This window comes from Streptomyces sp. CA-250714 (assembly GCF_050936705.1).
In the GTDB taxonomy this organism is placed as follows: domain Bacteria; phylum Actinomycetota; class Actinomycetes; order Streptomycetales; family Streptomycetaceae; genus Streptomyces.
This window is the reverse complement of sequence record NZ_JBNJMI010000001.1, coordinates 2,450,208-2,506,033: the sequence shown is the minus strand read 5'-3', so window position 1 is coordinate 2,506,033 and position 55,826 is coordinate 2,450,208. Positions and strand designations below refer to the sequence as shown.

At 71.0% G+C, this 55,826-nt stretch carries 51 protein-coding genes, 1 pseudogene and 1 riboswitch (2 of these 53 cut by a window edge); of the genes and pseudogenes, 30 read left to right on the top strand and 22 right to left on the bottom strand.

Going from position 1 to position 55,826, the window contains the following annotated elements; all coding sequences use genetic code 11:
• Positions 1 to 1,694 carry the 3' portion of a SpoIIE family protein phosphatase gene (locus ACQEU8_RS10900; RefSeq protein WP_433099311.1) on the top strand. It extends 388 nt beyond the left edge of the window, so only the last 1,694 of its 2,082 coding nucleotides appear in the window; the start codon falls outside the window, past its left edge; it ends in the stop codon at positions 1,692 to 1,694.
• Positions 1,695 to 1,825: 131 nt separating this feature from the next.
• Positions 1,826 to 3,619, top strand: coding sequence for a glycosyltransferase family 2 protein (locus ACQEU8_RS10895; protein ID WP_433099309.1), 1,794 nt, complete (start codon positions 1,826 to 1,828; stop codon positions 3,617 to 3,619).
• 195 nt (positions 3,620 to 3,814) lie between these two features.
• Here ACQEU8_RS10895 and ACQEU8_RS10890 read toward each other — a convergent pair whose 3' ends face one another.
• The 3 genes from ACQEU8_RS10890 to ACQEU8_RS10880 form a co-directional block, all read right to left on the bottom strand.
• The gene (locus ACQEU8_RS10890) at positions 3,815 to 4,429 is read right to left on the bottom strand and encodes a DUF305 domain-containing protein (RefSeq protein ID WP_433099307.1); all 615 of its coding nucleotides are present in this window, start codon (positions 4,427 to 4,429) and stop codon (positions 3,815 to 3,817) included.
• 79 nt (positions 4,430 to 4,508) lie between these two features.
• A complete protein-coding gene (locus ACQEU8_RS10885; protein ID WP_433099305.1) occupies positions 4,509 to 4,949 on the bottom strand; it encodes a DUF6153 family protein in 441 nt (146 codons plus the stop codon).
• Positions 4,950 to 4,959: 10 nt separating this feature from the next.
• Positions 4,960 to 5,934 carry a helix-turn-helix domain-containing protein gene (locus ACQEU8_RS10880; RefSeq protein ID WP_433099303.1) on the bottom strand — a complete coding sequence of 325 codons (975 nt, stop codon included), beginning with the start codon at positions 5,932 to 5,934 and terminating at the stop codon, positions 4,960 to 4,962.
• A gap of 77 nt (positions 5,935 to 6,011) precedes the next feature.
• Between ACQEU8_RS10880 and ACQEU8_RS10875 the strand changes: the two genes are divergently transcribed.
• On the top strand, positions 6,012 to 7,766 hold the full coding sequence (locus ACQEU8_RS10875) for an ABC transporter ATP-binding protein (RefSeq protein WP_433099301.1): 1,755 nt from the start codon (positions 6,012 to 6,014) through the stop codon (positions 7,764 to 7,766).
• Positions 7,763 to 9,490 carry an ABC transporter ATP-binding protein gene (locus tag ACQEU8_RS10870; RefSeq protein WP_433099299.1) on the top strand — a complete coding sequence of 576 codons (1,728 nt, stop codon included), beginning with the start codon at positions 7,763 to 7,765 and terminating at the stop codon, positions 9,488 to 9,490. Before ACQEU8_RS10875 ends, ACQEU8_RS10870 begins: the two co-directional genes overlap by 4 nt.
• 51 nt (positions 9,491 to 9,541) lie before the next feature.
• Here ACQEU8_RS10870 and ACQEU8_RS10865 read toward each other — a convergent pair whose 3' ends face one another.
• The 4 genes from ACQEU8_RS10865 to gcvT all read right to left on the bottom strand — a co-directional run bounded on the left by ACQEU8_RS10865 (position 9,542) and on the right by gcvT (position 14,065).
• Positions 9,542 to 10,924, bottom strand: a complete 1,383-nt coding sequence (locus ACQEU8_RS10865) for an L-serine ammonia-lyase (RefSeq protein ID WP_433099297.1) — start codon at positions 10,922 to 10,924, stop codon at positions 9,542 to 9,544.
• Positions 10,925 to 11,041: 117 nt separating this feature from the next.
• Positions 11,042 to 12,316, bottom strand: coding sequence for a serine hydroxymethyltransferase (gene glyA / locus ACQEU8_RS10860; RefSeq protein WP_433099295.1), 1,275 nt, complete (start codon positions 12,314 to 12,316; stop codon positions 11,042 to 11,044).
• Positions 12,317 to 12,404: 88 nt separating this feature from the next.
• Entirely contained in the window at positions 12,405 to 12,785 is a 381-nt protein-coding gene (gene gcvH, locus ACQEU8_RS10855) for a glycine cleavage system protein GcvH (protein ID WP_433099293.1), read from the bottom strand.
• A 110-nt stretch (positions 12,786 to 12,895) separates the two neighbouring features.
• Positions 12,896 to 14,065 (bottom strand): glycine cleavage system aminomethyltransferase GcvT, encoded by a 1,170-nt coding sequence (gene gcvT, locus ACQEU8_RS10850; protein ID WP_433099291.1) that lies wholly within the window; start codon positions 14,063 to 14,065, stop codon positions 12,896 to 12,898.
• Positions 14,066 to 14,247: 182 nt separating this feature from the next.
• A riboswitch (glycine riboswitch) is annotated at positions 14,248 to 14,378 on the bottom strand.
• Positions 14,379 to 14,563: 185 nt separating this feature from the next.
• Here gcvT and ACQEU8_RS10845 point away from each other — a divergent pair.
• Positions 14,564 to 15,178: pseudogene (locus tag ACQEU8_RS10845) on the top strand (AAA family ATPase); the annotation flags it as partial.
• 273 nt (positions 15,179 to 15,451) lie between these two features.
• On the opposite strand, the gene ACQEU8_RS10840 reads toward ACQEU8_RS10845, so the two are convergent.
• On the bottom strand, positions 15,452 to 15,997 hold the full coding sequence (locus ACQEU8_RS10840) for a hypothetical protein (protein ID WP_433099289.1): 546 nt from the start codon (positions 15,995 to 15,997) through the stop codon (positions 15,452 to 15,454).
• 202 nt (positions 15,998 to 16,199) lie between these two features.
• Here ACQEU8_RS10840 and ACQEU8_RS10835 point away from each other — a divergent pair, with 202 nt between their 5' ends.
• The 11 genes from ACQEU8_RS10835 (at position 16,200) to ACQEU8_RS10785 (ending at position 28,146) form a co-directional block, all read left to right on the top strand.
• The gene (locus ACQEU8_RS10835; protein WP_433099287.1) at positions 16,200 to 17,003 is read left to right on the top strand and encodes an enhanced serine sensitivity protein SseB C-terminal domain-containing protein; all 804 of its coding nucleotides are present in this window, start codon (positions 16,200 to 16,202) and stop codon (positions 17,001 to 17,003) included.
• Between the two features lie 123 nt (positions 17,004 to 17,126).
• Positions 17,127 to 17,918, top strand: a complete 792-nt coding sequence (locus ACQEU8_RS10830) for an enhanced serine sensitivity protein SseB C-terminal domain-containing protein (RefSeq protein WP_433099285.1) — start codon at positions 17,127 to 17,129, stop codon at positions 17,916 to 17,918.
• 317 nt (positions 17,919 to 18,235) lie between these two features.
• Positions 18,236 to 19,234 carry an ABC transporter permease gene (locus ACQEU8_RS10825; protein ID WP_433099283.1) on the top strand — a complete coding sequence of 333 codons (999 nt, stop codon included), beginning with the start codon at positions 18,236 to 18,238 and terminating at the stop codon, positions 19,232 to 19,234.
• Positions 19,235 to 19,302: 68 nt separating this feature from the next.
• The gene (locus ACQEU8_RS10820) at positions 19,303 to 21,054 is read left to right on the top strand and encodes an ABC transporter substrate-binding protein (RefSeq protein WP_433099281.1); all 1,752 of its coding nucleotides are present in this window, start codon (positions 19,303 to 19,305) and stop codon (positions 21,052 to 21,054) included.
• A gap of 152 nt (positions 21,055 to 21,206) precedes the next feature.
• The gene (locus tag ACQEU8_RS10815; RefSeq protein ID WP_433099279.1) at positions 21,207 to 22,205 is read left to right on the top strand and encodes an ABC transporter permease; all 999 of its coding nucleotides are present in this window, start codon (positions 21,207 to 21,209) and stop codon (positions 22,203 to 22,205) included.
• On the top strand, positions 22,202 to 23,407 hold the full coding sequence (locus ACQEU8_RS10810; RefSeq protein WP_433099277.1) for an ABC transporter ATP-binding protein: 1,206 nt from the start codon (positions 22,202 to 22,204) through the stop codon (positions 23,405 to 23,407). Before ACQEU8_RS10815 ends, ACQEU8_RS10810 begins: the two co-directional genes overlap by 4 nt.
• A 26-nt stretch (positions 23,408 to 23,433) precedes the next feature.
• Complete coding sequence (locus ACQEU8_RS10805; protein ID WP_433102303.1) at positions 23,434 to 24,570, top strand: ABC transporter ATP-binding protein; 1,137 nt, start codon at positions 23,434 to 23,436, stop codon at positions 24,568 to 24,570.
• A 174-nt stretch (positions 24,571 to 24,744) separates the two neighbouring features.
• Positions 24,745 to 25,437 (top strand): trimeric intracellular cation channel family protein, encoded by a 693-nt coding sequence (locus tag ACQEU8_RS10800; protein ID WP_433099275.1) that lies wholly within the window; start codon positions 24,745 to 24,747, stop codon positions 25,435 to 25,437.
• Between the two features lie 23 nt (positions 25,438 to 25,460).
• On the top strand, positions 25,461 to 26,312 hold the full coding sequence (locus ACQEU8_RS10795) for a thioesterase family protein (RefSeq protein ID WP_433099273.1): 852 nt from the start codon (positions 25,461 to 25,463) through the stop codon (positions 26,310 to 26,312).
• Positions 26,313 to 26,399: 87 nt separating this feature from the next.
• On the top strand, positions 26,400 to 26,876 hold the full coding sequence (locus ACQEU8_RS10790) for a Dps family protein (RefSeq protein WP_433099271.1): 477 nt from the start codon (positions 26,400 to 26,402) through the stop codon (positions 26,874 to 26,876).
• Between the two features lie 82 nt (positions 26,877 to 26,958).
• The gene (locus tag ACQEU8_RS10785; protein WP_433099269.1) at positions 26,959 to 28,146 is read left to right on the top strand and encodes a cysteine desulfurase family protein; all 1,188 of its coding nucleotides are present in this window, start codon (positions 26,959 to 26,961) and stop codon (positions 28,144 to 28,146) included.
• A gap of 84 nt (positions 28,147 to 28,230) precedes the next feature.
• Here the strand turns inward: ACQEU8_RS10785 and ACQEU8_RS10780 are convergent, their stop codons facing one another.
• Complete coding sequence (locus ACQEU8_RS10780; RefSeq protein ID WP_433099267.1) at positions 28,231 to 29,019, bottom strand: N-acetylmuramoyl-L-alanine amidase; 789 nt, start codon at positions 29,017 to 29,019, stop codon at positions 28,231 to 28,233.
• Between the two features lie 55 nt (positions 29,020 to 29,074).
• On the opposite strand from ACQEU8_RS10780, the gene mnmA reads away from it, so the two are divergent.
• Positions 29,075 to 30,217: a tRNA 2-thiouridine(34) synthase MnmA gene (gene mnmA / locus ACQEU8_RS10775; protein WP_433099265.1), complete on the top strand. Its 1,143-nt coding sequence runs from the start codon at positions 29,075 to 29,077 to the stop codon at positions 30,215 to 30,217.
• Positions 30,218 to 30,254: 37 nt separating this feature from the next.
• Here mnmA and ACQEU8_RS10770 read toward each other — a convergent pair whose 3' ends face one another.
• Positions 30,255 to 30,779: a TIGR00730 family Rossman fold protein gene (locus tag ACQEU8_RS10770; protein WP_433102301.1), complete on the bottom strand. Its 525-nt coding sequence runs from the start codon at positions 30,777 to 30,779 to the stop codon at positions 30,255 to 30,257.
• Between the two features lie 130 nt (positions 30,780 to 30,909).
• Positions 30,910 to 32,493, bottom strand: a complete 1,584-nt coding sequence (locus ACQEU8_RS10765; protein WP_433099263.1) for a methyltransferase domain-containing protein — start codon at positions 32,491 to 32,493, stop codon at positions 30,910 to 30,912.
• A gap of 448 nt (positions 32,494 to 32,941) precedes the next feature.
• Here ACQEU8_RS10765 and ACQEU8_RS10760 point away from each other — a divergent pair, with 448 nt between their 5' ends.
• The 5 genes from ACQEU8_RS10760 (at position 32,942) to ACQEU8_RS10740 (ending at position 40,624) form a co-directional block, all read left to right on the top strand.
• Positions 32,942 to 33,964 carry a rod shape-determining protein gene (locus ACQEU8_RS10760; protein WP_433099261.1) on the top strand — a complete coding sequence of 341 codons (1,023 nt, stop codon included), beginning with the start codon at positions 32,942 to 32,944 and terminating at the stop codon, positions 33,962 to 33,964.
• A 54-nt stretch (positions 33,965 to 34,018) separates the two neighbouring features.
• The gene (locus tag ACQEU8_RS10755) at positions 34,019 to 34,708 is read left to right on the top strand and encodes an SDR family oxidoreductase (RefSeq protein WP_433099259.1); all 690 of its coding nucleotides are present in this window, start codon (positions 34,019 to 34,021) and stop codon (positions 34,706 to 34,708) included.
• A gap of 4 nt (positions 34,709 to 34,712) precedes the next feature.
• Positions 34,713 to 35,786, top strand: coding sequence for a methionine synthase (locus tag ACQEU8_RS10750; protein WP_433099257.1), 1,074 nt, complete (start codon positions 34,713 to 34,715; stop codon positions 35,784 to 35,786).
• A 14-nt stretch (positions 35,787 to 35,800) separates the two neighbouring features.
• The gene (ligA, locus tag ACQEU8_RS10745; RefSeq protein WP_433099255.1) at positions 35,801 to 38,038 is read left to right on the top strand and encodes an NAD-dependent DNA ligase LigA; all 2,238 of its coding nucleotides are present in this window, start codon (positions 35,801 to 35,803) and stop codon (positions 38,036 to 38,038) included.
• A 294-nt stretch (positions 38,039 to 38,332) separates the two neighbouring features.
• Positions 38,333 to 40,624, top strand: coding sequence for a putative bifunctional diguanylate cyclase/phosphodiesterase (locus ACQEU8_RS10740; RefSeq protein WP_433099253.1), 2,292 nt, complete (start codon positions 38,333 to 38,335; stop codon positions 40,622 to 40,624).
• A gap of 114 nt (positions 40,625 to 40,738) precedes the next feature.
• On the opposite strand, the gene ACQEU8_RS10735 is transcribed toward ACQEU8_RS10740, so the two are convergent.
• The 5 genes from ACQEU8_RS10735 to ACQEU8_RS10715 are packed head-to-tail and all read right to left on the bottom strand — an operon-like array spanning position 40,739 to position 44,606.
• On the bottom strand, positions 40,739 to 41,809 hold the full coding sequence (locus ACQEU8_RS10735; RefSeq protein WP_433099251.1) for a serine hydrolase domain-containing protein: 1,071 nt from the start codon (positions 41,807 to 41,809) through the stop codon (positions 40,739 to 40,741).
• Complete coding sequence (locus tag ACQEU8_RS10730) at positions 41,806 to 42,741, bottom strand: DUF6895 family protein (RefSeq protein WP_433099249.1); 936 nt, start codon at positions 42,739 to 42,741, stop codon at positions 41,806 to 41,808. Before ACQEU8_RS10730 ends, ACQEU8_RS10735 begins: the two co-directional genes overlap by 4 nt.
• Positions 42,738 to 43,715: a DUF6895 family protein gene (locus ACQEU8_RS10725; protein ID WP_433099247.1), complete on the bottom strand. Its 978-nt coding sequence runs from the start codon at positions 43,713 to 43,715 to the stop codon at positions 42,738 to 42,740. The genes ACQEU8_RS10730 and ACQEU8_RS10725 overlap by 4 nt, the downstream gene beginning before the upstream one ends.
• Positions 43,712 to 44,386, bottom strand: coding sequence for a hypothetical protein (locus ACQEU8_RS10720; RefSeq protein WP_433099245.1), 675 nt, complete (start codon positions 44,384 to 44,386; stop codon positions 43,712 to 43,714). The genes ACQEU8_RS10725 and ACQEU8_RS10720 overlap by 4 nt, the downstream gene beginning before the upstream one ends.
• Positions 44,387 to 44,426: 40 nt before the next feature.
• The gene (locus tag ACQEU8_RS10715; RefSeq protein ID WP_433099243.1) at positions 44,427 to 44,606 is read right to left on the bottom strand and encodes a hypothetical protein; all 180 of its coding nucleotides are present in this window, start codon (positions 44,604 to 44,606) and stop codon (positions 44,427 to 44,429) included.
• A gap of 249 nt (positions 44,607 to 44,855) precedes the next feature.
• Here ACQEU8_RS10715 and gatC point away from each other — a divergent pair, with 249 nt between their 5' ends.
• The 4 genes from gatC to gatB are packed head-to-tail and all read left to right on the top strand — an operon-like array spanning position 44,856 to position 48,434.
• Positions 44,856 to 45,152, top strand: a complete 297-nt coding sequence (gene gatC, locus ACQEU8_RS10710; protein ID WP_433099241.1) for an Asp-tRNA(Asn)/Glu-tRNA(Gln) amidotransferase subunit GatC — start codon at positions 44,856 to 44,858, stop codon at positions 45,150 to 45,152.
• A gap of 5 nt (positions 45,153 to 45,157) precedes the next feature.
• Complete coding sequence (gatA, locus tag ACQEU8_RS10705; protein WP_433099239.1) at positions 45,158 to 46,654, top strand: Asp-tRNA(Asn)/Glu-tRNA(Gln) amidotransferase subunit GatA; 1,497 nt, start codon at positions 45,158 to 45,160, stop codon at positions 46,652 to 46,654.
• Entirely contained in the window at positions 46,651 to 46,893 is a 243-nt protein-coding gene (locus tag ACQEU8_RS10700; protein ID WP_433099237.1) for a hypothetical protein, read from the top strand. The genes gatA and ACQEU8_RS10700 overlap by 4 nt, the downstream gene beginning before the upstream one ends.
• Positions 46,894 to 46,925: 32 nt before the next feature.
• Entirely contained in the window at positions 46,926 to 48,434 is a 1,509-nt protein-coding gene (gatB, locus tag ACQEU8_RS10695) for an Asp-tRNA(Asn)/Glu-tRNA(Gln) amidotransferase subunit GatB (protein ID WP_433099235.1), read from the top strand.
• A gap of 110 nt (positions 48,435 to 48,544) precedes the next feature.
• On the opposite strand, the gene ACQEU8_RS10690 is transcribed toward gatB, so the two are convergent.
• Positions 48,545 to 49,231, bottom strand: a complete 687-nt coding sequence (locus ACQEU8_RS10690) for a TetR/AcrR family transcriptional regulator (protein ID WP_433099233.1) — start codon at positions 49,229 to 49,231, stop codon at positions 48,545 to 48,547.
• Between the two features lie 119 nt (positions 49,232 to 49,350).
• Between ACQEU8_RS10690 and ACQEU8_RS10685 the strand changes: the two genes are divergently transcribed.
• Positions 49,351 to 50,283, top strand: coding sequence for a zinc-binding dehydrogenase (locus ACQEU8_RS10685; protein WP_433099231.1), 933 nt, complete (start codon positions 49,351 to 49,353; stop codon positions 50,281 to 50,283).
• Between the two features lie 142 nt (positions 50,284 to 50,425).
• Here the strand turns inward: ACQEU8_RS10685 and ACQEU8_RS10680 are convergent, their stop codons facing one another.
• From ACQEU8_RS10680 to ACQEU8_RS10665, 4 genes are all read right to left on the bottom strand, one after another.
• The gene (locus tag ACQEU8_RS10680; protein ID WP_433099229.1) at positions 50,426 to 51,397 is read right to left on the bottom strand and encodes an MBL fold metallo-hydrolase; all 972 of its coding nucleotides are present in this window, start codon (positions 51,395 to 51,397) and stop codon (positions 50,426 to 50,428) included.
• Complete coding sequence (locus ACQEU8_RS10675) at positions 51,394 to 51,615, bottom strand: DUF397 domain-containing protein (RefSeq protein WP_433099227.1); 222 nt, start codon at positions 51,613 to 51,615, stop codon at positions 51,394 to 51,396. The genes ACQEU8_RS10680 and ACQEU8_RS10675 overlap by 4 nt, the downstream gene beginning before the upstream one ends.
• Positions 51,612 to 52,484: a helix-turn-helix domain-containing protein gene (locus ACQEU8_RS10670; protein WP_433099225.1), complete on the bottom strand. Its 873-nt coding sequence runs from the start codon at positions 52,482 to 52,484 to the stop codon at positions 51,612 to 51,614. Before ACQEU8_RS10670 ends, ACQEU8_RS10675 begins: the two co-directional genes overlap by 4 nt.
• 212 nt (positions 52,485 to 52,696) lie before the next feature.
• Positions 52,697 to 53,017 (bottom strand): hypothetical protein, encoded by a 321-nt coding sequence (locus ACQEU8_RS10665; RefSeq protein WP_433099223.1) that lies wholly within the window; start codon positions 53,015 to 53,017, stop codon positions 52,697 to 52,699.
• A 42-nt stretch (positions 53,018 to 53,059) separates the two neighbouring features.
• Here ACQEU8_RS10665 and ACQEU8_RS10660 point away from each other — a divergent pair, with 42 nt between their 5' ends.
• From ACQEU8_RS10660 to ACQEU8_RS10650, 3 genes are read left to right on the top strand one after another with little or no spacing between them, the layout of a single operon-like run.
• Positions 53,060 to 53,323, top strand: coding sequence for a hypothetical protein (locus tag ACQEU8_RS10660; protein WP_433099221.1), 264 nt, complete (start codon positions 53,060 to 53,062; stop codon positions 53,321 to 53,323).
• A 50-nt stretch (positions 53,324 to 53,373) separates the two neighbouring features.
• Complete coding sequence (locus ACQEU8_RS10655) at positions 53,374 to 54,678, top strand: AAA family ATPase (protein ID WP_433099219.1); 1,305 nt, start codon at positions 53,374 to 53,376, stop codon at positions 54,676 to 54,678.
• A complete protein-coding gene (locus ACQEU8_RS10650; RefSeq protein WP_433099217.1) occupies positions 54,675 to 55,340 on the top strand; it encodes a hypothetical protein in 666 nt (221 codons plus the stop codon). Before ACQEU8_RS10655 ends, ACQEU8_RS10650 begins: the two co-directional genes overlap by 4 nt.
• Positions 55,341 to 55,364: 24 nt before the next feature.
• Here ACQEU8_RS10650 and ACQEU8_RS10645 read toward each other — a convergent pair whose 3' ends face one another.
• A protein-coding gene (locus ACQEU8_RS10645; protein WP_433099215.1) for an AIM24 family protein crosses the window boundary here: on the bottom strand, positions 55,365 to 55,826 show its 3' portion. 291 nt of this gene lie beyond the right edge of the window; only the last 462 of its 753 coding nucleotides appear in the window; its start codon lies off the right edge, out of view — the gene reads right to left on this strand; the stop codon is at positions 55,365 to 55,367.

The following is a 55,826-nucleotide window of genomic DNA, read 5'->3' as shown; positions in this document are numbered from 1 at the left end:
GGGACGCCGGCCAGGAACTCCAGGCGATCGACCAGACGCGCGAGCTGCGGCAGGCCAAGAGCGACCGCCGCCGGCAGGCCGACCTGGTGGGCCACGTCAACGACGCCCTCGCCCCCACCGTCACCGTCGACGACGTCGCCGAGGCGCTCACCACCACCCGGCTGATGCAGCGGCTCGGCGCGGCCAGCATCATCCTGGGGCTGGCCGACGGCGGGCGGCTGGGGCTCGTGGGCGCCAACGGCGTACCCGACGACATCCTCCGCGACTTCCACCTGGCCCGCATCGGTGCCCCGCTGCCGCTCACCGAGGCCATCCGCACCCGGGAGCCGGTCTTTGTGACGGGCCGCGAGCAGTTCGCCGAGCGCTACCCGGGACTGCGCAGATATCTGCACCTGGTGCCCGAAGCCACCGCCGCCGTCTACCTTCCGCTGATCGCGCACGACACCCCCATCGGCGCCGTGGGGCTCACCTACGAGGGCAAGACCCGCTTCACCCACGACGAGCGCACCGTACTGACCGCGCTCAGCAACACCATCGCCCAGTCGCTCCAGCGTGCCCTCCTCTTCGACCAGGAGCACGAGCTCGCCGCCGGGCTCCAGACGGCGATGCTCCCCGGGCACATCCCGCACGTACCAGGGCTGGCCATGGCGACCCGTTACCGCCCGGCCCGGGCGCGGGGCGGGATCGGCGGCGACTGGTACGACGCCGTCACGCTGCCGGACGGCCGGATCGCCGCGGTCGTCGGCGACGTACAGGGACACGACGTGACCGCCGCCGCCGTGATGGGGCAGCTGCGGATCGCGCTGCGCGCATACGCCGCCGAGGGGCATCCGCCGCTCACCGTCATGGCCCGCGCCTCGGCCTTCCTCGCCGAACTGGACACCGACCGGTTCGCCACCTGCCTGCTCGTCCTGTTCGACCCCCGCACCGGGGTCGCGGTGAGCGTCCGCGCCGGCCATATGGAACCCGTGCTGCGCCGATCGGACGGCAGCTGCGTATGGGTCGACTCCCCGGTCGGGCTGCCCCTCGGACTGGCGGCGCCGGCGGCCCAGCCGCTGTACACGATGGCCGAGACGGTGGTGGAGCCCGGCTCCACGCTGCTGCTGTTCACCGACGGCCTCATCGAGTCCCGTACCCAGGACATCGACGAGGGCCGGGAGAAGCTCCTGGCCACGGTACGGGCCGGCCCCGTACGCCCCGACGACCTCGCCGACCATCTGCTGCGCACCATGGGCAGCTTCACGGGGGAGGAGGACGATGTCGCCCTCCTGCTGCTGCGCCGCGCGTCCGGCAGACGGGCCGCGGCACCGCAGATGGCCGTCACCATCTCCCCCGGCGACCCGAGATCCCTGCACGAGGCCCGGCACGCCCTGCGTACGGCACTGCACCGCTGGTCCCTGGGGTCCCTCGCCGACACAGCAGAGCTGCTCGCCAGCGAGATGGCCACCAACGCACTGCTGCACACCGAAGGCGACGCCACCCTGACCGCCCGGCCGGTCCGCAACGGCGGCCGCGCGGTCCGTATCGCCGTCACCGACACCTCCCCGACCTCCCCCCAACGCCGGGCCGCCACCGAGCAGTCCACCTCGGGTCGCGGCCTGATGCTCATCGAGGAGCTCGCCACCGACTGGGGAGTCGAACCGCGCGGCAACGGCAAACGGGTGTGGTGCGAGATCCCGCTGGATCCCCACTGAACGCGGCAGCTGATCGCGGGCAGCGAACGCGGTTTTCGCGGTGATTGATCCGCCCGGGCCCAGGGCACCCGGCCGGGAGGACGCCGTCCAGAGGCTCAGCAGACCAGGGGAACCCCAGACGAAAGGCCGCAGTGCACACCGCAGTACCCAGCACCCCAGCCCGCCAGGAGCCCGTCAAGGTCAGCATCGTCGTCCCCACGTACAACACCGGGGAGACCGTCCTGACCGGCTTGCGCTCCTTCCTCGCGCAGACCATGCCCCGCTCCGAGTTCGAGATCATCTACGTGGACGACGAATCCAGCGACGACACCGTCGCACTGCTGGAGGCCGAGATAGCCGAGCAGGGCGCGCAGGCGACGGCGCGGGTGGTGCGGGCCGAGCACTCCGGCTGGCCCGGTCGCCCCCGCAACATCGGAACGGACCTGGCCAGAGGCGAGTTCGTGCACTACGTGGACGATGACGACCGGCTCGCGCCCGAGGCCCTTGAGCGGTTGTACGCGCGGGCGCGGGAGACCGGCGCCGACATCGTCATCGGCCGGATGGCCGGGCACGGACGGCAGGCGCCGCGTGCCCTGTTCGAGAAGCCGATGACCTCCTGCGACCTGCGCACCGACACCACGCTGCTGACCTCGATGACGGTGCACAAGCTCTTCCGCCGCGCCTTCCTGCGCGAGCACCGGCTGCGCTTCCCGGAGGGCAGAGTGCGGCTGGAGGACCATATGTTCACCCTGCGGGCCTTCCTCCTGACCGACCGGGTGGCCACGGTGCACGACTACACCTGCTACCACTGGGTGCGGCACAACGACGGCAAGCACAACGTCAGCTACCGGACCATCGATCCGCACCCCTACGTCGAGAGCATCCGCCGGGTCCTCGCCGTACTCGACGCGCCCGACACCCGGGTGCCGCCGGGCCGGCACCGGAACCGGCTGGTGGCCCGGTGGTACGGCAAGAAGGCGCTCGACCGTATCGCCGGTAAGCGGCTGCTGGACCAGCCCGAGCAGCGCAGGGCCGAGTGGATCGACGCCGTCGGCGCGCTGGCCGACGAACTGCCCCCGGAGACGGACACCGCCCTGCCCACCCGGCTGCGGATCGTCGCCGCCCTCGCCCGGCACGGCGACCGCGCGCTGCTGGAGGAGCAGGCACGTTTCGAGGCCGGGATCGTGTACCGGCCCCGGGTGGAATCGGCGTCGTGGCGGGAGGGACAGCTCACGGTCCGCTGCTCGACCTCCCTGGTACGGCGCGGAGGCGGCCGGGGGAGGGGGCGGGGCGCTGTTCCGCTGGTCTTCTCCCGCGACGGTGACCGTCTGCTGCTGCGGCTGCCGCCACGCGTCGCCGCGGTGGAACGGGCCGCCGCGCGGGCCGACTTCGCCAAGGCCGTACGGCGCAGCAACGTCCGCGGCCAGCTCCGGCACCGGGAGGGCGGCACCGTGCTGAACGTGCCGGCCACCTGGCGGGTGGCGGAGGTTCCGGTCGCGGTGGGCAGCGGTTCCGGGCCGGGAGGGTCAGGAGGGCCGGTGGGCCGGCTCCGGTCCGGATGCCGGAAGGCGGCGCGGAGGGCGTCGAAGGCGGTGTCGAGGGTGGTGCCGGAGCGGATGGCGGAGCGGTTGGCGGAGACGGTCACGAGGCGTGCGGCACGTCTGGCCGCGCGGCTGCGGGGCGCCGGCCGCCGTCAGGAGGATGTCCGTACGCTGCGCTTCGAGGCGGAGTTCACGATCGACCCCGCGACGGCCGACCACAGTGGTCCGCTGGCGCCCGGCACCTGGGACCTGTACTTCCAGCTGGGCTGCGGCGGGTGGCGCACCTCGCAGCCGCTGCGCGGCCACGCGATCGACGTACCGGAGGCCGCCGCCGGGGAGCCGGTGCCCCGCCAGGTGCGTCCTCCGCGGCAGCGCCGGGCACCCAGTTCGGCGGCCCGGACCTGACTTCCGGTAACGGGGTGCCCCTGCCTGTCGTTTGCGGGCTGCAGGTCGCGTCGTGGCTTGTGGGGGCACCTCCCGGCCGAAGGCTGGGGGAGCAGTTCCCCGCGCCCCTGACGGGGCGCGGGTCCCGTCCCCACCCGCTGCGAGCGCAGCCCCTCGGGGCCGCATCGGTCGACGCGGCCCCGAGGCAGCCCCCGGCTACCGCTTGCCGAGCAGCGTGTTCATCTGGGTGATCTCCGCGGTCTGGGAGTCGGCGATGTCCTTCGCCATGTCCTTCGCGGGCTTGTAGGCGCCCTTCTGCCGCTCGGTCCCGGCCATGGAGACGGCGCCCTTGTGGTGGGCGACCATCATGTTGAGGAAGGCGGTGTCGAACTCCTTGCCGGACAGCTTCTTCAGCTTGTCCATGTCCTTGGAGCTCATCATGCCGGGCATGTGGTGCTGCCCGTGATGGTCCATGCCCTCCATGCCGGAGTCCTTGGGCGGAACCTGCTCGCCCCAGGACTTCAGCCAGCCGGACATCTTCTTGATCTCGGGGCCCTGTGCCTTCTCTATGTCCGCCGAAAGCTTCTTCACCTTCGGCGAGGAGGCGCGGGAGGCGGCCAGTTCGGCCATCTCCACGGCCTGCCTGTGGTGCGGGATCATCCCCTTCGCGAAGGTCACGTCCGCGGCGTTGTGCTTGCCCTTCGCGGACGGGGACGAGGAAGAGCCCTTGTGGTGGTCGTTGCCGCCGCCACAGGCTGCGAGGACCAGCGCGGCGCCGGCTGTCATGGCTGCCGCCGCTGCGGTACGCGCGGTGAAACGGTGTGTGGTCATGGTGATGTCGCTCCTGCGTGTTGAAAGGAATCGGTTCGGCCGGGCAGCGCCGACCGCGGCCGGCGCCGTGTGGCGCGGCCTATATACGCAGGAGTTGGAGTTGCGCGAGCGAAGGCGGTGCCCGCTGCGTGGCGGTCGCCGGGCCGGAGCCGGTCACCGGCGTACCGCGGGTGACGTCCGCGTTTTCGTTCGCGGTGAGGTCGGCCGGCGGCGGGCTGCCGCTGACACCGCTCGCCGCACATGTCGCGTCGGCGTGGCCGAGGTGCCCGTCACCGTGGCCGTGGTCGTACGCCGGCTGATGGCAGCCGCCGTCCGCACCATGCGCCGTAGCGTTCCGTTCTTGCTGGTGTGCGACGCCGGCCTGGCCGTGCCCCGTCGAGGCGCCGCCGTGGTGAGCACCACCGAGAGTGGGCACCGGACCGAGGCCGTGCATGGCCAACAGCCCTGTCAGCACCACCAGGACCAGCAGCCACCCCGCGGACGCCCGGCAAGGCGGTCGGGTGTGGCGCGGACTGGTCATGGGCTCGATCCTAAAGCCTCGCCCCCGGCGCCCGATCACCGACGGGCAACGTCAACGGCCTCAGCACTCGATGCGCCCCGGCGGCGCAGGCCGATGACCGCGAACCGGCTCCGGCCGGGGGCTGAGAAAGGCGCGGTACGTGGTCCGCCCACGCGAGGTCGCCGGCCGGTACCAGGGTGGCGCCGGCGAGGGTCGCCGGCGTCACCCCTGTGAACGCCAGCACGTCCCGGTGCAGATGGGATTGGTCGGCGTAACCGCAGTCGGCCGCGACCCGGGCCGCCTCCTGGCCCATGGCCAGGAGGGTGGCGGCGCGGTCGAAGCGGACGAGTCGCACCGCACGCTTGGGCGGCAGCCCGATCTGCGCGTGGAAACGGGACCACAGCCGCTTGCGGCTCCAACCGAGTTCGGCGGCCAGCCCACCGACCCGTACGTGGTTGTGGCCCGCGACGATACGGTCCCAGGCCCAGGCAAGCTCCGGGTCGATGGTCGGCTGCTCGGCGGACATACGGGCCAGGAGCGCTTCGACCAGGGCGAAGCGCTCCTCCCAGGAAGCGGCCACGCCCAACTGTTCGGCGATGCGTGCTGTCCGCTGGTGGCCCCACAAGTCGGCGAGGGACACCACGGAGCCTTCCAGATCCGCCGGGCCCACGCCCAACACCGTTCGCGCGATCGCGGGGGACAGGCGCACCTGCAGCCACTCGACGTTCGCGGCCCGTATTCGCACCGCGCCTCCGGAGCCGAATCCGAGCCCGGTGACCAGGCTTTCCGCCTGCCGCCGCCCGGCGTCGTCGTAGATGACCGGCGCACCGTCGCCGCAGGCCAGCGCCAGCGTCACCACCGGATGCGGGTCGAGCCGGTGGTCGACCGGTGCCGGGCCGCGGTCGCGGAACCCGGACAGGACGACACCGGGCACGCGGCTGGGCCTGGCCGGGCGGACGAGGTCCCAGACGGCGGCATCGTCGCGCTCTCGCACGGCAACTGGCATGACCGCCATGCTACGGGGCCCGCTGACGGAAACATTTCTCCAATCCATCGGTCCGCACCGGCGGCGAAGGTGGGCGCATGCCTACCACCACAACCGCCCAACCGGGCGTGAGACGCCTGTTGCGCCCCTACGCGGGCGGCTTCGCCGCCGTCGTCATCCTGCAGGTCATCGGCGCCGTCGCCGGTCTCGTGCCGCTGCTCGCGGTCGTCGAGCTGGGCCGTACGCTGCTGGCGCCCGGCCCCGCCGACCACGGGCACGTCCGCGACGTCGTCATCGCGGGCGCGGCCGGGCTCTTCGTGCGGCTGCTGTTCACGGCCGCGTCGTCCGGCGTCGGGCACCTGCTCGACGGCCATGTGCAGTTGTCGTTGCGCCGGCAGCTGGCCGCGAGCCTGGGGCGGGTGCCGATCGGCTGGCTGTCCCGGCGGCGCGGCGGTGAGCTGGCGAAGCTGGTCGGGGAGGACGTCAGCGCGGTACATCCGGTCATCGCCCATACGCCCGGGGAGCTGGTGTCGGCGTTCGTGGTGCCGCTGGTCTCGCTGGTCTACCTCGTCACCGTGGACTGGCGGCTGACGCTGATCACGCTGATCCCGGTGCTGCTGGCTGTGGCGCTGGTGCCGCTGATGATGACGCCGGTCCGGCTGCGGGAGCAGAAGGAGTTCGACGCCGCGATGGGCCGGATCTCGGCCTCGGTCGTCGAATTCGTGCAGGGCATCGCGGTGGTCAAGGCGTTCGGCGGCGCCGACCGCGCGCACCGCGAGTTCCGTACCGCCGTGGACGACTTCACGCGCAGCTTCTACGCGATGGTGCGCGGCCTGTCCGGGGTCGCCGCGGGGATGCAGGTGGCGCTGTCGCCGCCGTTCGTGCTCCTGGCGGTGCTGATCGGTGGCGCGTACCGGGTCAGCGGTGGGCTCGCGCCGGCCGATCTGCTGCCCTTCCTGCTGCTCGGCCTGGGACTGACGGCTCCGGTTGCCGCGCTCGGGCACGGCTTCGACGATCTGCAGGCCGCGCGGCGCGCCCTCGGGCGGATCCGGGACGTACTCGCCGTGCAGGCGCTGCCCGAGCCCGCACAACCGGTCGCGCCGCGGGGGAACCGGGTGGAGCTGCGCGAGGTCCGCTTCGGTTACGAGGCCGACCGCGAAGTCCTGCGCGGCGTCGACCTCGTACTCGAACCGGGCACGGTGACCGCGGTCGTCGGGCCGTCGGGCAGCGGCAAGTCCACGCTGGTGCAGCTGCTTCCGCGGTTCTTCGACCCGGACCACGGCGCGGTGCTGCTCGGCGGCGTCGACCTGCGCGAGGTGGGCAGCCGAGAGCTGTACCGGAGGGTGTCGTTCGTCTTCCAGGACGTACGGCTGCTGCGCGCCTCGGTCGCCGACAACATCGCCCTGGCCGTACCGCACGCCGACCACGACGATGTGGTCCGCGCCGCCCGGCTGGCCAACATCCACGACCGGATCCTGGAGCTGCCGCGCGGCTACGACTCGGTGATCGGCGAGGACGCCCGGCTGTCCGGCGGCGAGGCGCAGCGGATCTCGATCGCCCGCGCGCTGCTCGCCGACGCCCCCGTGCTGGTCCTCGACGAGGCGACCGCCTTCGCCGACCCGCGGACCGAGGCGACGGTACGCGAGGCTCTCGCGCTGACCCGGGGCGAGCGGACGACGCTGGTCATCGCCCATCGGATGGAGACGATCGCCGATGCCGACACCGTCGTGATGCTGCGCGACGGGCAGATCGTCGAGCACGGCACACCTGCGGAACTGCTCGCACTGAAGGGGGAGTTCGCCGCGTTCTGGCAGCTCCACGCCGGTGTGACCGAAGGGGAGGAGACCCGATGATCACCACGCTGCTGCGCGTGCTCGGCCGCGAGTACGCCGGGCGGGTGCGCCGCACCGTCGCCCTCATGACCGCGACCGCCCTCGCCGAAGGACTGTCGTACGCCCTGCTGGTCCCCGTGCTGCGCGCGCTGTTCGGCGGCACGCCCGACGACGCCTGGCCCTGGCTGCTCGCCTTCGGCGCCGCGGTCGCGGGCTACGCCGTGCTGCGCTACGTCAGCGACCGGTCCGGCTTCCGCGCCGGGACCACGATGCTGCACGGCATGTACTACCGGCTCGGCGATCACCTCGCCCGGCTGCCCATCGGCTGGTACCGGCCGGGCCGCATCGGCGAGGTGTCGGTCCTGGCGAGCCAGGGCGTGCTGCAGGCGATGGGCGTGATCGCGCACCTGCTGGCGCCGTTCATCTCCGCCTGTGTGACGCCGCTGACGATCGTCGGAGTGATGCTCGCCTTCAACTGGCAGCTGGGCCTTGCCGCCTTGGCCGCCGTGCCCATCGTCGCCGTGATCCAGTTCCGTACGGCACGCGCCACCACCGCCACCGACGCCGAGCGCGTCGCCCGCGAGCGCGAGGCCACCGGCCGCGTCATCGAATACCTCCAGGCCCAGCCGGTGCTGCGGGCCGGCGGCCGCACGGCTGAGCGCTTCCAGCTGCTCGACGACTCCCTCGCCGACCAGCAGCTGGCCTCCCGCCGGGCCACGCTGTCGGCGCTGCCCGGCGTGCTGGGGCTGGCGGCCACCGTGCAGGCGGTGTTCACCGGGTTGCTCGCCCTGGGCGCGTACCTCGCTCTCGGCGGGGACATCGGCGCGGCCGAGGTCCTGGCCGTCCTGGTGCTCGCCGCCCGCTGCGCGGACCCGCTGCTGTCGCTCGCCGAGATCGGCGGAAGCCTGCGCGCCGCCCGCGCCGAGTTGGCGCGCCTCGACGACGTGCTGCACACCGAGCCGCTGCCGGAGCCCCGCGAACCGCTCCGACCGGCTGGCCACGACGTGGAGTTCGACTCCGTCACCTTCCGCCACGGCGGCCGCACCGTGGCCGACGCGGTGTCGCTGTCCGTACCGGAGGGGCAGCGGCTGGCCGTCGTCGGCCCGTCGGGCGCCGGCAAGAGCACGCTGCTGCAACTGCTCGCCCGCTTCTACGACGTGGATGCCGGCGCGGTGCGGGTGGGTGGCGTGGACGTACGGGAGATGGCGACGGCGGAGCTGATGTCGCGGATCGCCATCGTCTTCCAGGACGTCTATCTCTTCGACGGCACCATCGAGGACAACGTGCGCCTCGGCCGTCCGGACGCCACCGACGCCGAGGTGCGTGCTGCCGCCGCCGCGGCACTGCTGGACGAGGTGGTCGAGCGGCTGCCCGGCGGCTGGTCGGCGCACGTCGGCGAGGGCGGCGCGCTGCTGTCCGGCGGCGAGCGGCAGCGCGTCGCGATCGCACGGGCGCTGCTGAAGGACGCGCCCCTGGTGCTGCTCGACGAGGTGACCTCGGCCCTGGACCCGGTCAGCGAGGCCGCCGTGCACACCGGGATCGAGCGGCTGATGGCGGGCCGGACGGTGGTGATGGTCGCGCACCGGATGCGCACCGTCCGCCGGGCCGACCGGGTCGTCTTCCTGGACGGCGGCCGCGTCGTCGAGCAGGGCAGCCACGACGAACTGCTGCGGCGGGGCGGGCGTTACGCCGAGTACTGGAACCTCACGCTGTCACCGGCCGGCCCGGCGTCGGGTCCCAGCTGACGCCGAGCCTCGCACCACCGCGGGGCTGCCGCCTGGTCAAAGGCGGTGCGCTCAGCACTCGATGACGTTCACCGCGAGCCCGCCCCGCGCGGTCTCCTTGTACTTGACCTTCATATCGGCGCCGGTGTCGCGCATCGTCTTGATGGCTTTGTCGAGGGAGACATGGTGGCGGCCGTCGCCGCGCAGGGACATGCGGGCCGCGGTGACCGCCTTGACGGCGGCCATCCCGTTGCGCTCGATGCAGGGGATCTGGACCAGTCCGCCGACCGGGTCGCAGGTGAGGCCGAGGTTGTGTTCAATGCCGATCTCCGCGGCGTTCTCCACCTGTTCGGGGCTGCCGCCGAGGATCTCGGCGAGACCGCCGGCGGCCATGGAGCAGGCCGAGCCCACCTCGCCCTGGCAGCCCACCTCGGCGCCGGAGATGGAGGCGTTCTGCTTGAAGAGCATGCCGATGGCGCCCGCGGCCAGCAGGAAACGGACCACGGCGTCGTCGTCGGCGCCCGGCACGAAGTGGTGGGCGTAGTGCAGGACAGCGGGGATGATGCCCGCCGCGCCGTTGGTCGGCGCGGTCACCACCCGGCCGCCCGCCGCGTTCTCCTCGTTGACGGCCATGGCGTAGAGCGTCGTCCACTCCATGGCGTGCGCCTCGACCTGGCCCTCGGCCCGCAGTTGGCGTGCCGAGACGGCGGCGCGGCGGCGGACCTTGAGGCCGCCGGGCAGGATGCCCTCCTGGGCGAGGCCGCGCGCGACGCAGTCCTTCATGACCTGCCAGATCTCCAGCAGGCCCGCGCGGATCTCGTCCTCGGTGCGCCATGCCTTCTCGTTCTCCAGCATCAGCCGGGAGACCGACAGCCCGGTCTCCCGGGTGAGGCGCAGCAGTTCGTCGCCGGTGCGGAACGGGTGGCGCAGGACGGTGTCGTCCAGTTTGATGCGGTCCTCGCCGACCGCGTCCTCGTCCACGACGAAGCCGCCGCCCACCGAGTAGTAGGTCTTCTCCAACAGCGGCGTCCCGGCCTCGTCGTAGGCGAAGAGCGTCATGCCGTTGGCGTGGTACGGCAGGGAACGGCGCCGGTGCAGGATCAGCTGGGTGCGCTCGTCGAACGCGATCTCGTGCGCATCCCCTATCTCGGCGGCGAGCAGGCGCAGCCGGCCCTCCGCGCGGATGCGTGCCACCCGGTCGTCCGCCGTCTCGACGTCGACCGTGCGCGGGGACTCGCCCTCCAGGCCGAGCAGGACGGCCTTGGGGGTGCCGTGGCCGTGACCGGTCGCACCGAGGGAGCCGAACAGTTCGGCGCGTACGGAGGCGGTGTGCGCCAGCGCGCCCTCGTTCTTCAGCCGCCGTGCGAACATCCGGGCGGCGCGCATCGGGCCCACGGTGTGGGAGCTCGAGGGGCCGATGCCGATCGAGAAAAGGTCGAAGACCGAGATTGCCATGGTGCGGCTCCATGCCCGTGTGGGGCCAGTGGGTTGCGGTGCGGTGCGGTGCGGTGGCGCGGGCCGGGGTGGTGCGGACGCCGGAGGGGCTGACGCAGCCCCTCCGGCGCAAGGGCCTTACTTACCCAGGGTGGGGTACAGCGGGTGCTTCTCCGCAAGTGCGGTGACCCGCGCGGCGAGGGACTTGCCCTTGGTGTCGTCGAAGCCCGGCAGCAGCGCCTCGGCGATGATGTCGGCGACCTCGGTGAAGTCCTCGTCCTGGAACCCGCGGGTCGCCAGCGCGGGCGTCCCGATGCGCAGCCCCGAGGTCACCATCGGCGGCCGCGGGTCGTTGGGCACGGCGTTGCGGTTGACGGTGATGCCGATGTCGTGCAGCCGGTCCTCGGCCTGCTGGCCGTCCAGTTCACTGTTGCGCAGGTCCACCAGGACGAGGTGGACGTCCGTGCCGCCGGACAGTACGGAGACACCGGCCTCCACCGCGTCCGGCCGCAGCAGGCGCTCGGCGAGGATGCGCGAGCCGGAGAGCGTGCGCCGCTGCCGGTCCTTGAAGTCGTCGCTGGCGGCGACCTTGAAGGCGACGGCCTTCGCGGCGATCACATGCTCCAGCGGACCGCCCTGCTGGCCGGGGAAGACCGCGGAGTTGATCTTCTTGGCGTACTCCTTCTTCGACAGGATCACACCACCGCGCGGACCGCCCAGGGTCTTGTGCGTGGTGGTCGTGACGATGTCCGCGTACGGCACCGGGCTGGGGTGCAGTCCCGCCGCCACCAGCCCGGCGAAGTGCGCCATGTCCACCATCAGCAGGGCATCGACCTCGTCGGCGATCCGGCGGAAGGCGGCGAAGTCCAGCTGGCGGGGGTAGGCGGACCAGCCCGCGATGATCAGCTTGGGGCGGTGCTCCTTGGCCAGCCGCTCGACCTCGTCCATGTCGACCCGGCTGGTCTGCTCGTCGACCTTGTAGGCGACGACGTTGTAGAGCTTGCCGGAGAAGTTGATCTTCATGCCGTGGGTGAGGTGCCCACCGTGCGCCAGGTCCAGACCCAGGATGGTGTCGCCCGGCTTGAGCAGCGCGAACATCGCGGCGGCGTTCGCCTGGGCGCCGGAGTGCGGCTGTACGTTGGCGGCCTCGGCGCCGAACAGCGCCTTGACCCGCTCCCTGGCCAGGTTCTCGATCACGTCGACGTACTCGCAGCCGCCGTAGTAGCGGCGGCCGGGGTAGCCCTCGGCGTACTTGTTGGTGAGGACCGAACCCTGGGCCTCCATGGAGGCGACCGGAGCGAAGTTCTCCGAGGCGATCATCTCGAGGGTGGACTGCTGGCGGTGGAGTTCGGCGTCGACGGCGGCGGCGACGTCGGGGTCGACCTCGTGGAGAGAACCGTTCAGAAGCGACATGGAAGAACCGTCCCTGGGAAGTGGCGGCGGGGTGGGCAAGCGGCCTCGGGCGATCCGAGGCGGACCTCGGTCACCCGAGGCGGGCGCCTCAGCTGCCTGAGGCGAAAGCGGCGTACTCGTCGGCCGAGAGCAGGTCGTCCGGCACCTCGGAGACCTTCACCTTGAACAGCCAGCCGCCCTCGAACGGGGCGGAGTTCACCAGCGCCGGGTCGTCCACCACGTCCTGGTTGATCTCGGTGATCTCACCGGAGGCGGGGGAGTAGAGGTCGCTGACGGACTTGGTGGACTCCAGCTCGCCACAGGTCTCGCCCGCGGCGACGGTGTCGCCGACCTCGGGAAGCTGGACGAAGACGACGTCACCGAGCGCGTTGGCGGCGTGCTCGGTGATACCGACCGTCGAGACGCCGTCCTCGGCGTCCGACAGCCACTCGTGCTCCTTGCTGTAGCGGAGCTGCTGGGGGTTGCTCATGAGTCTGATTCTCCCGGATGCGAAAGGTGCAGTGAAAACGGTCTTGGCAGGTGGAACGGGGGGCTCGAACACGGCCCGCCGGTGGAGAGGGCTCAGTTCCCGCGGAGGGTTCAGCTCCTCTTGTAGAAGGGCAACGCCACGACCTCGTACGGCTCGTGGGAGCCCCGGATGTCCACGGCGACCCCCTTGGTGCCGGGTTCCGCGTGCGCCGCGTCCACATATGCCATGGCGATCGGCCTGCCCAGCGTCGGCGAGGGCGCGCCGGAGGTGATTTCGCCCACAACGGCGCCGTCGGCGACCACGGGGTAACCGGCCCGCGGTACCCGGCGCCCCTCGGCGATCAGTCCGACGAGCTTGCGCGGCGGTGCGCTCGCGGCGCGTTCCGCGGCCGCGGCCAGCGCGTCCCGCCCCACGAACCGGCCCTCGTTCGTGGTCTTCTCGAACTTGACGATCCGGCCCAGGCCCGCGTCGAACGGGGTCAGCGAGGTGGACAGCTCGTGCCCGTACAGCGGCATGCCCGCCTCCAGGCGCAGCGTGTCGCGGCAGCTGAGCCCGCACGGCACCAGGCCGGCGTCCTTGCCCGCCTCCGTCAGCGCTTCCCAGACCGCGACGGCGTCGTCGGGGGAGACGAACAGCTCGAATCCGTCCTCTCCCGTGTACCCCGTTCGGGCGATGAGCGCGGGCTTGCCGGCGACGATGTCGCGCACGCCCGCGTAGTAGCGCAGCCCGTCCACGTCGTAGTCGGTCAGCTTCTTGAGGATGCCCGCGGCGGCCGGGCCCTGGACCGCGATGAGCGCGTACTTGTCGCGGTCGTCCCGCACCTCGGCGCCGAAGCCGTCCTGCCGCTCGACCAGCGCGTCCAGGACGGTCTGCGCGTTGGCCGCGTTGGCGACGACCAGGTATTCCAGCTCGTCCTGCTCGCCCAGCCGGTAGACGATCAGGTCGTCCAGGATGCCGCCGTCCTCGTCGCAGATCATGGTGTAGCGGGCACGGCCCACGGCCAGCTTGGACAGATTGCCGACCAGCGCGTAGTCCAGCAGCTCGCCCGCCTGCGGTCCGGTGATGGTGATCTCTCCCATATGGGAGAGGTCGAAGAGACCGGCGGTCGAGCGGACCGCCAGATGTTCCTCGCGCTCGCTGCCGTAACGCAGCGGCATGTCCCAGCCCGCGAAGTCGGTCATGGTGGCGCCCAGCGCGCGGTGCGTGGCGTCCAGCGCGGTCTTCCGCGGAACGGCAGCCGTGTCGGCTGTGGTATTACCGGTGGCCGGTGGCTCAGTCATGCAGGCTCCCAGAGTCCCAATGAGTCCCCACAAGGGGTATGACGCGGATGTCCTCCCCATCTGTCATCGGAACCTGAGAGGTTCGCCGACAGCTCCCGAACGGCTGGAGCGCGGCTTGCACCTTGGGTGGGACCATCGCACCCCGCCAGGCGGGAACGCGACGGTCCGCTTTTCAGATCTGCCTAGCCTGCGCGGTAACGGGGCCTGAGAGATTCAAGGGAGGATCTTGCTCCTTCGGCGCCCCGACGTGCGATTGCGGTGCTGGCGTGCGATTGCTGCTGCCGCCTGCCGGGGACTCTCCCGCGCGGGTTCGAACGGCCGGTATGGAGTTGAGTGCGGACATCATCGCACGGGTGAGCGGGCCGTGGCTGCCCCTGAGCGCAAGCCCGTTCGCCTTGAATCACATTACCTTTTCTTTACATACTTGGGAGAGGCGGTGGCGGAGCCGCCGTCCGGGGAAGGGGAGATCCATTGAGCAGCCTGTGCGGCGCGGACGCGATGCCGAGGGGTGCGCGGGCGGGGCCCGCCGCCCGCACCGTGGTCCGCCACGACCTGCGCCGTACCGCCCGGGCGCGGACGCTGCGCTACCGCGCCGGAGACGTGGTGGTCGTCTCCGGACTGCCGGGCGGCGGCAAGTCCACCCTGATCAGGACCGCGGTTCCGGCTCGCGCCGATGTCATCCGGATCGACTCCCAGGACACCCGTGAGCGCTGGGAGAGGCGCATGCCGCGCTGGCTGCCGTACGGCGTCTACCGGCCGCTGGTACGGCTGGCGCACTACGCGGGGCTGCGCGCGGCCCTCGGCTCGGGGGCCGCGGTCGTGGTGCACGACTGCGGTACGCAGAGCTGGGTGCGCCGCTGGCTGGCCCGGGACGCGGTGCGACGGGGCCGGTCGCTGCATCTGCTGCTGCTCGACGTCTCGCCCGAGGACGCGCTGGCCGGGCAGACCGCGCGGGGCAGGCGGGTGTCCGGGTACGCCTTCCGCCGTCACCTGCGTGCCGTACGCAGACTGCGGTCGGCGGCCGAGGCGGGGCGGCTGCCGGCGGGCTGCGTCTCCTCGGTGCTGCTGGACCGGAGCGCGGCCCAGGCGCTGCGGTCCGTGCTCTTCGAGCGGCTGCCCGCTTCGGTGCCGATGGCGGTCTCCACGCATGTACGCCCGGTGCCCGCGCCCGCCACCCCGGGTCGGCCGGTGCCCGCGCCCGCTCCGGTGCCCGCTCCGACGACGCCTGCCCCGGTGGCGCCCGTGCCGCCCGCGCGGGCCGGGCCGGGCACACCGGCGGTCCCGCCGCCCGCGAGGGGCGACGGGACCGTGGACGAGGACACCTGTGGCCGGGCTCCCGGTGTGACCGGGGTCAGCGGCCCCCGTCCAGGATGAGCGGTTCCGGGATCAGTGCTTGGGGGCCAGTGCCTGCGGCGTGAGCCCCTGAGCCGGCTTCTCCGGGGCCTGCCCCTGCGCGGGGTGCTGGCCGGCCGGCTTCTCGGGCGTCGCGGCCTGGCCGGACTCACCGGGCTTCGCGGGCTTCGGCTCGGACGGCTGCTGCCCCGACGGCTTCTGCTGCTGCGGCTTTTCCGGCTGTGCCGGCTTCTGCCCCGTCGCGGGCTTGCCCTGGTCCAGCGGGTCGTCCTGCGGAACACCGGGCTTCGCCTGCGGTGCGGCAGGCTTCGCCTGCTGGCCCTGGGCGGGGTGCTGCGGCTGCGCGGGCTGCTGCTGCGCAGGCGGCTGCTCCTGGGCGTGGCCTCCCGACGGCTCCGGCTTGCCCTGCTCGGTCCCGGTGTCGTGGTCGGCGGGTTGGTGGACGCCGGGCCGGTGTCCCGGGGTGTTGTCCGCGGGCAGCGAGGAAGCCGCGGAGGAGGCCGCGCCCGCCACGCCGATGGCGAGCGAGCCGGCCAGGGAGACGGTGACGGCGGTGGCGGTGATTCTGTTCACGCGCATGTGCTCTCCTCCAATATCCGTGCCCCATGGCACGTAGTGGGACGGAAACCACTTTTCGGGCGATGAGTGGGGGCCGCAACCCGAGCGTCGCCGGATGTGTTCCCCCGCCCTCCCGCGAGGGACCGTGCGCGCCGCCCTCCGGGGTACCGTGCGCGCCTCCCTCCCGGGACCGGGCGCGGAGATCATGGATAGGCTTGTTCGTATGACAGTTCCCTCGCAGCCCCAGCCGCAGCAGCCGCAGCACTTCGGGCCCGGGCACGGGGGCGGCTGGCCCGGCAACGAGCTGGAGGAAGCCCTGGCCGCCTCGCTCCAGGTGCCGCACGCGGGCGCCCGGTTGCTGGAGGTGCTGGGCCGCAGCAGCGTCTGGGTCCCGCTCCCGGAGGGCGGCAGTCCGCAGAGCCGTGAACTGGACCTGCCCACCATCGAGTTGGACGGTGCGGTCTATGTGCCGGTCTTCAGCTCCGAGGAGCAGTTCCTGAACGTCGTCGGCTCGCACATGTCGTTCACCATCGCCCCGGCCAGGGAGTTCGCGCGCGGGCTGCCCCCGGGGGTGGGTATCGCCGTGAACCCGGAGGGGACGGTGGGGGTGCCGCTGCCCGCGGAGGCCGTCGCGGAGCTGTGCGGCAACACCCCGGCCGAGCAGGCCGTCGCGGGTGTGGCGCGAGGGGCGCGGGTGCGGCTGTTCGAGCCGGACTGGCAGGACGACCCGCTCTCCTTCCTCACCGCCGCCGCAGCCGAGTTCGCCGCGCTCCCGGCCGTGCGGACGGCCCGCCGGGGGCTGGCCAGCATGGAGGGCGATCCGCCCGCGCTGTTCATCGGGGTGGAACTCGATCTGCTGGACCCGGAGTCCCGGCAGGCGGCGCACGATGCGCTCGGCAGGGCGCTGCATCTGGCCCAGGTGCCCTGGCCGGTGCAGATGGTGCTGCTCGATGCGGCCGAGGACCCGGTGGTGGAGTGGATGCGGCAGTGCGTGCGCCCCTTCTACACCCGTGAGACCCACGTCTGAGGGTCGAATGGAGCCGAGCTGAGTACGAGTACTGATGTCCGGGCCCGCTCGTAAGCTGGTTGGATAGCGGTGAGGGGCGACGAGTCGGGCAGGAACGGCGGCAGTGGTGGAAGGGCGGCCCAGGTGAGCGCGGGTGGAAGCGTCGAGATGCTCCTGCGACGGGTGGCGCCCGGCGCGGTCGACAGCTACGAGACCTACGAGGCCCTGCTCCAGGCGCTCTCGGGCAGCCAGGTGTGGATGCTCCTGTGGAACGGCCGGCCCGGTTCCCCCGACGCCCAGTACGGCAACATGGAAGTGGCCGGGTACGGCTACGCGCCCTGTGTGACCTCGGCGCAGGAGCTGGCGGCCTCCGGCTGGAACCGCGCGCACGAGGTCGTCGGCGGCCGGGACATCGCCGCGGCGCTCTTTCCGGACCGCTGGGGAATCTGGCTGAATCCGCACGCTCCCGGCGGCGGTGTGGGCATTCCGTGGCTGGACCTGCGGCGGATCGCGGTCGGCCTCGAACAGCTTCCGGCCGGTCCGCTGCGGATCAGTGAACCCACCCTGGAGATCCCGCAGTTCTACGCACTGCTGACGCAGAACGCACACCACACACCCGTCGTCCGGTCGCTGCGCCGCGCCTGGGTCCGGCCCGCGCTGGGCGTTCCGTATCTGGCCATCGGGCTGGATCTCTACGACAACGGCCCGGCGTCGGTCGAAGCCGCGCGGCGGATGATGGCCCAGTCGGTCACCGCGGTCCCGGGCGGGCTTCCCGTCTCCAGCGTCGCCATGGCCGATGATTTCGACCCGGTGGCGATGTGGATGCGCAGTCAGTCCCGGCCTTTCTTCGACCGCGACGCACATGCTCCGGCAGGCTATGACGCGACCCGTCCGCCGGCTCCCGGCTTCGGTTACGGCTATCCGCGCCCCTTCTGAAACGGGGTCGGAATTCGGACGCCTTTTCGGCGCCGCAGACCGCCCAGATCTGGGCAAACTCCCAGGTCTCATACCGCTGAACGTCAATTTCCGTCCGCATAACGGAACATGACGCGTCACATCACAGTTGCGCATCCTTTCCCCGGGAGGTCTGGCGACTGATCGTGACCGCGATGAAGACTCCCGAGCCATAAGCCACCAGGAGGCCGATGTCCGGCCTTCCGACCGAACGGCTTGCGAACGTCTTCAGAATATTGACCGCTACAGCGGTGTGCGTGGACTGGTCAACTGCCGGTCGAGAAGGGGTCCCCAACACGATGACGGCACCACTGCACGAGGAAACGGCCGCGGGAACCGCGGTCGTGGAGCCGGCGCTCAACAAGGCCGAGAAGGCGATCGAGGGCCGCTCACTCGGCCGGATCGCCTGGGAGCGCCTCAAGCGTGACAAGGTGGCGCTGATCGGTGGCACGATCGTGCTGCTGCTGGTCCTGGTGGCGATCTTCGCACCGGCGATCGCGGCGCTGACCGGGCAGTCGCCGAACGAGCGGCACGAGGATCTGATCGACCCGCTCTTCAGCACCCCCAAGGGCGCACTCGGCGGTATTTCCGGTGACCACCTGCTGGGTGTGGAGCCGGTCAGCGGTCGCGACATCCTCACCCGCATCGTCTACGGGGCGCGTGTCTCGATCCTCGTCGGCTTCCTCTCGGCCTTCGTCGCCGTCATCTTCGGCACCATTCTCGGCACGCTCGCCGGGTACTTCGGCGGCTGGCTGGACGCGCTCATCAGCCGTGTGATGGACATGCTGCTGGCCTTCCCGCAGCTGCTGTTCATCATCTCGCTGATCTCCGTCATGCCGAACGACCTGTTCGGCCTGACCGGCACGGGCGTGCGGCTGCTGGTGATGATCCTGGTCATCGGCTTCTTCGGCTGGCCGTACATCGGCCGCATCGTGCGCGGCCAGGTGCTCTCGCTGCGCGAGCGGGAGTACATCGAGGCGGCCCGCAGCCTGGGCGCCGGGCGCGGCTACATCATCGGCAAGGAGCTGCTGCCCAACCTGGTGGCGCCGATCACCGTCTACATGACGCTGATGATCCCGACCAACATCCTCACCGAGGCCGCGCTCAGCTTCCTCGGCGTGGGCGTCAAGCCGCCGACCGCCTCCTGGGGCTCGATGCTCTCCGACGCCGTGACGTACTACGAGTCCGACCCGATGTACATGATCATCCCCGGCGTCGCCATCTTCATCACGGTGCTCGCCTTCAACCTCTTCGGTGACGGCGTACGCGACGCACTGGATCCGAAGGGCACCCGTTGATCCCCCATCCCAGACCCCGGCCCCGCCCAGCCCGTGCGGGCCGTGACCTACCACGGAGGTTGCGAGACGTGACATCTCTACGCGCATCGAGGCGCCGATTGGCCGCGCTCTCGGCCGTCGCCGCCGCCACGCTGCTGGCCACCACGGCCTGCGGCGGGGGCGACAGCGACAGCGAGGGCGGTGGCGAGTACAACGCGGGTGTCAACAAGGTCGCCAACGCCTCGAACAAAAAGGGCGGGACGCTGAAGTTCGTCGGTGTCCAGGACGCCGACTCCTGGGACACCACGCGGATGTACTACGCCTTCGCCTTCGACTTCGCGCGCTACTACAGCCGCCAGCTGGTCAGCTACAACCCCAAGCCGGGCAAGAAGAGCGTCGACCTCAAGCCGGACCTGGCCACCGATCACGCTCAGATATCCGACGACGGCAAGACCTACAAGTACACCCTGAAGGACGGCCTGAAGTGGGAGGACGGCAAGCCGATCACCTCCCAGGACGTCAAGTACGGCATCGAGCGCCAGTGGGCGCAGAAGACCCTCTCCGGCGGTCCCACCTACCTCAAGGACGTCCTCGACCCGGACGGCAAGTGGAAGGGCCCGTACGACGACAAGAGCGAGTTCAAGGGCATCAAGACGCCGGACAAGAAGACCATCGAGTTCCACCTGGCGAAGCCCAACGGTGACTTCGAGCAGATGCTGGCGATGCCCACCAACTCGCCGGTGCGCAAGGACAAGGACACCAAGTCCAAGTACACGCTGCACCCCTTCTCCTCGGGCCCGTACAAGTTCAAGTCGTACACCCCGAACAAGTCGCTGCTCCTGGAGCGCAACAAGCACTGGGACCACACCAGTGACCCGCTGCGCAAGGCGCTGCCCGACCAGATCCAGGTCACGCTGCTCACCAACCCGGACGAGCGCGACAAGCGTCTGATCAACGGTGACGCCGACCTCGACCTCAACCAGCGCGGTATGGAGGTCCAGGGCCGGCAGAGCGCGCTCAAGCAGCACAAGGGCAACGTGGACAACCCGCAGACCGGGTTCATCTCCTACGTGGCCTTCCCGCAGAGCGTGAAGCCGTTCGACAACATCCACTGCCGCAAGGCCGCCATCTACGGCACCGACCACAAGTCAGTGCAGACCGCGCGCGGTGGTCCGACCGCCGGCGGTGACCTTGCCGTCAACATGCTGCCGCCCGTGGTCCCCGGCCACGAGGAGAGCGACGACCAGTACGGCATCCGCAAGAACGGCGGCAAGGCCGATGTCGCCAAGGCCAAGGCCGAGCTCAAGAAGTGCGGCAAGCCCAGTGGCTTCAGCACCACGCTCGCCGTGCGCAACACCGACAAGGCCGATGTGAAGTCCGCCGAGGCCATCCAGGCGTCGCTGAAGAAGGTCGGCATCAAGGTCGAGATCGACGAGTTCGACGGTGCCCAGGGCTCCTCGATCGTCGGTAACCAGGCCACGGTCAAGAAGAAGAACTACGGCATGGTCCTCTACGGCTGGGGCCCCGACTTCCCGAGTGGCCAGGGCTACGGCATCGAGCTGTGGCACAGCTCCAAGATCCGGGACAACGGCAACAACAACTACGCCCTGATCGACGACAAGAAGATCGACAAGGGTCTCGAGGACGCGATCGCCGAGCTCGACCCGGACAAGGCCGCCGAGAAGTACGCCGAGGTCAACAAGGACGTCATGGCGGGCGGTTACTACCTGCCGCTGACCTACCTGCGGGTTGTGCAGTGGCGTTCGGACCGGCTCACCAACGCCTACGCGGCCGACTCCTTCAGCGGCTGGTACGACTTCGCGTCCCTGGGCGTCAAGTGACCGCCGCGGTCACCGTATCCGCCACCGACATCACCATCTGACGGCGCCACCCGCCGCTGGCACGAAGGGCAGGTGAAGGCCGCTACGGCGGCCCGGCAGCCCACCCCCTGACCGGGGGTGGGCCCGGGCCGCCGACGGGCGGCCGGAGAGCAGTGCTCACATACCTCATCAGGCGGCTGTTCGCCGTCGCAGTGATGCTGGTCGTCATCATCCTGGCGGTCTTCTGCATCTTCTTCCTGATCCCCAAGTGGACGGGGATCGACCCGGCCACCATGTTCGTCGGCAAGCAGGCCGACAAGGAGAGCCTGGAAGCCGTCCGCGAGAAGCTCCAGCTGGACGACCCGGTCCTGGTGCAGCTCTTCGAGTTCTTCAAGGGCTTGCTCGTCGGCCGGGACTACACCTCCGGGGGCGACACCACGCACTGCTCGGCGCCCTGCTTCGGCTACTCGTTCCGTACCGAGCAGGAGATCTGGCCCGTACTGACCGACCGGCTCCCGGTCACGCTCTCCCTCGCGCTCGGCGCGGCCCTGATCTGGCTGCTCATCGGCCTGACCGTCGGTGTGCTCTCCGCACTCAAGCGGGGCAGCCTGTGGGACCGGCTGGCCATGACCGGCGCCCTGGCCGGCGTCTCGCTGCCCGTCTACTTCACCGGTCTGATTTCGCTGGCCGTCTTCGCCTACCAGCTCGACCTGGTGAGCAACTCCTTCACCCCGTTCGGCGAGAACGCGGCCAAGTGGTTCAGCGGCATGATCCTGCCCTGGATCACCCTCGCCTTCCTCTTCGGCGCGATGTACGCCCGGCTGACCCGGGCCACCATGCTGGAGGTGATGGGCGAGGACTACATCCGCACCGCCCGCGCCAAGGGGCTCAAGGAACCGGTCGTCATCGGCAAGCACGCCATGCGCTCCACCATGACGCCCGTCCTCACGCTCCTCGGCATCGACATCGGCGCCCTGATGGGCGGCGCGATCCTCACCGAGACCACCTTCAGCATCCCCGGACTCGGGCAGGCCGTGCTCAAGGCGATCACCGACCGCGACCTCCCGCTGATCCTGGGCGTCACCCTCATCACCGCAACCGCCGTCGTCATCGCGAATCTCATCGTGGACCTGCTGTACGGCGTGATCGACCCACGAGTGAGGCTGGGATGACAGACCACGAGCACAAGTCCCACAAGGACAAGAAGCCCGGGACCGAGCCCGACACCGGCGCGGACGCACCCGAGGACGCCGTTCCCGCGGCCGACCCGGCCATGGCGTCGGACCTGACCGGCTCCGGTACCGCGCCCGGCGAGCCCGAGCTGGACAAGCAGCCGCCCACGGCCTTCCTCGAAGTACGCGACCTGCGGGTGCACTTCCCCACCCAGGACGGCCTCGTCAAGTCGGTCGACGGCCTCTCCTTCACCCTGGAGAAGGGCAAGACCCTCGGCATCGTCGGCGAGTCCGGCTCCGGCAAGTCCGTCACCTCGCTCGGCATCATGGGTCTGCACACCGTCGGCCAGTACGGCAGGCAGCGTCCGCAGCTCTCGGGCGAGATCTGGCTGAACGGCCAGGAGTTGCTCGGCGCCGACCCGGAGACGGTGCGCAAGCTGCGCGGCCGTGAGATCTCCATGATCTTCCAGGACCCGCTCTCGGCGCTGCACCCCTTCTTCACCGTCGGCCATCAGATCGTGGAGGCGTACCGCGTCCACCACAGCGTCGACAAGAAGACGGCCCGCAAGCGCGCCGTCGAGCTCCTCGACCGGGTCGGCATCCCCGAGCCGGGCAAGCGGGTGGACAGCTATCCGCACGAGTTCTCCGGCGGTATGCGCCAGCGCGCGATGATCGCGATGGCGCTGGTCAACAACCCCGAGCTGCTGATCGCCGACGAGCCCACCACGGCGCTGGATGTGACCGTCCAGGCGCAGATCCTCGACCTGATCCGGGACCTGCAGAAGGAGTTCGGCTCGGCCGTCATCATCATCACCCACGATCTGGGCGTCGTCGCCGAGCTCTCCGACGACATCCTGGTGATGTACGGCGGGCGCTGCGTCGAGTACGGCACCGCCGAGCAGGTCTTCTACGAGCCGCAGCACCCCTACACCTGGGGCCTGCTGGGCTCCATGCCGCGGATCGACCGGGACCGGTCCGACCGCCTGATCCCCGTCAAGGGCTCGCCGCCCAGCCTCATCAACGTCCCCTCCGGCTGCGCCTTCAACCCGCGCTGCCCGTACGCGGACGTCCCCGGGGGCGACGTCACCCGCACCTCGCGGCCCGAGCTGCGCGAGGTGAAGCCCGGGCACCTGGCCGCCTGTCACATGGCGCAGGAGGACAGGGAGCGGATCTGGAACGAAGAGATTGCCCCCAAGCTGTGAGCGCCGTGAGTGAGGACGACGAGCCGATGACGAAACCCGAGAAATCCCCGGGCTCCGAGCAGACGGCAGGCTCCACGACCGCGCCGGCCGACGGCCTGGGCACGGTGGCCGAGCCGCGCGAGGGCGAGCCGCTGCTGAAGGTCAGCGGCCTCAAGAAGCACTTCCCCGTCACCAAGGGCCTCTTCAAGCGGCAGGTGGGCGCGGTGCTGGCGGTCGACGGCCTCGACTTCGAGGTCCGCGCCGGCGAGACCCTGGGCGTGGTGGGCGAGTCCGGCTGCGGCAAGTCGACGATGGGCCGGCTGATCACCCGGCTGCTCGAACCGACCGGCGGCACCATCGAGTTCCAGGGCAAGGACATCACGCACCTGGGCGTCAGCGGTATGCGACCGATGCGGCGCGACGTCCAGATGATCTTCCAGGATCCGTACTCCTCGCTGAACCCCCGGCACACGGTCGGCGCCATCGTCAGCGCGCCGTTCAAGCTCCAGGGGGTGCAGCCGGAGGGCGGCGTCAAGAAGGAGGTCCAGCGGCTGCTGGAGGTGGTCGGGCTCAGCCCCGAGCACTACAACCGCTACCCGCACGAGTTCTCCGGCGGTCAGCGCCAGCGCATCGGTATCGCCCGGGCGCTGGCCCTCAGCCCGAAGCTGGTGGTGGCCGACGAGCCGGTCTCCGCGCTGGACGTGTCCATCCAGGCGCAGGTGGTCAACCTGCTGGACGACCTCCAGGAAGAGCTCGGTCTGACCTACGTGATCATCGCGCACGACCTGTCCGTCATCCGGCACGTCTCGGACCGGATCGCGGTGATGTACCTGGGCAAGATCGTCGAGCTGACCGACCGGCAGTCGCTGTACGACACGCCCATGCACCCGTACACCCGGGCGCTGCTGTCGGCGGTGCCGGTGCCGGACCCGCGCCGCAGGGCGGCGGACAGCCGGGAGCGGATCCTGCTGCAGGGCGATGTGCCCTCGCCGATGAACCCGCCGTCGGGGTGCCGCTTCCACACCCGCTGCTGGAAGGCCACGGAGGTCTGCCGCACCAAGGAGCCTCCGCTGGTCCAGCTGGCAACGGACCACAACGTCGCCTGCCACCACCCGGAGAACGCTCCGGACCAGGAGCCGGGCGACACCAAGCTGCTGCGCGAGGTCGGGGTCAGCAAGAGCTGACCCCTCCGGGGGGTGGGCCGAGTTTGCGGGCCCGGCCCAGCCCTCCGACCCTCTCCGGTTTCCCGGTGAGGGGGTGCCTCTGCCTGCCTCGCGCGGGCTGCGGGTTCGTGGTGGTTGAGCGCGCAGTTCCCCGCGCCCCTTCGGGGCGCCTGCGTCTCCGGATACAAAGGTGCGGTGGAAACCCTCTTCAGTCCTCCGCTGCAGCACTGGCTGGACATCGCCGGCATTTTTGTCTTCGCCATCTCCGGGGCCCTGCTGGCGGTCCGCCGGAACTTCGATGTCTTCGGTATCGCCGTTCTCGCCGAGGTCACCGGCCTCGGCGGCGGCCTCTTCCGTGATGTCGTCATCGGCGCGGTTCCCCCGGCCGCCTTCACCGATCTCGGCTACTTCCTGACGCCGCTCGTCTCCACCGTCCTGGTCTTCTTCCTCCACCCGGAGGTCGAGAGGATCAACAAGGCGGTGAGCGTCTTCGACGCGGCGGGGCTGGGCCTGTTCTGTGTGACGGGCACGCTCAAGGCCCATGAGTACGGTCTGGGTCTGACGTCCTCGGTCGTGATGGGCCTGGCCACCGCCGCCGGTGGCGGTGTGCTGCGCGACGTACTGGCGAACGAGGTGCCCTCCCTGCTGCGCTGGGACCGGGAGATCTACGCGGTTCCGGCAATCGTCGGCTCCAGCGCCGTGGCGCTGCTGATCCACCTGGACGCGGTACGTCCCAGCACCGCGGTGGGCGCCGCGCTGCTGGCGTTCGTCCTGCGGCTGCTGGCCCTGCGCTTCAACTGGCGTGCGCCGCGGGCCTGGAAGCGCAGCAGTGCGAAGGTGGACACGGAGGCGGCGGGCGGCACCCCAGAAGCACCTACCCACGGGTAACAAAGCGGTGTACGGTTCCTCCCATGTCCGAGGCACCATCCCAGGTCACTCCGTCCGCCCCCGCCGGCGGCAGCGAGTTCGACCGCGACACCATGGTCCGCACCCGCGAGCCCGGCGTCCACGAGGCGCTGCTCTCCCCGGGCTGGGCGATAGGCAAGGCCCTCAACGGCGGCTACCTGCTGGCCGTACTGGGCCGGGCACTGCGCCAGGCGCTCCCGCACCCGGACCCGTTCACCATCACCGCCCACTATCTGACCGCCACCGTGGCGGGCCCCGCCACCATCCGCACCTCGGTGGCCCGGGCCGGCCGCACCGTCTCCACCGCCTCCGCCGGGCTCTTCCAGACGGACAGCGGCGGGACGGAGACCGAACGCATCCGCGTCCTGGCCACCTACGGCGATCTGGACTCGCTGACCGACGAGGTGCGCACCAGCGCGAAGCCGCCCGCCATGCCGCCGCGTGACCAGTGCTTCCGCGCCACCGACCACCCCGGCGGCGACGCGGCCGTACCCGAGATGGGGCGCCGGCTCGATCTGCGGCTCGACCCGGAGACCTGCGGTTGGGCCCTCGGGGCGCCCAGCATGCGCGGCGAGATCCGGGCCTGGCTCGAGCTCGCGGACGGCCGCGACCCCGACCCGCTCTCGCTGCTGATGGCGGTGGACGCGCTGCCGCCCACCGGCTTCGACCTGGGCCTCACCGGCTGGGTGCCCACCGTCGAACTCACCGTTCATATACGGGCCCGCCCCGCGCCGGGCCCGCTCCGCGTCGCCATCACCACCCGCAATCTGGCCGGTGGCTTCCTGGAGGAGGACGCCGAGGTGTGGGACGCCGCCGACCGCCTGGTCGCGCAGTCCCGGCAACTGGCCCGGGCGTAGGACGGACACGGGCGTGGCCGAGGTCCGCTTTCTCCCCATGCGCTTACTTTGGTGGAGAAAGTGACTGTCCGAGAGAAAGCGACGCCCGTGACCTACACAGTGAAGAGCACGCTTCCCGAGTCGGAGCTCAAGACCGTCGCCGAGGCGCTGCAAGGCACGCTGCTGGACCTCATCGACCTCTCCCTCGTCGCCAAGCAGATCCACTGGAACGTGGTCGGGCCGCGCTTCCGGTCCATCCACCTCCAGCTCGACGAGGTCGTCGACACCGCCCGCCAGTACTCCGACACCGTCGCCGAGCGCGCCTCGGCACTCGGCATCAGCCCCGACGGCCGCTCCACCACCGTGTCCGGCGGCAGCGCCATCGCCACCGTCAAGGAGGGCTGGCTCCCCGACAACGACGCCGTACGGCTCATGGTGGAGGCCCTCGGCGCCGTCATCACCAAGGCCCGCGAACGTATGAAGGCCGTCGGCCCCGTCGACCCGGTCACCGAGGACGTCTTCATCCAGCTCACGGCCGTTCTGGAGAAGGAGCACTGGATGTTCCAGGCGGAGAACCGGGGCTGAGCCGGATCGGGCGGCCCGTCGGCCGGGTGCGCTGCCACGCGCCGGTCGTGCGCCCCATGGGGAACCGTAGGATTGGGGAACCATGGCTGACTCCGCCCACCCCGCCTACCTCGACCACGCCGCCACCACGCCCATGTGGCCCGAAGCGGTGCGGACGATGACCGAACAGCTCGCGGTCGTCGGCAACGCCTCCTCGCTGCACGGCGCGGGGCGGCGTGCGCGGCGCACGGTCGAGGAGTCCCGGGAGTCGCTCGCGGCCTCGCTCGGGGCGCGGCCCAGCGAGGTCGTCTTCACCGCGGGCGGCACCGAGGCGGACAACCTCGCCGTCAAGGGGCTGTACTGGGCGCGCCGGGACCAGGACCCGCGGCGTACCCGGGTGCTGGCCGGCCCGGTGGAACACCACGCGGTCCTGGACGCCGTCGAATGGCTGGCCGAGCACGAGGGCGCACGCCTGGAGTGGCTGCCGGTGGACGGGTACGGGCGGGTGCACCCCGAGGCGCTGCGCGAGGCCATTGAGCGGGACCCCGCCGACGTCGCGCTGGCCACGGTGATGTGGGCGAACAACGAGATCGGCACCGTCACCCGGGTGCCGGAACTCGCCGAGGTGGCCGCCGAGTTCGACGTACCGCTGCACTCGGACGCGGTGCAGGCGTTCGGCCAGCTCGACCTCTCCTTCGAGGAGTCGGGGCTGGCCGCGATGGCCGTCACCGGGCACAAGACCGGCGGGCCCTACGGCGTCGGCGCACTGCTGCTGCGGCGCGAGTACGCGCCCGTACCGCTGCTGCACGGCGGTGGCCAGGAGCGGCACGTACGCTCCGGCACTCTCGACACCCCCGCAATCGCCGCGTTCGCGACGGCCGCACGGGTGTCCGTCGAGCGGCGGACCGACTTCGTCCGCGAGGTGGGTGCGCTGCGGGACGCCCTGGTGGCAGCCGTCCGCGACGCCGTACCCGACGCGGTGCTCAACGGCGACCCCGACCCGGCCGGACGGCTCCCGGCCAACGCGCACTTCTCCTTCCCCGGCTGCGAGGGCGACTCGCTGCTGCTGCTCCTGGACGCGCAGGGGATCGAGTGTTCGACGGGCTCAGCCTGCACGGCGGGCGTCGCCCAGCCCAGCCATGTACTGCTGGCCACCGGCACCGAGCCCGAGCTGGCCCGGGGCACCCTCCGCTTCTCGCTGGGCCACACCAGCACCTGGGAGGACGTCGACGCCCTGGCCAAGGCGATCGGCCCCGTAGTCGAGCGGGCCCGCAGCGCCGGCCTGAGCTAGCCCGTACCCGGCATCGGGGGCTGCGCTTGCCCACCCTGCGCCCCTGGCGCAGACTGCCCAAGCGCAGCGCAGGGGAGGAGGGGGTCACTTGTCCCGGAGCGTGCTCTCCACCTTCATCTCCGTCCGCACCATCCGCAAATACTTGTCCCAGTCCCAGTGCCGGCCCGGGTCCGTATGGTCCGCGCCGGGGACCTCGTTGTGACCGATGATGTGCTTCCGGTCGGCAGGAAACCCGTACCGCGCGCAGATCCCGGCCGTCAGCTTCGCGGAGGAGCGGTACATGGAGTCCGTGAAGTCCCGCGGACGGTCTATCCAGCCCTCGTGCTCGATACCGACGCTGCGCTCGTTGTACTCCTTGTTCGCCGCGTGGAAGGCGACGTCCAACTCGCGGATCATCTGGATGATCTGACCGTCCTGGCAGACGATGTAGTGCGCCGCGGCCTGGTGCGACGGGTCCCGGAAGACCTTCACGGCGGCCGCGGCGCTGCCCTGGGCGACGTGGATGATCACGCGGTCGATGCCGAAGTCGGCGGGCCGGTCCCCGCGGCGCATGTTCCCGTCGGCGGCGGCCACCCACCGGGCGCGGTCGTCGTCCACTTCGCCCTCTATCCGGGGCTTGTCGTTCCCCGGCATCCGCCACCACCAGCGCTTGAGCTCCTGGTGGGTGGCCACCCCGAGCACGCCGATGCCCAGCGCCGTGCTGCCCGCGATCAGCAGTCTGCGCCGGGCGACACCGCGCTCGCGCCCACCGCCGTCATCCGGGCGCCCACCGTCCCGGTCGCGGCCCGCGCCGTCGCCTGGGCCCTGGTTGCCGTCGCCGGGTCCCGGCTCCTCGGGGCCGTCCGTCCGTCCTTGATCCGCCGCCTGTCCCATGCGCTCCCTAACGCGTTCGGGTCACCGGGTCGTTCCGTCTACCCTGGAGGGCGCTATGACTACTGCATCCTCGCGGGGAACAGCCTCCGCGCGCCCACTGCGTGTGCTTGCCGCCATGTCCGGCGGCGTCGACTCCGCTGTCGCGGCTGCCCGCGCCGCCGAGGCCGGACACGACGTGACGGGCGTGCATCTGGCTCTGTCCGCCAACCCTAAGTCGTTCCGTACGGGTGCGCGCGGCTGTTGCACCATCGAGGACTCGAACGACGCACGCCGCGCCGCCGATGTCATCGGCATCCCCTTCTACGTCTGGGACCTGGCGGAACGCTTCCGCGAGGACGTCGTGGAGGACTTCGTCGCGGAATACGAGGCAGGTCGTACGCCCAATCCCTGCCTGCGCTGCAACGAGAAGATCAAGTTCGCCGCGCTGCTGGACAAGGCCCTCGCGCTGGGCTTCGACGCCGTGTGCACCGGCCATTACGCCACTGTGGTGACCCGCGAGGACGGGCACCGGGAATTGCACCGGGCGAGTGACGCGGCCAAGGACCAGAGCTATGTGCTCGGGGTGCTGGACGAGCGGCAGCTGGCCCACGCGATGTTCCCGCTGGGCGACACCCTCACCACCAAGGACGAGATCCGCGCCGAGGCCGAGCGGCGCGGGCTGGCCGTCGCCAAGAAGCCCGACAGCCATGACATCTGCTTCATCGCCGACGGCGACACCCAGGGCTTCCTCGCCTCCCGGCTGGGCCGGGCCGAGGGCGACGTCGTCGACGAGTCCGGCACCAAGGTGGGCACCCACGACGGCGCGTACGGCTTCACCATCGGCCAGCGCAAGGGGCTGCGGCTGGGGCACCCGGCGCCGGACGGCAAGCCGCGCTATGTGCTGGACATCTCCCCGGTCGACAACACGGTCACTGTTGGGCCCGCCGCCTCCCTGGACGTCGCCGCGCTGACCGCCGTACGGCCCCGCTGGTGCGGTGAGCCCCCGGCGGGCGGCTCCCGCCCGTACACGGCGCAGCTGCGTGCGCACGGTGCCGAGACGCCGGTGGAGGCGGAGCTGGTGGACGGCGAGCTGCGGGTGCGGTTCGCCGCGCCGGAACGCGGAGTGGCCCCGGGCCAGGCGATCGTGCTGTACGACGGGACGCGGGTGGTCGGCTCCGCGACGATCGACCGGACGGAGCGGGCCGTTCCGGCTGCGTGAGCGCCGGCGCGCTCGCCTGTTTCGGGGCGCGGCGGTTTCAGGCGCCCAGCAGTTCCAGTGCCTGGGGGGCGTCGTCGGCGAAGGTGGCCAGGTCCGAGAGGGGGATGGGCAGGAAGCCTTCGGCCTCCATTCGGGCCATCTGCTGCTTGAGGCCGTCGTAGAAGCCCGCGGTGTTGAGCAGCACCACCGGCTTGGAGTGCATGCCGTGCTTGCGCAGCTCCAGGATCTCGGTCGCCTCGTCCAGCGTGCCGGTGCCGCCCACCAGCACCACGATGGCGTCCGCGCGGTCCAGCATCAGCGCCTTGCGCTCGGCGAGGTCGGCGGCGACGACCATCTCGTCGGCGTTCGGCCGCGCGAGGTCCCGCAGGAACTCCACCGAGATCCCGATCAGTCGCCCGCCGGCGTCCTGCACACCGTCGGCCACGACCTTCATCAGTCCGGAGTCCGAACCGCCCCACACCAGACTGTGGCCCCGCTTGCCGAGGAGTTCGGCGAACTCGCGGGCCGCGTCGGTGTAGACGCTGTCGAGGTCGGCGGCCGAGCAGAAGACGCAGATGTTCATCGGTGTGGAGGAGGCCATGGCGCACAGCCTATGACCGGGTTCCGTACCGCGGAAGCCGCCGTTACCCAGGGCTGCCCGTCCTCCCCGGCCCGCGGAGCCGGGGAGGACGGGCAGGCGTACGGGACGGGGGTCAGCCCTTCGTCAGGGTGAAGCGGAAGATGCCCCAGGTGAGACGGCGCTTTTGGCCGCCGTCGACCCAGTGGGCGAGGCCCTTCTTCATCTGGCTCAGATAGTCGCTGCTGACCTTCGAGGCGAGCCCTTCGGCCTCCTGCCGCTCGGTCTCCTCCAGCACCCGCCCGTAGTGCATGACGAGTTGCTCCCGCAGGTCCTCGAACCCTTCGCGGGAGTCCTCGTGCTCGGTCGGGGTGAAGCCGAGGCGGGTGAGCTCACGCTGGTAGAAGCCGGGGGAGCCCATGTCGTCGAGGTGGATGCGGTCCAGGATGGGCTGGATGGCGCCGAGGTCGGTGTCGTCGGCGGCCATCGGGTCGGTGAACACCAGGTGCCCGCCCGGTTTGAGGACCCGCCGGATCTCCTCCAGCACCCTGATGCGGTCCCCGCTGTGCAGGAAGGCGTCCTGCGACCAGACCACGTCCACGCTGGAGTCGGGGAACGGCACGCTCTCGAAGGAGCCGTCCACGACCTCGATCCGGTCGGTGAGCCCGCGGGCCGCGTTGAGTTCCTTGTGCCGCTGGTTCTCCACCTCGCTGAGGTTGAGGGCCTGGACGGCGCAGCCAAATGTGCCGGCGAGGTAGCGGGCCGAGCCGCCGAAGCCGGAGCCGAGGTCGAGGACGCGGGATTCCTTGCTGAGGTCCAGCCCGGAGGCCATGCGTTCGACGGTGCGGCGGCTGGCGTCGGCGATGGGCTCCTTCGCGTCGGCGTAGATGCCGACGTGAATGTCTTCGCCGCCCCATACGGAGGAATAGAAGGCGTCCGCGTCCGGGGAGTTGTAATAACTCCGCGCCGTGTTCACGGCGCCGCCGTAACCGCCTTCTTCCTGATCCTCCATCCGGTATTCCTTCTCCGCGACATGCACGAAGAAGTCGGGCTGCTCGTCCCGGTAGGTGTGCTGGAAGTCGCCGTACGTCTCGATGCGCTGGAATCCGACCTCGGACATGAGGCGCCGCGTGTAGTCCTTGCGGAGCGGAAACATGTTGAGGTGGTACACCGAGCTGTCCGGGAAGCGGTACCGCATGCGGCACAGCCCCTCGTCCACGTATTCCGGCTCGACCGCGACGTCTTCGCCGCAGTAGTAGTACGTGTGCTTGCTGGAGTAGCCACGATCCAGAATCGCGTCGTAGTTGCGCTGATCCAGGATGAGGATTCCGTCGTGCTTCAGCATCGCGTAGAACTCGGCCAGCGCCTTGCGCCGGTCGCGTTCCGAGAACAGATGCGTGAAGGAGTTGCCGAGGCACACGATGGCGTCGTACTCACCGTGAACGTCCCGGTTGAGCCACCGCCAGTCGGCCTGTACGACCCGCAGGATGTGGTCGCCGTTCTTCATTCCGTTCTCGAACGCCATCGCGAGCATATCGGCACTGCCGTCCGCGCTCACGGTTTCGAAGCCGGCTTCCAACAGCCGTACGGAATGGAACCCGGTCCCTGTCGCGACGTCGAGTACGCTCCTTACGCCCCGCTTTCGCAGCAGGTCGATGAAGAAATTTCCCTCGCTCTCCGCTCGCTTCTCCCAATCTATGAGAGAATCCCACTTCTCCACGAAGCTGGGGACGTATTCCTCTGTGTAGTGTCCGGTTTCCCGGACCTCGACGGGGTTGTCTCCGAATTCCTGAGCCGGTCGCGCGGAAATGACGAAACCTCCAGTGGTAGAGACGGTGGCCCATGGCGCGGTCTCCGAGGACGCACCAGGCTTCGGGCTCGGTGAACCGCGCGTGGTCTCCGGTGCATAGCTATCCACCCCCCGGAGATCTATGCCACCAACTCTCCCGAGCACGCTTGCGATTGTCCGGAAAACGCGCTCCGACCAGCGCCTTTCCGAATCCAGATTGTCGGCGGGCCGGTGGGGCCCACCTGCCGCAGCAAACAGGACAGTTGGGTATGCTGCGGCTGGCAGCACCACAATTCGGCACGACTCGTGCCAGCCCTCACGAGCTCGTCACAAGCTCGTACAACACCGCACAACACCGCACCGAACATGGCGAGTACACATGGCTAAGCGCACCCACTCCGCCCTCTCACCCTCGTTCCGCGGCCGCGACATCGGCATAGACCTCGGCACGGCCAACACGCTGGTGTACGAACGCGGTCGCGGCGTGGTCCTGGACGAACCCTCCGTCGTGGCGATCGACACGAACACCGGCAAGGTGCTCGCGGTCGGCGCCCAGGCCCGGCAGGCCGTGGGCCGCACACCCGGCTCCATCACCGCCACCCGTCCCCTCAAGGGCGGCGTGATCACGGACTTCGAGGCCACGGAGGGCATGTTGCGGTACTTCATCCGCGCGGCCCGCGACGGCAAGGGCCGCGGCAGGTCGCCCCGCGTCGTGGTGTGTGTACCCAGCGGCGTCACCGGTGTCGAACGGCGCGCGGTGGTGCAGACCGCCAGCCGGGCAGGCGCCCGCTCGGTACGGCTGATCGAGGAGCCCATAGCGGCAGCGATCGGTGCCGGGCTGCCGGTGCACGAGGCACGCGGCTCGATGGTCGTGGACATCGGCGGCGGCAGTACGGAGATCGCCATCATCTCGCTGGGCGGCATGGTCGTCTCCCGCTCGGCGCGGGTGGCAGGCGACGCGCTGGACGCCGCCATCGCCTCCTGGATCGAACGGGAGTACACCATCGCCGTGGGGGAGCGGACCTCCGAGGAGATCAAGATGTCCCTCGGCAGCGGTGAGTTCGTCCCCGTACGCGGCCGCGACAAGCACACCGGAATGCCCAAGGTCGTCCAGCTGTCGCCCGAGGAGATCGTCGAGGCCGTGGAACGTCCGGTGCGCTCCATCGTGGCGGCCGTGCAGGCGGCCTTCGAGGAGTGCCCGCCGGAGCTGTACGGCGACATCATGGAGCGCGGCATCGTGCTGACCGGCGGCGGCGCACTGCTGCACGGCCTGGACGAGCGGCTGATGAAGGAGACGGGCATGCCGGTGACGGTGGCCGACGAGCCGCTGGGCTGTGTGGCCCTGGGCACCGGCCGCTGCCTGGAGGAGTACGACAAGCTGGAGTCGATCTTCGCGGCGTGACGCCGCCCGAGCCCGCTCGGCCGGTGGACAGGACCGGTGCGGGATCATGGGGGCATGGCAACACACGTGATCACAGGCGCGGGCTCCGGGATCGGGGCCGAGGTGGCGCGCCGCCTCCAGGACCGCGGCGACACGCTCTATCTGCTGGCCCGGGACGCGGGCCGCGCCAAGGAACTCGCGCGCCGGTTCGACGGCGCGCACACGCTGGTCGGTGATCTGGCCGAACCCGACCGGCTCTCCTGGGCGTTCGAGCACCAGCAGCTCCCCGAGGACGTCGACTCGCTGTTGCACATCGCCGGTGTCGTCGAACTGGGCACGGTGGGCGAGACCACCCCCAAGCTGTGGCAGGCCACCCTCGCCGCCAACCTGGTGGCACCCGCCGAGCTGACCCGGCTGCTGCTGCCGCAGCTGCGCCGCTCCCGTGGCCATGTCGTCTTCGTCAACTCGGGCGCCGGCCTGCGCGCCAACCCCGAGTGGGGCGCGTACGCGGCCAGCAAGCACGGCCTCAAGGCGCTGGCGGACGCGCTGCGCGGCGAGGAGGGCGGCAGCGGCGTACGCGTCACCTCCGTCTACCCGGGCCGCACCGCCACCCCGATGCAGGAGAAGGTGCACCGCCAGGAGGGCAAGGAGTACGACCCCGGCAAGTGGATCCCCGCCGAGGCGGTGGCGACCACCGTGCTGACGGCCCTGGACCTGCCCAGGGGCGCCGAGGTCACCGACCTGAGCGTGCGGCCCGGGGGCTGACCCGATGAGTGAGAGCCCACAACAGGACAGCAGGCAGCCGGAGAGCACGCGCCGCCCGTGGGGCCCCGCGGCGGCCACCGGCATCGGATCGATGCCCGGCACGGACGCCAGGGAGGCGGCCAGGACGGTGACCGGCGCCTTCGAGGCGCCGGAGCATCTGGCCCATCTCCCGGAGCTCCCCGCCAGGGGCCCGGGCGCGGACATGCTGGGCCGCACCGCGGGGCTGCTGGCCGAACTGTACGTCCATCTCGAACCCAGCGGATGGCGGATCAGCGACCGGCCGGGCCGGGACACCCGACGGGCCCGCGCCTGGCTCGGCGAAGACCTCGACGCCCTGGAGGAGTTCACCCAGGGGTACGGCGAGGGGGAACGCCCGCGCGGGATCAAGGTCTCGGTCGTCGGCCCCTGGACGCTGGCCGCCGGCCTGGAGCGGCGCAACGGCGAGGCCATGCTGGGCGACCACGGCGCCGTCCGCGACCTGGCCGCCTCGCTCGCCGAGGGGCTGGCCGGGCATCTGGCGGACGTACGCCGCAGGGTGCCGGGCGCCGTGGTCGTTCTGCAACTGGACGAGCCGTCCCTCACCGCCGTACTGCGCGGGAGCGTGCGGACGGCCAGCGGCTACCGCACCCATCCGGCCGTGGACCGGGCGGTGGCCGAATCGACGCTCCGCGAACTGCTCGCGGTCCACGACGGGCCCACCGTCGTGCACTCGTGCGCTCCGGACGTGCCCCTCGGGCTGCTGCGCGGGGCAGGTGCCGACGGCATCTCCCTGGACTTCTCGCTGCTCACCGAGCGTGACGACGAGGCGGTGGGTGAGGCCGTGGAAGCCGGCAGCACGCTCTTCGCGGGTGTCGTACCGGCCAGCGAGCCGGAGAGCGGGGCATTGTCAGACCCTGCCGGTAGCGTCGGGGGTGTCAGGTCGTTGTGGCGCAGGCTCGGGCTGTCTCCGGGTCTGCTGACCGAGTCCGTCGTGGTCACCCCCACATGCGGGCTCGCGGGAGCCTCGCCCGCGTACGCGCGGAGGGCACTCGCCCACTGCGCCCGGGCGGCACGAGCACTCGCTGACAACCCTCAGTGACGGGAGGACCAACGGTGGCCGGCGAACAGGACGGGACGCTTCCCGCGGAGACGCGGCAGGACGTTGCGGTCCCCGCAGCGAAGCGGGAGGAGCACCAGCGCCTCGCGGAGCAGATCGAGGAGCACCGCTTCCGGTACTACGTGAAGGACGCCCCGGTCGTCAGCGACGCCGAGTTCGACCGGCTGCTGCGCGAGCTGGAGGCGATGGAGGAGGAGTACCCCTCCCTGCGCACCCCCGACTCCCCGACCCAGAAGGTCGCCGGGCGCTATGAGACGGAGTTCACGGAGGTCGCACACCGGGAGCGGATGCTCTCGCTGGACAACGCCTTCGACGACGCCGAGCTGGGCGAGTGGGCGGACCGGGTGGCCCGCGAGCTGGAGGGGGTGGACTACCACTTCCTGTGCGAGCTCAAGGTCGACGGCCTCGCGGTGAACCTCACCTACGAGCACGGACGGCTGACCCGCGCGGCGACCCGTGGCGACGGCCGCACCGGTGAGGACATCACCCCCAACATCCGCACCATCGCCGACATCCCCGAGCGGCTGTCCGGCGAGCGGCTGCCGGAGCTGGTCGAGGTGCGCGGCGAGGTGTTCTTCCCCATGGAGCGCTTCCAGGAGCTGAACGCCCGGCTGGTGGAGGCGGGCGAGAAACCGTTCGCCAACCCGCGCAACGCGGCGGCCGGCTCGCTCCGCCAGAAGGACCCGCGGGTGACGGCCACCCGCCCGCTGCACATGGTGGTGCACGGCATCGGGGCCCTGGAGGGCTTCGCCAAGGAGGACTTCGCCCGCCTCTCGAACGTCTACCGCCTGCTGCGCGAATGGGGCCTGCCCACCTCCGAGCACGTCAAGGTGGTGGACGGGCTGGAGGGCGTACGCGAGTTCATCGCCCACTTCGGCGAGCACCGGCACTCGGTGGAGCACGAGATCGACGGCGTCGTCGTCAAGCTGGACGAGATCCGCCTCCAGGGCCGGCTCGGCGCCACCTCGCGGGCGCCGCGCTGGGCCATCGCGTGGAAGTACGCGCCGGAGGAGGTCAACACCAAGCTGGTCGACATCCGCGTCGGCGTGGGCCGCACCGGCCGGGTGACGCCGTACGCGGTGGTGGAGCCGATCACGGTCGCGGGCTCCGAGGTCGAGTTCGCCACCCTGCACAACCAGGACGTCGTCAAGGCCAAGGGCGTGCTCATCGGGGACACCGTCGTACTGCGCAAGGCGGGCGATGTCATCCCGGAGATCCTGGGCCCGGTCGCCGATCTGCGGGACGGCAGCGAGCGGGAGTTCGTGATGCCCGCCGAGTGTCCCGAGTGCGGCTCGCCGCTCCAGCCCATGAAGGAGGGCGATGTCGATCTGCGCTGCCCCAACGCCCGCTCCTGCCCGGCCCAGTTGCGCGAGCGGCTGTTCTACCTGGCGGGCCGCAAGGCGCTGGACATCGAGCACTTCGGCTATGTCGTCGCCAGCGCGCTGACCCAGCCGCTGGAGCCCGAGGAGCCGCCGCTGCGCGACGAGGGCGGGCTGTTCGATCTGACCGTCGAGGACCTGCTGCCGATCGTGGCGTATGTCGTCGACCCGGATTCCGGACTGCCCAAGCGCGACCCCAAGACGGGCGAGGAGAAGACCGTCACCCTCTTCGCCAACCAGAAGGGCGAGCCGCGGAAGAACACGCTGGCGATGCTGGAGAACATCCAGGCGGCCAAGAGCCGCCCGCTCGCCCGGATCATCACCGGCCTGTCCATCCGGCACGTCGGCCCGGTCGCCGCCGAGGCGCTGGCCCGCGAGTTCCGCTCGCTGGAGCGGATCGCCGAGGCCGCGGAGGAGGAGCTGGCCGCCACCGAGGGCGTGGGGCCGACGATCGCCGCCTCCCTCAAGGCGTGGTTCGCCGAGGACTGGCACCGCGAGATCGTGGAGCGGTGGAGAGCCGCCGGAGTCCGGATGGAGGAGGAGTCCACCGGCGAGGAGGGGCCGCGCCCGCTGGCGGGCCTGACGACGGTAGTCACCGGCACCCTCGCCTCCTACACCCGGGACGGCGCCAAGGCGGCGCTCCAGGAGCAGGGCGCCAAGGTCACCGGATCGGTGTCGAAGAAGACCGACTTCGTCATTGTGGGGGAGAACCCTGGCTCGAAATACGACAAGGCGGTGCAGGCGAAGGTGCCGATTCTGGACGACGACGGCTTCGCCGTCCTGTTGGCCGAGGGACCCGAGGCCGCCCGGGAGGCGGCACTGGTCCCTGAGGAAGGGGAGGAAGCGGGCGCCTGACGGCGGAGCGGGCCACCAGGGGTGAGTCCGGGACAATCCCCAACGGATCTGCCCCGCACCGCCGTTCACGCACAGGCCACATCCAGCCACCCGCGCCCCGCCGCTCACGTGCCCCTGCCCCGGCTGTCGGCGTCCAGCAGCCGTACGGCGGGCCGGAGTTGGGCACGATCGGCGTAGACGCATTCAGGGCAACAGCGGCCGATCGCTGCCCCTCTCCCCAGGCAGCGGCCTACTGTTGACATAGACGCCTGTCGTGGCGAGGGGCAGGCGTGGACGGCTGCGAGAGGGACCAGGATGCTGGATTTCTCCGGGGGATCCAGGCCCCCGTTCTCCCGCCTGCCCTCGGACGGCACCCGGGGTGGGGCGGGGCGAAACGCCGGGGCGGGCAGGTCCGGGGGCGGGACGGCGAGCAGGGGCGCGGGTGCGCGCGGCGGCGCGGGCGGCGGCGCAGGGCCCGACGGCGGTACGGGCGGCGGCGGTTCCGGTGGCGGGATCAGCGGCGGGTCCGGTGGCGGGATCGGCGGTGGCGAGGAAGTGCCGTGGCTCCAGCGGCTGCTCGCGCTGCGTCCGCCGCTGCTGCCCGTACTGGCCGTGGCCGCCGCCGCGTTGGCGCTGGCCGGGGGTGTCGGGCGGGCGGTGTGGCAGGGGCATGCGATCTTTCCGGGCGGTGTGGCCGGCTGGGCGTTCGCGGTGCTCACCGGCTGTGTGGTGGCGCATCTGGTCACCATGAGCCGGGACCGCTGGTGGGGCGGCACGGGTTCGGGTCCCGCGCTGACCCTCGCGATCCTGCTGCTGCACGGCTGGGTGCCCGCGCTGCTGGTCAGCCTCGCCGTCGTCGTCCTGGTCGGTGCGGCGCGGCGGACCAAGTGGCGGCAGGCGTTCGTGCACGGCGCCATCGACATCCTCGGCATCGGCGTCGCCGGTCTCGCTCTCACGCTGTGCGGGGTGCACCCCTCGGTGGAGTTCCCATGGCGGCCGGACGACTGGCCGCTGTGGGCCGCGGTGGAGATCCCTCTGGTGGCTGCCGTGTATTTGCTGGTCACGCGGGCACTCCAGTGGTTCTGTTTCGCGCCGCGCACCCGCGGGCTGCCGTCGGCGCTGCGTACCGGACTGGTACGGCAGGGGCTCGTCGCCGTCGCGCTGCTGGGCATCGCGCCGCTCATCGTCGTGGTGGCCGTCCACAAGCCGCCGCTGCTCCCGCTGTTCGCCGTTCCGCTGATCGCGCTCGACTCCACGCTGCGGATCGCCCGGGCCCGCGCCGAGGAGCAGCTGCGCGACCCGCTGACCGGGCTGCCCAACCGGCTGTGGCTGCTGGAGCGTGCCTGGGCCGCGCTGGACGAGGCCGAACGCACCTCGGCGCGCTCCGCGCTGGTCCTCATCGACCTGGACCGGTTCCGTTCCGTCAACGACACCCTCGGCCATCTCGCGGGCGACCGGCTGCTGTTGCAGATCGCCGAACGGCTGCGTGCCGCGCTGCCGCGCGGTGCCGAGGCGGCCCGGCTCGGCGGGGACGAGTTCGCCGTGCTGCTGCCCGTCGCCGACTCCACCACCAGCGCCCAGCGCATCGCGCGCAGCCTGGTCTCCGCGCTCAGCTCCCCCCTCGACCTGGACGGGCTGACGCTGGTGCTGGAGGCCAGCGCCGGTGTCGCCGTCTTCCCCGAACACGCCACCGAGGCCGAGGGACTGCTGCGCCGCGCCGATGTGGCGATGTACGAGGCCAAGCGCGACCGCACGGCCGTCGAGGTCTACGAGGCCACCCGGGACGGCAACACCCCCGACCGGCTCGGCCTCCTCGCCGATCTGCGGCGCGCGCTGGACGCCTGCGAGGTCGAACTGCACTACCAGCCGAAGGTCGGCTTCGACGGCACCGTCTCCGGGCTCGAAGCGCTGGTGCGGTGGGCGCACCCCGAGCGGGGCCGGGTGCCCCCGGACGAGTTCATCGCCATCGCCGAGACCTCCGGGCTGATGCCCCGGCTGACGGAGTACGTGCTGGAGACGGCACTCGCCCAGGTGGCGACCTGGCGCTCGGGCGGGCTGACGGTGCCGGTCGCCGTCAACGTCTCGCCGCGCGACGTCCACTCGCCGGGCTTCGCGGGCGCTGTCGCCGCCCGGCTCGCCCGGCACGGGGTGCCGCCGGGCGCGCTCCAGTTGGAGATCACCGAGCATGTGCTGCTGGAGGACCCGCAGCAGGCCGCCGACACCCTGGCGGGGCTGACCGGGCACGGCGTGAAGATGTCGCTGGACGACTTCGGGACGGGCTACTCCTCGCTGGTCCATCTACGGCGGCTGCCGGTGAGCGAGCTGAAGATCGACCGCTCGTTCGTGGCGCGGCTCGCGGTGGACACCGAGGACGCGGAGATCGTGCGATGCACCGTCGATCTGGCGCACTCGCTGGGGTTGCTGGTCGTCGCGGAGGGCGTCGAGGACGACGAGACATGGGAACGGCTGCGGGATCTCGGATGCGACGCGGTCCAGGGCTGGCTGGTAGCCGCCGCCATGCCGCCAGGCGAAACCACCGCCTGGCTGCGGGCCAGGGAGGTCCCGGCATCCCATTCCGTGCCGTCCCCGCCTGCGCGGACCCCGTAACGCCCGGGCGCCCCGTCAGGGGCGCGGGGAACTGCGCGACAAGCCAGCACGGACCCGCAGCCTGCGGGCGGCGGCAAGGGGCAGCCCCTTGTCAGCACCCGCGAGGGGCTGCACTCAGTGGCCCTCCTCGGCGAGCTGGTACAGCAACTCATATGCAACGGGCACCAATGGGCAGCGACGGCCCCTGGCGGTAGCCACCGCCGCGAGCCCGGTACCGGACGCCGGGTGGTAGCCGCAGAACGCCTGCTGCCCGAAGGTCGCCCCGGCGTGAAAGAGCAGCGGCCCGCCCGGCGCGGGGTGCTGGAACCAGGTCAGGGTGTGCGTCTCACCACGCCGGCCGCCCCGGTGCAGCTGCGGCACCTGCACTTCCTTCAGCGGCCCGCTCAGTGAGCTGCCCGCAGGGTTCAGCAGCGCCTCCAGATAGCTGAGCATGTCGTGCGGAGTGGCCCGTACGGCTCCCGCTGCGCAGAACGCGCCCATGTCGGTGGCGGGCACCGGGGTGCGCCCGTCCGCCCGGTACCCGACGGCGTCCGCACCCTCGGGACCCGGCCCCAGCGTGGTGCCGGTCAGCCCCAGCGGCCGCAGCACCCTGGTGCCCAGCAGCGCCGGGTACGCGACGGCGGCCGCCCGGGCCAGCGCGGGGCCCAGCAGCGCCGCTCCGAAGTTGGAGTAGGCCCAGCGCCTTCCCGCGGGGTGCAGCGGCCGGGTGGCGGCGAAGGCGTTCAGCAGGCGTTCGGTGTCGTAGCGGGCGTAGCCGCTCCGGTACGGGCGCAGCAGCGCGCCCGGAACCAGGGCGTACGGAAGCCGGGGCAGCCCCGCGGTGTGCGTGGCCAGATGGCGCAGCGTGATGCTGTGGGAGGCGCGATGCGGCAGCCGCAGCGTGGGCGGCAGATGGGCGGCCAGCCGGTCGTCCTGGGTCAGCACCCCCTCGGCGGCCAGGGTGGCCAGGAGCAACACGGTGTACGTCTTGGTCAGCGAGCCGAGTTCGTAGCGCAACGCCTCCCGGGGGGTGGCCGGCTCCGGCCCCCGGCCGCCGGTCACCACGGTCCGCTTTCCGCGCCGGGTGACGGCGAGTACCACGTCGGGCGCGTCGAGTCGGGCCGCCTCCAGGACGAGCCGGTCCCGTAGCGCGGGCTGGGAGCCGTACGTCAGCGCGGCCTGGGAGCTGCACGTCTTCGTCTTCATGCGCCGCCTGCCGACAAGGAGCGGGAGGTGGCCATCGCGGACGCGAACGCGGCGACCAGCGTGGGGTGGTGCACGATGTCGAAGACGTCGGATGGATCGCCCTCCGGCATCCGGCCGCACAACGGCATCGCTCCCGTCGCGGACTGCGCCGCCGCGTACTGCTCCCACAGCTGTCCGTCCAGCGTGGGGTGGGGCAGACAGGCGTCGACGATGAGGAGTTCGCCCAGCAGGTCCCAGTGTTCGAGTTCCGCCCAGTCCATCGCCCAGGCGGGCAGATACAGCTGGAGGTAGTCGGCGAGCGGCGCCGGGATACGGCTGGGGTCCTCGCCCCAGTTGGTGAGGTGGAAGACGGTGTGAGTGATGTCGTAGGCGATGTGCAGGTGCACCGTCCACGGTTCCGGACGCCGGCCGAGCCAGGTGGCCGCGGTCGCCTCGGCGAAGTCACCGCTGGGTGTCAGCCCCATCCTGCGCTCCGCGTTGAGGACGCCCAGCCGACGGCACGGTTGCATTTCCAGCGCCTGCCAGGTGACGGTGCGCCGGGGGGCGGCCAGGGCGGTCTCCAGGCCGGGGTGCCGGTAGTCCAGTTCGTGGAAGATCGCGTACATCTCCAGCGCCACCGGGGAGAACGGCTCGTTGTGCTGGTGCGAGGCCAGCACGTTTCCGCCGTCCAGCAGCTCCCGCCAGGCGAAGTCCAGCAGAGATCCGGCCCGCGCTCGCTGTCGGCTGCCCACCACGCCCTCGCGGAAGAGCATCCGCATATTGATCGCCAGCTCGCCGATCGGCTTGAGGCGTTCCAACAGCGCGTCGCCCCGCGCCATGTCCGTCTCGGTCAGCCGGAAGTAGTCACGGTGGGAGTCGAGCCAGGCCAGCGCGCGGTCGCCGACACTGTGCAGCAGCGCAGGGGGAGCGGGAGCGGGAGTGAGCACGGTCATCGGGGGGCCTCGCTGTCCGGGATCGGGGTCGCGGTCCTGTCCGGGATCGGGGTCGCGGTCCGCGCCAGGGTGGCGGCGAACGCCAGCACGAGGGTCGAGTGGTAGCAGGCGAGGAAGACATCGCCGGCGCCGGGCTCAGGCGGGGATCCCTGCTCGGGGAGGGCGCCGTCCGCCGTTCTGGCGTCGGCCAGCCGTTGCCAGGCCACCGGGTCGAACGGCGCGTCCGGCAGGCAGGCCGTCACCGCCAGCAACTCGCCCACCAGGTCCCACAGCTGCTCGTCCAGCCAGCTCTCCACCCAGGCGGGCAGCCACAGCCGCAGATACTCCGCCGACGCGGGGGAGAGCCGGGTACGGTCGCGGCCCCAGTCGGTGAGGTGGAAGACATCGTGGGTGAGGCCGTAGGCCGTTCTGCACTCCAGCAGCCAGGGCTCCGGCAGCCGGCCGAGACCGGTGTGGGCCAGCACCGCGCCGAAGTCGGCGTGCTGCGGCAGCCCGATCCGTGCCTCGGCGTTGAGCACGGACAGTGTCCGGGTGTGGTCATCGCGCGCCAGCCGCCAGCCGCGCAGCGCGGTGGTGGTCCGCAGCAGGTCGTCCACCACGGCGTTGCGGAGCCCGGCCCGGGCGAAGACGCCGTACACCTCCACCGGGTAGGCGGCCTGCGGCTCCCCCCGGACGAGCTCGGCGAACAGATCGCCGTCGCGCGTCTCGTTCCAGGCATGGGAGAACAGCCGCCCCGCTCGGGCGCGTACGTCGGGCACTGGGTGGCAGGCCGCGATGAGCGCCGTCAGCTCGGCGAGTTCACCGAGCGGTTTGATGGTCAGGTTCGGGTCGGCGGTGGTGGTCACGTCCGGCGGCAGGCGGAAGCGGTCGCGGTTGCGCTCCGCCCAGCCCAGGGCCTCGCCCGCGAGCGCGTCCAGCAGTTCGGCACCGGGTTCCCGGTGCCGCTCGGGGGCCGCCGCGCGCGCGGTGGTCACCGGCCCCGCCCGAAGAAGCGCTGGGCGGCGGTGACATGGACGGCGACCCGGGGGTCGTCGCTCATCTGCCGTACGAAGTGCAGCCCGCTGTCCAGCCCGAGGGTGGGCGGCGTCTGCGGCAGCCGGGCCAGCCACCGGCCCAGTCCGGCCGACTGCTGCCAGTCGCGGCGGCGCACCGCGCGGACGAAGCCGCGGGCCAGGTCCTCGGTGCGGCGGGCCAGCCGGTCGGTGAGTTCCGGGGCGAGCCCGGGCAGCGCCAGCGACGCCAGCTGGGACACCCGGTGGGACAGCCGGGGCCATGGGTCGTCGGCGAGCCAGTCGTCCCCCGGCTCCGGCGGATCCGGCAGCTGTGCGGCGTGCGCGGCCAGGAACGCGCGGGAGGCTTCCACCAGCCCGTGGTAGCTCCATGCCGAAACGGCCGAGGTCTCACCTGTGGGCGGGAAGGCGGTGAGCGCCTCCCGCACCATTGCCGCATCCGCGCTGCCCGCACCGTCAGCGCCGGGGTGACCGTCCAGCGCGTACGGGGCGAGGGCGTCGGCGCCCAGCACCCGGACCGCGGCGGGGGAGAGCGCGTCGTCCTGCCGCAGGATCCGCGAGAGCGCATAGGGATCGCCCTCACCGCGGAGGGCGAGGGCGATCTCGGATGCGGCATCAGCGATGACCGCGCTCAAGGCGGCTGCTCCCTGTGCCTGTTCCGTCAAGGCGGGCCCCTTACTTGGTGTCCGTCTTAGGACGGGGAGTGGGGGGCGAGGCGAGCAGCAGAGCGAGCAGCAGCGCCGCGCCCGCGCACTCGCGGGAGTCGCGGAAGACGCCGTCCGGCTCGGGGGCGCTCATCAGGTCTTCCACCTCGGCGGCCAGCGCCGCGGTGTCGGGCGGGGCAGTGCGATCCATAGGCATAAGATCACTCCTTTTCCTCTCGGGGACAGCCTCCATCGTGAGCCTCTACCCATAAGTGCGCAATTCGGGCAAATCACCATGAATCCCCGAGTCTCTGACCAGCGACGACGCTCCCGCCCCCGGCGCAAACGGCGGCGTCCGCGCGGACCAGGGGACCGGGGCGCGAAAGCCCGTCCCGGGCAGTCGGGGGCGACCCATAGGATTGGGGCGGACCATTCGACACTCACCCCAGAGGACCGCTGCATGCCTGGCATCTCGCGCGAGGAGGTCGCCCACCTCGCGAAGCTGGCGCGCCTGGAGCTGAAGGACGAAGAGCTCGACCACTTCGCCGGACAGCTCGACGACATCATCGGCGCGGTAGCCGCCGTCTCCGATGTCGCCGACGAGGACGTACCGCCGACCTCCCACCCGCTCCCGCTCACCAACGTCATGCGACCGGACGAGGTCCGTGAGTCGCTGACCCCGCAGCAGGCGCTGTCCGGCGCCCCGGCGCAGGAGCAGCAGCGTTTCAAGGTGCCGCAGATCCTGGGGGAGGAGTGACCGGGATGGCCGGGGAACTGATCAAGCTGACCGCCGCCGAGCTGGCGGCGAAGATCGCGAGTGGTGAGGTCACCGCCGTCGAGGCGACCGAGGCGCACCTGGCCCGGATCGAGGCCGTGGACGAGAAGATCAACGCCTTCCTCCACGTGGACCGCGAGGGCGCGCTCGCGCAGGCCCGCGAGGTCGACGCCAAGCGCGAGCGCGGCGAGAAGCTGGGCCCGCTGGCGGGCGTCCCGCTGGCGCTGAAGGACCTGTTCACCACCGAGGGCGTGCCGACCACCGCCGGGTCGAAGATCCTGGAGGGCTGGATCCCGCCGTACGACGCGACGGTCACCAAGCGCCTCAAGGACGCCGATGTCGTCATCCTCGGCAAGACCAACATGGACGAGTTCGCCATGGGGTCCTCCACCGAGAACAGCGCGTACGGGCCGACGGCCAACCCCTGGGACCTCACCCGGATTCCGGGCGGTTCCGGCGGTGGCTCCGCCGCCTCGCTCGCCGCGCACATGGCGCCGCTGGCGATCGGTACGGACACCGGCGGCTCGATCCGCCAGCCCGCCGCCGTGACCGGCACCGTCGGGGTGAAGCCCACCTACGGCGGGGTCTCCAGGTACGGCATGATCGCGTTCTCCTCGTCGCTGGACCAGGGCGGCCCCTGTGCCCGTACGGTGCTGGACACCGCGCTGCTGCACAGCGTCATCGCCGGTCACGACGAGCGGGACTCGACGTCCATCGCGCAGCCGGTCCCCGACATCGTGGCGGCTGCCCGCAACGGCACGGCGAAGGGCATGCGCGTCGGCGTCGTCCAGCAGTTCCGCGGCGAGGGCTTCCAGGCCGGGGTGATGCAGCGCTTCGACGAGTCGGTCGAGCTGCTGCGCGAGCTGGGCGCCGAGATCGTGGAGCTGTCCTGCCCCTCGTTCAGCAAGGGGCTGGCGGCCTACTACCTGATCGCCCCCTCCGAGTGCTCCTCGAACCTGGCCCGCTTCGACGCCATGCGCTACGGCATGCGGACCGGCGACGACGGCACCCACTCCGCGGAGGAGGTCACGGCGCTCACCCGCGAGGCCGGCTTCGGCCCCGAGGTCAAGCGCCGCGTCATCCTGGGCACCTACGCGCTCAGCTCCGGCTACTACGACGCCTACTACGGCTCGGCGCAGAAGGTCCGTACGCTGATCACCCGGGACTTCGAGAAGGCGTTCGAACAGGTGGATGTGGTGATCTCGCCGACCACGCCCACCACCGCTTTCCCGATCGGCGAGCGCGTCGACGACCCGATGGCGATGTACCTCGCCGACCTGTGCACCATCCCGTCCAACCTGGCGGGCAACTCCGCCATGTCGATCCCGTGCGGACTCGCGCCGGAGGACGGGCTTCCGGTGGGGTTGCAGATCATCGCCCCCGCCATGGCCGATGACAGGCTCTACCGTGTCGGTGCGGCTCTGGAGGCCGCCTTCCAGGCACGTTGGGGTCACCCGCTGCTAGAGGAGGCACCGTCGCTGTGAGTTCGAAGCTGCAAAAGGCCAAGGGGTTCAAGAAGTCCAGGGCCGGGCTCTACTTCTCGATCGCCGGTTCGCTCATCAGTGTCCCCGGCACCGTCAAGCGCGCCAAGGAGGCCAGGAAGGAAGGGGACACGCTGCAGCTGATCGATGTGGCGGTCTCCGCGGCGGGCATCGTCACAGGTGTGGTGCTGCTCGTACGCGAGCTGCGGCGCCTGGACAGCGACGACATCCTCGCCGACTGACGCGGGCCAAGGGGTAGAAAGGTAAGTTTTCCGTGACCGTCACCGAACTGGTGTCGTACGACGAGGCGCTGGCCTCCTACGACCCCGTGATGGGCCTCGAGGTCCACGTCGAGCTCGGTACCAGGACCAAGATGTTCTGCGGCTGCTCGACCGAGCTGGGCGCCGAGGCCAACAGCCAGGTCTGCCCGACCTGTCTGGGCCTGCCCGGCGCGCTGCCCGTCGTCAACAAGGTGGGCGTGGAGTCCGCCATCCGTATCGGCCTCGCGCTGAACTGCCAGATCGCCGACTGGTGCCGCTTCGCCCGGAAGAACTACTTCTATCCGGACATGCCGAAGAACTTCCAGACCTCACAGTACGACGAGCCGATCGCCTTCGACGGCTATCTGGACGTCCAGCTGGAGGACGGCGAGATCTTCCGCGTCGAGATCGAGCGCGCCCACATGGAGGAGGACACCGGCAAGTCCACCCACGTGGGCGGGGCGACCGGCCGTATCCACGGCGCCTCGCACTCGCTGCTCGACTACAACCGGGCCGGCATCCCGCTCATCGAGATCGTCACCAAGCCCATTGTGGGCGCGGGCGAGCGGGCCCCCGAGGTCGCCAAGGCGTACGTCGCCGAACTGCGCGAGCTCATCAAGGCGCTCGGCGTCTCCGAGGCCCGGATGGAGATGGGCCAGATGCGCTGCGACGTCAACCTCTCGCTGCGCCCCAAGGGCACCGAGAAGTTCGGCATCCGCAGCGAGACGAAGAACGTCAACTCGCTGCGCAGCGTCGAGCGTGCGGCGCGGTTCGAGATCCAGCGGCATGCCGCCGTGCTCTCGTCCGGCGGCACGATCATCCAGGAGACCCGGCACTTCCACGAGGACGACGGGTCCACCACCTCGGGCCGGGTCAAGGAGGAGGCGGAGGATTACCGCTACTTCCCCGAGCCCGACCTGGTGCCGGTCGCACCTTCCCGGGAGTGGGTCGAGGAGCTGCGCGGCACGCTGCCCGAGCTGCCCCGGGTGCGGCGGATGCGGCTGCGTGAGGAGTGGGGCATCTCCGAGCACGAGATGCAGTCGGTGCTCAACGCGGGCGCCGTCGACCCGATCGTCGCGACCGTGGACGCGGGTGCCCCCGCCGACCAGGCCCGCAAGTGGTGGATGGGCGAGCTGGCCCGCCGCGCCAACGAGGACGGCGTCGAGCTGACCGCGCTGCCCATCACCCCCGAGCAGATCGCCCGGATCTGCGCGCTGGTCGCCGAGGGCTCGCTGAACGACAAGCTCGCCCGGCAGACCATCGAGGGCGTACTGGCCGGCGAGGGCGGCCCGGACGAGGTCGTCGAGAAGCGCGGCCTCAAGATCGTCTCCGATGAGGGCGCGCTGGGCACGGCCGTCGACGAGGCCATCGCCGGCAACCCGGACATCGCCGAGAAGGTACGCGGCGGCAAGATCCAGGCCGCCGGCGCCCTGGTCGGCGCCGTCATGAAGGCCACCCGTGGTCAGGCGGACGCGGCCCGCGCCCGCCAGATGATCCTGGAGAAGCTGGGCGTGGAGGGCTGACGCTCCCTTTTCGAGGGAGCGATTCGACGGATAGCACACGCTGTGTGGGGTCGTCCGGCTTCGGCCGGGCGGCCCCGCTTTCTGTCGGTGGTCAGCCTTCCTGTCGGCGGTCAGCGTGCGGTCACGCCGAGGCTGAGGCTCGCGGGGACGGCGGCACAGGTGTCCTGTACGGCGCTGACCAGCCCTGCCGCGTCCGGCTCGGCGGGGTCGGCGACCCACTGGTCCAGGGCCTGGTGGAAGGCGGCAACGAGGATGTCGACGGCCAGCCGGAGCAGCAGCCCCTCCTGCGCGTTCCGGCCGCCATCGAGCTCGAACCTGCGCCTGACCAGATCGACGGCGGCGGCGCTGGTGCGGTCGCAGAACGCGAGCCCGTGCGCGTCGATGGAGGGTGCGTGCTCGGCCAGCCGGCGGCTGCGGCGGACGCGTCGCGCCCAGTCGCCGTCGGCCGCCGCCATCCGTTCGATGGTGGCCAGCAGGGTGTCGCGGAGCAGCGCGAAGGCCGAGCGGTCGCCGGATGCGGCCGGGTCGGCGGTCTCCAGTTCCGTCAGGAAAGACGTCCACATGTCGTGGGTCGGCGCCAGCGCCACGTCCTCCTTGCTGCCGAAGGTGCGGAAGAAGGTGCGCTTGGAGACCTCCACGGTCTCGCAGAGCGCGTCGAGCGTGACACGGTCGAAGCCGTGCTCGGTGAACTGTTCCAGCGCGGTGTCGATGAGCGCCTGCCGCGTACGGAGCTTCTTGCGCTCCCGCAGGCCCAAGGGCCTGCCGTTCTGCTCGTGTTCCTTCCCGGTGGCCTTCATGGCGGAAGTGTAGCCCGATAAGCGAACGCCTCTTGATGGCTTGTGCCACTCAGTGGCACTATTGCCGTGCGGCGGCCGCGCACTCTGCGCGACCGCGTCCCACCGGAGGTACACCTGCCATGCGAGCCCTGCTTGTCGACCCGACCGCCCCCGCCGGCCTCCGCCTCGGCGAGGCGCCCGAACCCGCCCCCGCCGCGCACCAGGCGCTGGTCCGGGTGACGGCGACCTCCCTCAACTTCGGGGAGGTCAAGTTCGGCCCCGGCCTCGCCGAGGAGGGCGCCGTGCTCGGCTGGGACGCCGCGGGAACCGTCGAACGTGCTGCCGCCGACGGCTCCGGGCCCGCAGCCGGCACCCCTGTGGTCACCCTCGGCGCCGACGGCGGGTGGGCGGAACTCCGCGCCGTCGACACCGACCTGCTCGGCACCGCTCCCGACGGCGCCGACCTGGGCGCCCTCAGCACCGTCCCGGTCGCGGGCGCCAGCGCCCTGCGCGCACTGCACCGCACCGGCCCGCTGCTCGGCAGGCGGATCATGGTGACCGGCGCGACCGGCGGAGTCGGCCGGTACGCGGTCCAGCTGGCGCGGCTGGGCGGGGCCCGCGTGGTGGCCGTCACCGGCGACCCGGCGGCGCACGGCGATGCGCTGCGCGCCCTCGGCGCACGGGAAGTGGTGGCCCGGCCCTCCGAGGCTGCCGCACCGGTGGACGGAGTCGTGGACATGATCGGCGGCTGGCAACTGGTCGAGGCGTACGAACAGCTGGCTGCGGGCGGCACCCTGGTCTCCGTCGGCCACTCGGGCGGCGACGACGAACACTTCCCGCACGGTGTCCTGTACGGGGACCAGGGCCGGCACGACCGGTCCTTCGTCAGCTTCCATCTGCTGGGGTCCCGCGACCGTCTCGCCACCGACCTCGGCTGGCTCGCGGAACAGGTCGCGAACGGCACCCTCGACCCGGGGACCACCTGGCGCGGCCCGCTGGAGAAGTCCGCCGAAGCCGTCGAACTGCTCCTGGGCCGGCGCCTGCACGGCAAGGCGGTGCTGGACATCGGCTGAGTTGGCGGGGCAGCCGTACGTACACGCCGCCCGCACACGGCGCTGGCCCGCACACGGCGCTGGCCCGCACGCGGCGTCGGCCCGTACACGGCGCCCGCCCGTACACGGCAGGCGGGCGCACATGGCAGGCGGCCGCCCCGGCTCACCCCCCGGCGTGCTCGGCGGCGAAGGCCACCATCTCCGGTAGCACCTCCGCGAGGGGGCCGGGGTCCGTGCCGTCCAGGTGCCGGTACTCCGTACCGATGGTCACCACCAGCCGCTCCACCAGCCCGAGTTCGGGCCAGCGGCCCTCCCGTGCGATGGTGCGCGCGGCTTCCACGGCGGGCACCCCGCGTGCGTGCAAGGTGTGCGCGCGGTCCCGCAGGTGGCCGAGGTACTCGATATGGGCGCGCAGCCCCTCCCGGCCGAGCACGGGCCCGTGACCGGGGACGATGGTGTCGGCCCCGGTGGCCAGCACCGCCTCGCACGCCCCGATGATGTTCTCCAGCGGCCCCGCCCAGTGCACCGCATGGTCGCCGGGCTGCTCCGGCGTCGAGCCGAAGACGATGTCGCCGGTGAACACGGTGCCGTGGTCGGGCAGATGAACGATCAGATCGCCTGTCGTATGCGCGGACGGCAGGCTGGTCAGCAGCACGGGATGACCGCCCACGGTCAGCTCCAGCTCGCCCTCGAAGACGGTCGAGGGCGCCACGACCTGAGTGCGCGACCAGTCGAAGTGGCCGAAGTGCTCGGCGAGATAACCGCCGACCGCCGACCCGCTGCCCGCCGCCTCGATCAGCTGCCGCAGCTGCTGCGGGCTGGGCTCCAGGTCGATGTGGTTCCGCGCCTCGCGGGTGGCTATCACTTCGGCGTCCGGCAGCACGTCGGCGCCCCACAGATGGTCACCGTTGGCATGGGTGACCGCAATCCGCGTTATCCCGCCGTCGCCCAGCACCTCGCGCGAGGCCGCCAGAAACGCCTCGGCCAGTGGCCGGTCATACGGCGTGTCGATCCACAGCCCTCCCTCCGGCCCCGCCAGCAACCCGCAGTTGGCGAGCCCCCAGCCTCTGCGGGGCGGGTTCCACAGGTGCAGGCCGTCGCCGAGCGTACGAAGGGAGGAGGGCGCAAGCGTCATACGTTCGAGTATGCGGTCCGGATGTAACCGAGAAACTGGGCCCATGCCTCGCGCGGGAAGCAGAGCGAGGGCTGGTCGGGCTGCTGCGCCCGTTGCTTGGTGTCCCGCACGGGGACGGTGTGCGGGAGGTTGGTGGCGATCTCCAGGCAGTCGCCGTGAGCGCCGCTGAAGCTACTGGTGCGCCAGGCCGGATACGGGTCGGGGGAGAGGCGTCTCATGGCTTCGTCTTCGTTCCTATCCGTTCGATCATCGCCACTGATTCTGTAGGCGGGAGGGCCGTCATCCGCGCGTCGTCGAAGAGTTGCTGGAAACGGACGACGTCCGCCTCCCGCTCGATCCATGTGTTGCCGGTCGCCGTCTCTGTCAGCACCAAGTCGAGGGCCGCTGGCTGGGGAAATCCGAGCAGCACATACGGCCCGAGCATACTTGCGTGTGCTCCGCTGGAGAACGGGAGAACCTGGATGGTGACGTTGGGGCGGTCGGCGAGTGCTACAAGAGCGTTGAGCTGGTCGGCCATTACCTCGGGCCCGCCCACCTGTTGATGCAATACGCCTTCAGTGAGGACCGCCCAGAACTGCATGGGATCGTCTCCGACGAGTCGCTCCTGCCGGTGCAGCCGAACCTGCACCACCTGCTCGATCTCCTCGGGCGTATCCCAGCCTCGGGAAGCGACCGCGACTGCGCGGGCGTACTCCGCAGTTTGCAGCAGGCCCGGGACTGCCTGCACTTGGAAGGTCCTGATCCGGGAGCAGATCGTCTCCATTTCGATTTGGTCCCGGTAGGCATCGCTCAGTACCGAGTTGTACTGGTGCCACCAACCGTCGCGGCGCCGCCGGTTGGCCCGCCGCGTGAGAGCGGTGAGCCGTTCCCGCGCTGTCGCGTCCTCGATGCCGTAGGCCGCGATGAGAGCGTTGAGGTCTGGCAGGCGGAGAGGGACGTGCCCGTTCTCCAAGCGGCTGATCTTGCCCTTGGTGCAGTCGAGAACCTTGGCCGCGTCAGCAGTCGTGAGAAGTGCGGCTTCGCGGAAGCGGCGTAGCTCGTCGCCGAGTTGGCGGCCCAGCACGGTTGATGGCTTCACAGGTGGCATACCTGCCTCCTTACCAGAGCACGGGCGGAGGAGTCCCGAGTTTCCCTCAAAGAGTGAATCGTGCGGCGAATCATCGATTCAACGTTGCACCATTCGATGATGCGCCGCCAAGCTGCAATCAGACGGTGCAACTTCCCCCGAGCAGCGGGGAATTCGGACGACCTCAACGTCAGGGAGCCGCAAATGGCTGACGCAGACCACACCACCGACACCTACGAGCTGAGTTTCCGCGTTCCCCGCGCGCGGCGGAGCGTGCCCCGGGCGCGGGCGATGGTGCGAGCTGTCCTCGGCACCTGGGGTGTGGCCCAGGACACGGCTGGGGACGCCGAACTGGTGCTGTCCGAGCTGGTCACCAACGCCGTGGCGGCGCGGCCCCGCATGATCGCCAGGTCGGCATCCGTGTCGTACGGCAACACGACGGCGGGCTCCGCCTGGAGGCCAGCGACACCAATGCCGCCGAGCCGCAGCGGCGCGACCCCGCGCCTGGGGACGAGGGCGGCTACGGGCTGCTGCTCGTCGACGCGCTCGCCCACCGCTGGGGCGCCGAGCGCCGTGCCTGCGGCATCGGCAAGACAGTGTGGGCCCAGCTTCCGGACCCGGCCATCGATGCGGCGTCCGAGCAGCGAAGCGCCCCCGCGCTCACGGTACGGCCCGGCCAGCGCATCCACGCCCATGGTGCCCGGCGCACAGTCCGCACCGTACGCAGCGAGCCGTACGCCACCAGGGGGCTCGCCCTCGTGCTCGGCCTGGACGAGGGCCCGGTGCTACGCGTACCGGCGGTCGCGGACATCCAGGTGCAGCGGAGCGGCCCGGACTGTGGAAGCGGCGGGCGCGGCTAGTGTGGCTGTCACGGGCACGGCCGTAGGTCGGTACGTCGGAGGGTGGAGAGATGATCACGCAGATCCGAGTGGACGGCTTCAAGTCGTTCGTCGGTTTTCAGCTCGATGTGCCGCCGTCGCTGATCATGCTGGGGCCGAACGGCGCCGGGAAATCGAACCTCTTCGATGCGTTGCGGCTGGTCGCCGGTACCGTGCTGGACGGGTTCACGGAGACCATCTCGAATGATCCGCGGCTCTCGCCGAAGGGCTTGTTCCATCGGGGAGGCGCCGAAGGCCGGGCGCGGAGTGACACTTTCACGATCGAAGTGGGGATGGTGGTTCCCAGCGTCGACGGACCCCTGCCGCTGCGGCTGCGCTTGACAGTGGAGCGCGAGGAGCGGGGGCCGGGACAGCCCAGTGGCTTCTCGCTCTCACGCAGGAAGAACGCCGTCTGGGTGAGCAGCCTCCAGTCGACCGACTGGGTGCGTGATGTCGGGCTGGGTGGCGATGTGCTGTCCGCCATGCGAGAGGCCAGAGAGCGGTTCCTGACACGGACCGGCACCGAGGTCACTCCTCTTGGGCCCGGATTCATCCCCGGCCTGACGACCGAGGCAGGGGGTGGAGCCCTCGGCCATTCCCCGGAATCTCAGGGAACGCGGGAAATACTCCGCCTACTGGCCAACGAATGCCGCGGCTGGACACCACTTCAGCTGCGCCCCGAGATCATGCGGCAACTGTCGCCCGCCGGCCCCGAGGCTCCGCTGGGGCCGCACGGGGACCATCTCGCGCTGGCCCTCGCGCGGCTGGAGCGCGGCGATCCGGCCGTCTGGCGGCGGTTCGTCGCCGACTGCGCAGGGCTGGTCGAGGGACTGAGCGATGTACGGCCGTACTTGATCGAACGGCGCGACGAGTTCGACTTCGAGGTCGAGTTCGAGCACACCGGATGGATGGTCCCCTCGCTGCTGTCCGACGGCACGCTGCGGATGCTCGGGCTGCTGGCTGCAAGTGTCGATCCGTTGCGGCCCGGCACGCTGTGTGTCGAGGAATTGGAGAACGGGATGCACCCCGCGCATGTGGCCGACCTGGTGCGCCGCCTGCGACGTAGAGCTGGTGTCCCTGCGGATCGGCGTGACGAGCCGTACCGGCAGTTGATCGCCACCACACACTCGCCCGCCCTGCTGGCCGCGCTGCGTACGGACTTCAGTGGCAGCCTCGTCTTCCTGGAGCAGGTGCATCGGACGAATCCAGAGGACCGTACCGTCTCCCGCGTGACGCGAGCACTGCCCCTGCGGGCCGGGGACGACGTGCCGGAAGAGTCCGTCTCTCCGGACCAGGTTGCGCGCATGCTGCGCCGACTGGGGCAGGAGGCGGCGTGAAGGAGCTTCCGCTTCGACCGGGGCTGCTGGTTGAGGGCAACAGCGACAGCCGGTATCTGGAAGCGCTGATCCGTAAACAACTGGATGTGCTCGTCGAGCGCTCGGACAGACATGTCGAGGTCTACCCTTGCGACACTTCGCCGGATGGGTGGACCAATAAGCCCGCGGCTGACGTGCTCGCCGAAGCGAAGTCGCTCGCTCGCGACTGCGACTTACTCTTCGTCCACTGCGACGGAGATGCGGCTGACAAAGCGTACGGCTACGTCGCTCGGCTGAAGGAATGGGCTGAGGCCGAGAAGCGCGCGGGACAGGCTGTGGCGCTTGTGCCGGTTCTGATGACGGAGTCATGGATGCTCGCCGACAAGGCCGCGCTCGCAGCCGTCGTCCCCGGCCTGGACATCAGGAGCTACCCCTACACCACGCCCGCCGAAGTGGAGAAGCGGGTGACGCCTCCAGGTAAGGCAGGGAAGGGCAAAGGCAAGGCGAAGCTGGGCCCCAAGCAAGTGTGGGACCAGCTTCTGGGCCGCGACGCACACAGCGTGCTGCAAGACGACGCCGACATCCTTGTCCAGCACACCGACCTCGACGTGCTGGACAAGGTGCCGTCCTACCGGGCGTGGCGGGAGGCCACCGAAGAGGCGCTCCGACCCCGGTATCTGTGACCGGCGCCAGGCGGGGGCAGCCCGTCAGTTGGTGAAGACGTTGCCCTGGTTCTGGCCCCGGGCGCCCTGGGGGCCCATGCCGTACTGGGCGCGTACGCCGCCGCCGATCTGGGCGTTCTGCGGCGGGAGCAGCTCGCTCGGCTGGACAAGGGCGTACCCCTGGCCCATGAAGGAGAGCTCCCAGCCCTCGCCGGTGTTGCCGCGGCGGCGCCAGACGCCCTGGGAGGAGGTCTGGGCCTGCATCTGGACGCGCAGCCCGCTGGACCAGGCGACGACGGCGTCCGAGTCGGCGTTGACGTAGGTGTCCGGGGTGACGTTCAGCAGCAGCGGCTGGCCCGAGGTCATCAGTGCGACCTTGCCCTGCCCGGTGATGTTGAGGTTGTACGCACCGGTGCCGGAGATCCCGAACTGGCTGTCCACCGAGATGATCTCGTGGTGCAGGGTGGAGTCCATCGCCAGGACGTAGGAGGCGTCGACCGTCAGGCC

Excerpts from the sequence above, each read along its gene's own strand:
- ACQEU8_RS10755 (WP_433099259.1), top strand. The coding sequence starts at position 34,019 with ATGGCAACACACGTGATCACAGGCGCGGGCTCCGGGATCGGGGCCGAG.
- ACQEU8_RS10750 (WP_433099257.1), top strand. The coding sequence starts at position 34,713 with ATGAGTGAGAGCCCACAACAGGACAGCAGGCAGCCGGAGAGCACGCGC.
- ACQEU8_RS10890 (WP_433099307.1), bottom strand. The coding sequence starts at position 4,429 with ATGACCACACACCGTTTCACCGCGCGTACCGCAGCGGCGGCAGCCATG.
- ACQEU8_RS10715 (WP_433099243.1), bottom strand. The coding sequence starts at position 44,606 with ATGGATCGCACTGCCCCGCCCGACACCGCGGCGCTGGCCGCCGAGGTG.
- ACQEU8_RS10690 (WP_433099233.1), bottom strand. The coding sequence starts at position 49,231 with ATGAAGGCCACCGGGAAGGAACACGAGCAGAACGGCAGGCCCTTGGGC.
- ACQEU8_RS10805 (WP_433102303.1), top strand. The coding sequence starts at position 23,434 with ATGACGAAACCCGAGAAATCCCCGGGCTCCGAGCAGACGGCAGGCTCC.
- ACQEU8_RS10770 (WP_433102301.1), bottom strand. The coding sequence starts at position 30,779 with ATGAACATCTGCGTCTTCTGCTCGGCCGCCGACCTCGACAGCGTCTAC.
- ACQEU8_RS10780 (WP_433099267.1), bottom strand. The coding sequence starts at position 29,019 with ATGGGACAGGCGGCGGATCAAGGACGGACGGACGGCCCCGAGGAGCCG.
- ACQEU8_RS10875 (WP_433099301.1), top strand. The coding sequence starts at position 6,012 with ATGCCTACCACCACAACCGCCCAACCGGGCGTGAGACGCCTGTTGCGC.
- ACQEU8_RS10795 (WP_433099273.1), top strand. The coding sequence starts at position 25,461 with ATGTCCGAGGCACCATCCCAGGTCACTCCGTCCGCCCCCGCCGGCGGC.
- ACQEU8_RS10885 (WP_433099305.1), bottom strand. The coding sequence starts at position 4,949 with ATGACCAGTCCGCGCCACACCCGACCGCCTTGCCGGGCGTCCGCGGGG.
- mnmA (WP_433099265.1), top strand. The coding sequence starts at position 29,075 with ATGACTACTGCATCCTCGCGGGGAACAGCCTCCGCGCGCCCACTGCGT.
- ACQEU8_RS10655 (WP_433099219.1), top strand. The coding sequence starts at position 53,374 with ATGATCACGCAGATCCGAGTGGACGGCTTCAAGTCGTTCGTCGGTTTT.
- gcvT (WP_433099291.1), bottom strand. The coding sequence starts at position 14,065 with ATGACTGAGCCACCGGCCACCGGTAATACCACAGCCGACACGGCTGCC.
- glyA (WP_433099295.1), bottom strand. The coding sequence starts at position 12,316 with ATGTCGCTTCTGAACGGTTCTCTCCACGAGGTCGACCCCGACGTCGCC.
- ACQEU8_RS10880 (WP_433099303.1), bottom strand. The coding sequence starts at position 5,934 with ATGCCAGTTGCCGTGCGAGAGCGCGACGATGCCGCCGTCTGGGACCTC.
- gatA (WP_433099239.1), top strand. The coding sequence starts at position 45,158 with ATGGCCGGGGAACTGATCAAGCTGACCGCCGCCGAGCTGGCGGCGAAG.
- ACQEU8_RS10735 (WP_433099251.1), bottom strand. The coding sequence starts at position 41,809 with ATGAAGACGAAGACGTGCAGCTCCCAGGCCGCGCTGACGTACGGCTCC.
- ACQEU8_RS10840 (WP_433099289.1), bottom strand. The coding sequence starts at position 15,997 with ATGCGCGTGAACAGAATCACCGCCACCGCCGTCACCGTCTCCCTGGCC.
- gcvH (WP_433099293.1), bottom strand. The coding sequence starts at position 12,785 with ATGAGCAACCCCCAGCAGCTCCGCTACAGCAAGGAGCACGAGTGGCTG.
- ACQEU8_RS10865 (WP_433099297.1), bottom strand. The coding sequence starts at position 10,924 with ATGGCAATCTCGGTCTTCGACCTTTTCTCGATCGGCATCGGCCCCTCG.
- ACQEU8_RS10835 (WP_433099287.1), top strand. The coding sequence starts at position 16,200 with ATGACAGTTCCCTCGCAGCCCCAGCCGCAGCAGCCGCAGCACTTCGGG.
- ACQEU8_RS10760 (WP_433099261.1), top strand. The coding sequence starts at position 32,942 with ATGGCTAAGCGCACCCACTCCGCCCTCTCACCCTCGTTCCGCGGCCGC.
- ACQEU8_RS10675 (WP_433099227.1), bottom strand. The coding sequence starts at position 51,615 with ATGAGACGCCTCTCCCCCGACCCGTATCCGGCCTGGCGCACCAGTAGC.
- ACQEU8_RS10870 (WP_433099299.1), top strand. The coding sequence starts at position 7,763 with ATGATCACCACGCTGCTGCGCGTGCTCGGCCGCGAGTACGCCGGGCGG.
- ACQEU8_RS10680 (WP_433099229.1), bottom strand. The coding sequence starts at position 51,397 with ATGACGCTTGCGCCCTCCTCCCTTCGTACGCTCGGCGACGGCCTGCAC.
- gatC (WP_433099241.1), top strand. The coding sequence starts at position 44,856 with ATGCCTGGCATCTCGCGCGAGGAGGTCGCCCACCTCGCGAAGCTGGCG.
- ACQEU8_RS10670 (WP_433099225.1), bottom strand. The coding sequence starts at position 52,484 with ATGCCACCTGTGAAGCCATCAACCGTGCTGGGCCGCCAACTCGGCGAC.
- ACQEU8_RS10730 (WP_433099249.1), bottom strand. The coding sequence starts at position 42,741 with ATGACCGTGCTCACTCCCGCTCCCGCTCCCCCTGCGCTGCTGCACAGT.
- ACQEU8_RS10825 (WP_433099283.1), top strand. The coding sequence starts at position 18,236 with ATGACGGCACCACTGCACGAGGAAACGGCCGCGGGAACCGCGGTCGTG.
- ACQEU8_RS10810 (WP_433099277.1), top strand. The coding sequence starts at position 22,202 with ATGACAGACCACGAGCACAAGTCCCACAAGGACAAGAAGCCCGGGACC.
- ACQEU8_RS10685 (WP_433099231.1), top strand. The coding sequence starts at position 49,351 with ATGCGAGCCCTGCTTGTCGACCCGACCGCCCCCGCCGGCCTCCGCCTC.
- ACQEU8_RS10740 (WP_433099253.1), top strand. The coding sequence starts at position 38,333 with ATGCTGGATTTCTCCGGGGGATCCAGGCCCCCGTTCTCCCGCCTGCCC.
- ACQEU8_RS10785 (WP_433099269.1), top strand. The coding sequence starts at position 26,959 with ATGGCTGACTCCGCCCACCCCGCCTACCTCGACCACGCCGCCACCACG.